The following is a 55,883-nucleotide window of genomic DNA, read 5'->3' as shown; positions in this document are numbered from 1 at the left end:
GAACGTCGGCGGCAAGAAGCTGAGCCTGCGCACGATGCACGACGACGTGGACGTCTCCGACATCGCGGCGTCGTTCGGCGGCGGCGGCCATGCGAAGGCGGCGGGCTGCCCGATGACGGAGACGGCGTTCCGACTGTACGCCGTCGAGCCGTTCGCGCTGGAGCCGCTCCGGCCCGATGCGGCCGGCAACGAATACAATACGCGCGGCTCGGCTTACGGCGTCCTCTACGAGAACCGCGCCGGCACGCAGCTGTTTATATTCTCGGCGGAAGAGCGGTGGCATATCGATGCGGACGGGGAGACGCTCGAGTCGTCGTTCGCGACGTTCGAGGAAGCCGAACGTTACGTCAAGCGGCAGTACGCCGCCGCGCTCGTTCGCGACGACGCGTTCGTCCAATATTTGATGCGCCACGCGTCGAAGCGGTAAGCGCCGAGTTCAGCCCGCGGACGGCCGGTGCTCCCGGCGGACCAACGCCGCGTATTCCCCCGACCGGCTCATCAAGTCGTCATGCGCGCCGGCCTCCGCGACGACGCCGTCCTTCATCACGTAGATAACGTCGGCATTGAGCACGGTCGAAAGCCGGTGGGCGATGACGATCGTCGTCATGCCGAGGCGCGCCGCGTCGATGCCTTGTTGCACCCGGCGTTCCGTCTCGAGATCGAGCGAGCTGGTCGCTTCGTCCAAAATGAGGATGTCGGGTCGGTCGAGCAACGCGCGCGCGAGCGCGAGCCGCTGCCGCTGTCCGCCGGACAACTGAATGCCCCGTTCGCCGATGACGGTATCGAAGCCTTCCTCCAGGCTGTCGATGAATTCGTCGATGTGCGCGATGCGGCACGCTTCCCGAAGCGCCGCTTCGTCCTTGCACGTCTCGCGGCCCATCATCAAATTCGTCCGGATCGTATCGGGAAACAAATAGGGCTCTTGGAAAACAATTCGCACGCGTTCCTCCCAGCTTTCCCGCGTCACCCCGGACAGCGCCCGGCCGTTCACCTCGAGCTCGCCCACTTCCGGTTCGTAAAACCGAACGAGCAGCTGCGCGATCGTCGACTTGCCGCCGCCGCTCATTCCGACGAAGGCGATTTTCCGGCCGACCGGAAGCTCGAGCGTGACGCCGTTCAGGACATACGGCGCATCGGGTGCGTAACGAAAGCGGACGTCCCGCAGCGCCAGCGAGCGGACCGGTCCCGCCAGCGGCGCGCCGCCTTCCGGCATCGCCGCGCCGTCGAGCATGCCCCGCACGCGCTCGACCGCGGCCATGCGGCTTGAGGCTTGCATGAAAAATCCGAACAACCCTTGAATGCCTTCGACGAGCTGCACGGCGAATTGGTACACGACGACGAACGTACCGAGCGACATCTGCTGCCGGATGACCGCGACGCCGCCGATGCCGAGCACGGCGAAGGTGACCGCCCACCGGAGCGGGGCGGTCGCGAACAGCTGCCGATTTTCGAGGCGGCCTTCCGTCAGCACGGCCTCGAAATACGCCGCGAACCGCCGCTCGAACCGCCGCTTCTCCCACGCGATGCGGTGGAACGCGACGACCTCCCGCGAGGCGGCGACCCCTTCTTCGATCTCGACGAGCAGCTCGGCTCGCTTGGCGCGTACGTCCTTCGCCGCCGCCTTCGTCGGCGGGCCGTACCGGCGCCCGAGCGCGATATAGAGACCGCCGATCGCGACGATCGCCGCAAGCAGCGCCGGGTGCGCCCAGCCGACGATGCCGCCGAGCAGGATCACCGTGAGTGCATGCTGGATGCCGTTCGGGACGAAGCCTTGGATGAGCGAGGCGACGCCGTGGATATCGTCCGTTAGGTGCTGTACGAACTTTCCGGTCCGCTCGCTTCGAATGGCGGCCGCCGGCATCCGGTGCAGCGCATGCATCAAATCGGACGTGAGATGCCGCGTGATCCGAAAGGCGCTCGAATCGAGGAATCGGGCGGCGATCGCGTGGAACGCGTTGAACGCGATAACGGCCCCGGCGAAGACGGCGAGCAGCGGCGCCGCTTTCGCATATTCCCCTGCGACAAAAACATCGTCGACGACCCACTTCTGTACGCCGGTCATCGCGAGGTTCGCGACGATCTTCAGCGCGAACAGCGCCAGTCCGGCGGCGACGCTCCACTTGACGGCCGAGAAGACGCGCAGCAGCCATTTCGTATTACTCATGCGCCGGCACCCCTTCCTCCTCGCGCGATTGCTGTCCTTCCAACAGACGGTAAAAGAACCCCCGGCGCTCGAGCAGCTCGTCGTAGGAGCCGATCTCCGCGCAGCGCCCTTCCTCGACGACGGCGATCCGGTCGAAGCCGCGTACGGTGGACAGGCGATGCGCGACCGCGATCGTCGTGCGGCCGGCGAGCAGCGAGTCGAGCGCACGCTGCACCTCTTGCTCGCTGACGCTGTCGAGCGCGCTCGTCGCCTCGTCCAACAAGACGACGGACGGGTTTTTCACGAACATACGGGCGATGGCGATACGCTGCTTCTGCCCGCCGGACAGCTTGACGCCGCGTTCGCCGACGATCGTATCGTAGCCGTCCGGCAGCGCGGCGATGAAGTCGTGCGCGAAGGCGGCCTTCGCCGCGGCGACGATGTCCTCCTCCGGCGCGTCGGGGCGGCCGAAGCGAATGTTGTCGCGTACCGAGGAACCGAACAAATACGTCTCCTGAAAGACGTATCCGATCGCTTCGCGAAGCTGTCCGAGCGAGAGGCTGCGCAGCGGCACGCCGTCGAGCCGAATGTCGCCCTCGTCCGGATCGTAGAACCGCGCGACGAGCTTCAAGATCGTCGACTTGCCGCCGCCGCTCGTCCCGACGAGCGCGAGCTTCTCCCCCGGCCGAACGTCCAACGAGAAGCCGCGCACGACGTCGGGTCGGCCGGGGTAGCCGAATCGGACGTCTTCGAAGCGGAACGCGCCGGCGATGCGCTCCAGCGCGACGGGCTCGTCGGCTTCCTCGACCGCCGGCCGCCGATGGACGAAGTCGTACAGCGTCGCCGTCTGCTGCAGCAGGATGCGCTGCTCGGTCATCAGCGTGACGATGCCGGTCAGGTTGTACATGACGCGGAAGTAAAATAAGGCGTAGACGGTAAATTCGCCGACCGACATGGCGCCGTCCCGCACGAGGACAATGCCGACCGCGAAGGTGGCGACGCCGCCGAAGCCGGTCAAGCGCGCCGCACGGTGCCGCGGAGGTATGCGTTCAAATACTGCGTAAGCTGGACACCGTGGTAGGTTTTCATTTTCGAGAGGAGTCTTTGGATATCCCATGCTTTCGCGCCGAACGCCCGCACCTCGAGTACGCCGGAGACGCTGTCGTAGATCGATTTGTTAACGGCTTGGCGCTCGCGGTTCGCTTCCTTCGCCCACAGCGACGCCTTCTTCTCGTAATACGGCCCGATCAGGTAGTAGGCGAGGAAGAACGGGACGATCAGCAGGCTAAGCTGCCAAGAGAGGCTGACCATGTAGACGGCAAGCCCGAGGAAGAGAATCGTGTTTTCGACGATCGATGGAATGTATTGGCGGTAGATCCGCTGGGCGGCGGCGACCTCGGTGTTGAACAGCCCGACCGTTTCTCCTGCGGGGTGCTGCTCGTAGTAGGCGAAGCCGAGCCTTCGGAGCTGCCGGAACATCGCCTGCTGCAGCCCTCGGGCGGACTGCTCGGCGACCGTGCGTTCCAGGAGGTTCTTCCACGCTTGCGCGAGCAGCATGACGCCGACGAGGCCGGCCATCCCGGCGAGGTAGCCCGCGAAGGCTTGCATGCGCCGATTCGGAACGATCTCATCGATAAATATTTGCAGGAATCTAGTAATCGTCAGCTCGATCGCTGTGGCGAGCAGCCCGCATAAAATGTAAAACGCGAGCTGTTTACGGTATGGGGAGACGTACGTAAGCAGCCATCGGTACACGCGCCAGTTCAATCGTTGCCGCCCCCCTTGAAGAAGTTTGTTGTCTATCATACCATATATAAATAGTAGATTGGCAAGAATTAACAGGGGGCGGCGGGAATGCGCGGGATGAGGGACCTTTTCGAGAAAAGCGGCGCTTGGGTGAGGCGATATGGCCGGCCGCTGGAGGCCGCTCGGTGGGACTATTGCTTTGAAAACGGATCCCGCGAGCAGGTCGTCCGCTGCTTGGCCGCCTTCCAAAACGAGGACGGCGGCTTCGGCCACGGCCTCGAGCCCGACTTCTGGCTCCCGGCTTCCTCCCCGATCGCGACGTGGACGGCGGGCCGGGTGCTTCTGGAGATCGGCGCGACGGCGGAGGACGCCGTCGTTCGGGGGATGATCCGCTATCTTGTCGGCGCGTTCGATCGGGGGCTCGGGATGTGGCATGCCGTGCTGCCCGAGACGAACTTGCACCCGCACGCCCCGTGGTGGCATTGGTCGGAAGGCGTTCAAGCGACGTGGATGTACAACCCTAGCGTGGAACTGGCGGCTTACTTGGTGCATTGGTCTGCCGAGGGCAGCGAGGCGTCGCGGCTCGGGTGGGCGACGCTGGAGGCCGCCTTCCGTTACTTAATGGATAAAGAAACGCTGGATATGCATGAGGCGAATACGTTCGTCGCCGCCGTCGTACTCTTGCGCGCGTACCGGGAGGCGTTCGACGCTAGGCTCCCGTACGGGTACGATCTCGTATCGGAGCAAGCGTTCTCGCTCGCGGCGCGCTGCGTGAGCCGGGACGCATCGGCATGGGGATCCGGCTACCAGGCGCTGCCGCTGGACTTCGTCGACCGCCCCGGGCATCCGATGCGGGAGCGGTTCGGCGATTTGATCGAGCGGAATTTAGATTTGTACGCGGCTCAACTGGCGGACCGCGACGTTTGGGACATCGCCTGGGGATGGGGCGAATATCCGGAGGCGTACCCTGTCGCCCGGCGGCAGTGGCAAGGCATCCTCGCCGTGCAACGGTGGAAGCTCCTGCGTGCGTTCGGCCGGTTGGGGGAAGGAGGCGAACGAATTGCATTCTAAGTCCAGAATATCCAAGGAATTATCGGAGACCGAAATCCGCGGCATCGTTAGGGCGCAACTCGGCGTCGACGGCGAATTGCGCGCGACGCTGCGGAAAGGCGGACTTTTCAATACGACGTACAAAATCGTCGCGCCCTCGGCGGGCCGCGAGTGGATCCTTCGGGCGGGGCCGGTACATCGGGAGTATCTTATGGGTTTCGAACGCAACCTGATGGAGGCGGAACGGCAGGTATACGACTTGTTCGCTCGGAGCGGCGTGCCTTGCCCGGTCGTCGTCGCCTGCGATTCGTCCAAGACGATCGTCGATCGGGATTACATGATCACGGAATATATCGAAAGCGTCCCTCTCTCGGACGAAGCCGTGCCTGAGGCGGCGAAGATCGCATTGTACGAGCAGGCCGGCGCGGCGGCGGCGAAGATGCACGGGATTCGCGGCGCGAAGTTCGGCAGGGTGTCGGACCTGTCGGGGGGCGGAGGAAACGAGAGTTGGGGCGGGTATTTGGCGGCGCACGTCGCCGAGCTCGGCGAAAGCTGCCTTCGGTATGCCGTCCTAGACAAACCTACCGTAACGCGCATCGTGCGACTGTTCGACACCAATGCCGCGCTGTACGCGGAAATCGATACGCCGAGGCTCGTTCATGCCGACTTGTGGGCGGGCAACGTGCTCGTTCGCCCGACGGGAGCGAACGGCGAAGCGGAGCTCGCCGCGATCATCGATGCGGACCGCGCCATCTTCGGCGACGTCGACTTCGAATTCGCGAGTCCGTGGATGATCAACGAGGCGTTCCTGAAGGGCTACGGCGAACGGGGAGAGATGGAGGCCGATCGTTCGATCAGGATAGATACGTATAAACTAATCTATTATCTAATCGATACGTACGTGTGGAAGATCCAATACGACAACGACGAGGAGCACGAAACCAATAAACGAAGGATGCTTGAGATGCTGGATGACTTGGAGCGACGGCTCGCCATGCGCAAGTAAAAAATAACGGAAAGAGGTACGTTATCCGCAATGACATTCAATGCAGCAAGCCCGATCTCGTTTACCGTCTTTCCGCCGGCCGAGGCGTTACGCGGTGTAGTTAAGTTTTTTCGTATCGCGGAATACCGGGGGCCCGATGCGCTGGCGATCCGGGTATGCCCGAACGGATCGCCGGGCATCGTCTTCCAGCAAGGCGTCGGCGACCGAACCGCGATTCGGGACATCGTCACCGCATCGGGACGGCTCGAGTACATTCCGCCGCTGTTTCTATACGGTCACGTGACGGAGCTTTCCGTCATGAACTTCCGCGAAGGACCGTTCACGACGATTCAGGCGATCCTGGAGCCGACTGCGCTCGGAACGTTATTCCGCATCGACGCCTCGAGCATGGCTAACAACTCGTGGGGGCCCGCCGACTTTGCGGACGACGAAACGCTTCCCGACCGGCTCCGGCTAGCGGAAACCAACGAGGAGCGCGTAGCGGCCCTCTCGGAGCTGCTCCTCGCCAAGCTCGAGCAAGCCGAACCGCCCGATCCGCTGGTACAAGAAAGCTTGCGCGTCATCCAGGAGCATATCGAACAGGTCACCGTGAAATTCGTGCTGGACAGGCTTCACTTGTCGGAGCGTCAATTCGAGAAGCGGTTTTTCCGCGCCGTCGGCGTTTCGCCTCAGTTCTATATACGGGTGAGGCGGTTTAACGAAGCGATCCGGAGGATGGATACCGGCGAGTACGATCGGCTCAGCGATGTCGCCCACTCGCTTCATTTTCACGACCAATCCCATTTCATCCGCGACATGAAGCAGTTTTCCGGAATTACGCCGAAGAGCATTTCGCAGAAGGTGAACCACTTCCACCACGATCAAATCGGAAATTCGTATTTGTTGTAAGACGACGGGATTTTACAATTTTTCCGGCGCGGCGCGTTGTACCATTACTCTTAGCAGGAGTCAAAAAAGCTAAGGGAGCGAATTGCGTATGCGGAAGGTTGTCATGATGAATCGAATTTCGGTCGACGGATATTTTGCGAGCTTGAACGAGGCGGCGGCCGGAATGGATTGGTTTCTCCCCGATCCCGAGGTAGACGTCGCGCTGCACGAAGTCGGACACGGCGATACGTTGATCCTCGGAGCAACCACGTTCGATGTGTTCGAAAAGGGATGGGTGCCCATCCTGCAAAATCCGGACGCCCCCCCGCCGGTGAAGGCTATGGCGGAGGAGTTGACCGGCATGACGAAGCTCGTCTTCTCGACGACTCGGAAAGCGTCGACATGGGCGAACACGAAGTTTTATGACGGAAGCCTTCCGGCCGTCGTACGGGAGCTGAAGGCGGGGGAAGGCGCCGATGTTCTAATCTTCGGCAGCGGAACGATCGTGCAGCAGCTGGCGAACGAAGGATTGATCGACGAATATGTATTTGTCGTGACGCCGGTCGTCGTCGGCGAAGGGAAGCCGTTATTCGCGCAGGTCGGCCGGCTCGGGCTTACCCTGCTGCGATCGAAGGCGTTCGCGTCCGGGAACGTGCTGCTCCATTACGAAGCGCGGAAGCAGTAGGAGGAATGTTCTAGTAACATTTTACCAGCTTTGGGCGAGCAACCCTTGCGCCTAGACATGCGTCTAACTCCGTAAGGAGGTTGGGCTTTCTATGCGAAGGAAAATGTCAGGCGCGGTGCTGCCGTTGCTCATCGCTCTCGCCGCCGTTCCGGCTCCGCTGCTCGCGGCCGGCAAGGCGCCTGCCGTCGTCGTCGACGGCGAGCGCCTCGCCCTTCCCGTCGAGCCGGCGCTCGTCGAAGGCACGACGTTCGTCCCGCTCCGCGGCGTCTTCGAGAAGCAAGGGGCGCAGGTCGGCTGGGATCCGGCGTCTCGAACCGTTCGCGCGACAAACGGCGAAACGCGGTTTACATACGTCGTCGGAGAGACGACGGCCGAGCGGAACGGCGAGCGGTTGGACGTCCCGATCCCGGGCTTTATCGAGAACGGCGCGACAATGGTGCCGCTGCGGCTCGTCAGCGAAGCGTTGGGGGGCACCGTGCATTGGGACGAGTCGACCCGCTTGATCACGATAACGAGCGCGGCGCTCGCGGAGGCGGTCGTCGAATGGGGCGTGAACTTCCGGGAGCGGCCGGGGATGGATGCAGGGATTTATCGGATGCTGCCGAAAGGGGAGACCGTCCGCGTGCTGCAGGAGGTCGGGGACGACTGGCTGAAGGTGCGGGCGGCGGACGGCACGGTCGGTTACGTGTCCGCGGCGCCGAAATATACCGATTACGGGTACGCGAAAGGCGCAGACGCCCTAGTCGCTTTCGGCGAAACGTATTTGGGCACGCCCTACGAATTCGGCGCCTCGCCGAACCAGACGGGCACCTTCGATTGTTCCTCGTTCGTGAAGCATATTTTCGATGAGGTGCTGGGGGTAGAGCTGCCTAGAGTGTCCTACGATCAAGCGGAAGTCGGCGAGAAGGTCGCGCTGGAAAATTTGCGCAAAGGCGATTTAATGTTTTTCTCCGCCCGCGGCTTGCCGATCGGGCATGTCGCCGTATACGCGGGGGACGGGATGATGCTGCATACCTATTCGAAAACGTACGGCGTCGAGCTGCGCAAGTTTGAAGGTTCTTGGACGGAGCGGTTCGTTACGGCCCGGAGGGTGTTTTAATTCGGAAACAGGGGCCGGATGGATTGACACATTTTCGAATGAGAGGTATGCTTCAACTATTCAATAAATAAATTGAATAGTTTGGGGTGATTTCTTCGAATGCGCACGGAGCGCGAGTATAAAGACCTGCTGTACCAAGAGTTCGCGCGAATCGGGAAATGCTTGTCGAGTCCGAGACGTCTGGAAATCATCGACGTATTGGCGCAAAGCCCGAAATCCGTCGATCAATTGTCCAAGGACACCGGGATGAGCATAGCGAACGCGTCGCAGCACCTGCAAACCTTGTACGAAGCAAGATTGGTTCGATTTACGAAGAAGGGGAACCATGTCATTTACGAGCTTTCCGATCCGGCGGTCGCCGATTTTATGGTTTCGCTGCATCGGCTGGGCGAAGGACGGCTCGTGGAAATCCAACGGATCAAAACGGAAGCGCTCCAGATGTTCGAACGTGCGGAGCCCGTCGACATGACGGCGCTCATGCATCGGATGGAACGCGGCGAGGCGCTGTTGGTCGACGTCAGGCCGAAGGAAGAGTACGACATGGACCATATCCCCGGCGCGATTTCGATTCCGATGGCGGAATTGGAGGAGCGTCTTTCCTCGCTTCCGCGTCATGTCGAAATCGTCGCGTATTGCCGAGGACCGTATTGCTTCCTGTCCGCGCAAGCCGCAGAATTGTTGCGGAGCAGAGGATTTCGCGCGTTCCGTCTCGAGGAGGGCGTTCTCGAATGGCGGCATGCCGCGGGGCAAGTTCAAGGATAAGGGGGATTGTGTCATCGCTCAGCTCATAAATTACGCGGATTCACCGGAGGCGCAGCACCGGCTGTACCGTCGTACGCTGCTAATCGTCGTCCTCTCGCAAATTTTCGGCGGTGCCGGGCTCGCCGCGGGCGTCACCGTCGGCGCGCTGCTCGCCCAGGAGATGCTTGGCGTCGACAGCTTCGCAGGAATTCCCTCCGCGCTCATTACGATCGGCTCCGCGACCGCGGCGTTCCTTGTCGGCCGGCTGTCCCAGCGCTTCGGGCGCCGCCCGGGTCTAGCGACGGGATTCATCGCTGGAGGGGTCGGCGCCGGGGGCGTCGTCTGGGCGGCCGTCATCGACAATATCTGGCTGCTCTTCGCTTCGTTCCTCGTGTACGGCTTCGGCACGGCGACGAATTTGGCGGCCCGATACGCGGGCACCGACTTGGCGAAGCCTGCGCAGCGAGCGACCGCCGTCAGCATCGCCATGGTGTCCACGACGTTCGGCGCCGTCGCAGGTCCGAACCTGGTCGAACCGTTGGGACGGTTCGCTCTCTCGATCGGCATACCCGCGCTGGCCGGGCCGTTCCTGTTGGCCGGGACGGCGTTCCTGCTGGCCGGCTTAGTTTTCTTGTTGTTCCTAAGACCGGATCCGTTCGTCGTCGCGAAGGCGATCGCGGAACGACTTGCGTCTCGCCCGGAGTCGAACGATGCGTCCGGCCGCGCGACGGAGCCTGCGCGCATGAACGCGAGGGGGCTCGCGGTCGGCGCAAGCGTGATGATTTGCACGCAAATCGTGATGGTGGCGGTCATGACGATGACGCCCGTTCATATGAAGCATCATGGCCACGGCTTAACCGAGGTGGGGATCGTCATCGGCAGCCACATCGCCGCGATGTTCCTTCCCTCCCTCGTGACCGGCATGCTGGTCGACAGGCTGGGACGCATGACGATGTCGATCGCGGCCGGGAGCGTTCTGCTGCTCTCCTGCATCGTTGCCGCCGCGGCGCCGCCGGCTTCCGTCGCGATGCTGCTCGTCGCGCTCGTATTGCTCGGGCTCGGCTGGAATATCGGGCTCATCAGCGGCACCGCGATGATCGTCGATGCGACGCCGATCGCCACGCGCGCGAAAACCCAAGGGACGATCGACGTCCTGATCGCGATCGCCGGCGCGTCGGGCGGCGCTTTGTCCGGCGTCGTCGTCTCCTACGCCAGCTACGCCGTGCTCTCGATCGGAGGGGGCTTCTTATCGCTGCTGCTCATCCCCGTCGTCATCTGGTCGGTAAGCGGACGGAGCGGCCGGAAGGCCGCCGCCGTTTCCGAAAATGTTTCCGCGTGAGATCCAATCCCGATGTCCGTCCGGTGGAGCGCTCGGCATATGCTTAAGGAGAAGGGTTTTGCGTGCACCCCATCCTTAAGGAGGCTGAAGCGATGAAAGAACTCAGGCGCTTCGTGCGCTGGTTTTCGCAATTGCCATGGTGGGTTTTGCTCCTCGTCGGCGTCGTGATCGGAGTTTTGCTGGACTGACTCTAGCTGGCTTCTTACATCGGAAATCGAGCACAAAATACCTGCACTTTTTGCAGATCGTCTCCCGCGGCATTCGCTGCCCTACCGTGACGCGCAGAGAACACTTACGGAGGGGATGCATTTGGACGTTATTATCATATTGTTGCTGTTGATCGTGATCGCCCTTCTGGTTCGTATTAACGAGAAGCTGCCCGGACGCGACCTCGCGAAGGAAGCCATGGAACGCTATTATAAAGAGAGGGAGAATTCGGAGGAAAGGAAGACGAGGCAGGAGGTCTAAAGCTTGCTTCGGAAGAGGTCGCCCCGTCGGCGCAGTTGCGCCTCGGGGGCGGCCTTTTCATTTTGAGAAACCTTCCATACAGAGGTGGCGTCTAAGTAATAGACATTGAATGGAGGGTACATATGTTCAAGAAAATGTTGAAGAGTCTTGGCGCCGCCGGGTTGGCCGCGACGGTGGCGGCTTCGGCGGTCGGCGCCGCCGCGGATTACGTCAGGCCGAACGCGAGCTACGAATCGGCTCAGGTTCCGAGTTACCTCAACCCCGTGCCGGAGGCGAAGCCGCTGTGGAGCGTAACGCTCGGACGACCGGGGGAAGCGTACGAATACCACGGCAACCGCCTTGCGGTCGGAGGCGGGAAAGCGTACTACTTGAAGGACGGGAAGCTCGTCGCCGCGAACGCCCGGACGGGCGCGGTCGCCTGGACGTACGGGCAAAGGCTGACGCAGCCGATCGATTACCGCGACAGGTCCCTCTTCGTCTTTGACGACGACGGCAAGCTGCATCGCGTGGACGGCGATACGGGGAAGGCGAAGTGGACGTTCGACCTGACCCCTTACGAAGGGGAATACGGCCTCGCGCTGAATGCGGCTTCCATGGCACACGACGACGCTGCGATATACATAAGTATCCTCGGCACCTTGTTGGCACTCGACCGGGAGAACGGGAAGCTGATTTGGAACAGCGACCGATTGCAATATGGCGGATTCCCGCTGCTCCACGGCGAGCTGCTGCTCGTCAGCACGACCGAGTCCGGCGCGATTACGACCAGCGTCACGTACGCATTCGAGAAGCGGACGGGGAAGACGGTGTGGCGGTCCGGCAGCAACGCGAGTCCGCTGCTTGTGAAGGACGGCCTGCTGTACGCGCAAGATACGTGGCCGGCGTACGATGGGGTGACGCATCAATTTCGGCTCGCCGTCGTCGATGTCGCGACCGGGGAAGCGGCGGGAGGGCACTCCTATATCCGGGTACCGGAAGGCGTCGATCCGAGAACGGCGCAAGCGTATGTTTCGGCGACGGACGGCGAGTGGTTGTACGTGCAAGGCGCCGACGGCGCCGTCTATCGGTTCGACTACACCCGCCCCGGGGACGAGCAGCAGCCGAGGATATATTACGGCGACGGGACGTGGGTCGCGGGGCCTTACCATAACAAGCTGTTTTTCGAAGGCGACCGCGGGCAAGGGATGTATGCGGTGAAGCTGCTCGACGGCAACCGTTTCGTATACGAAGGCATAAACAACCTCGTCAGCAGGCTCGACTTTCATGGGAACGGCATGTTCGCGGGGCAGACGGACGGCGTCATCTACGCGCTCGACGTGACGACCGGGAAGGCGTATTTCCGATACGATACCGGAGCCCGAAACTTCGATCCGTTCTTGGTCGAGGACGGCGTCTTATTTGCGCAGGCGGAGGAGACGCTCTACGCCTTCCGGCTGCCGCAGCCTCTACTTAATCCGTTGCCGGCCGAGCCGCTTCCAGGGCTAAATTACCAAGCGACCGACGCGACGCTTTCGATCGACGGGGAGCAGCAAACGTTCAAGCCGAGCCCCGTCATCATCGAAAGCCGCATGTACGTGCCGCTCCGCGCATTGTTCGAAGCGGTCGGCGCAAAGGTGAATTACGACGAGGCGACCGGCAACGTTCACGTCTCGTATCGGGATCGCGCCTTCGTCGCCCCAAGGGGCGAGAAGATCGGGAACGTCGTATATGTACCGATCCGCGACGTCGGCGCCTTGCTCGGCGTCGGCATCGCGTGGGACGATGCGACGCGAACGGTCGTGATCGAAACGGCCGAGAGTGCGAACTTTGACGCGCAGACGGCGGAAAGGGGAGCTTAGGATGAAAGCTATGAAGCTAGAACGGATCCCGGAGGTCCGGGTCGACATGCTGATTCGCAGGCCCGCGGCGGACGTGTTCGAGGCGTTCGCGAATCCGGACGTCACGACGAAGTTTTGGTTTACGAAGAGCAGCGGCCGGTTGGAAAAGGGAGCCCGCATCCGCTGGGCATGGGAGATGTACGGCGTATCGGACGAGCTGCTCGTGACGGAGCTCGTGCCGGGCGAGCGAATTCGCGTCGAATTTTCGGACGGCACCGCCGCGGAATGGACGTTCGCCCCTAGGGAGGGGGGACATACCTACGTAACGATCGTGAACACGGGCTTCGCGGGGAACGGGGACGAGATCGTGGCGCAGGCGCTGGACGCCATGGGCGGCTACACGATGGTGCTCTGCGGGGCGAAGGCGTATCTGGAGCACGGCATCGCGTTGAACCTTGTAGCGGATCGAGCGCCGGACGCGCACACAGCCGGATAAAAAACGAATCGGGCGACGCCGCGCAGCCGTATCGGCTCCGCAGCGTCGCCCGTATTCGTCGCTACTCTAAACCAAGATCTTCCCCGTTGCCTTGGAACGTGTTGCCGAACCCGGACGTAAAGTCGGTTCCGACCGCGTCGGCGTAATACGTGATGCCGTATTGTTTATTGTGCCGGAGGACGGAGTCCGAGACGACCGGGCCCGGATCCTCGGCGAAGGAGACGCCGTTCACGGCGTACTCGACGACCGTATGCTTCAGCCCGACGTTCTTGCCGCCCGCATCGGGGCCGAAGCGGATGCCGCTCCAGGCGCCGGGGCGGAGCAGGTCGGAGGTGAAGACGACCGGCGACTCGGCCGTGCCGACCGCCATCAGTCCCCCGCGTCCGCCGTACTCGCCGACGTACAAGCCCGTCTCCCGCGCCCACTGCGTCGTAACGCCGGGTTCGATCGTCAGCGTCGGGTTGGCGCTTCCTCCTACGTAAATATCCTCTTCGAAATAATAAGGAATGCCGATGTTTCTCCACGTCGTGTTCGCCGTAATGCCTTCGCCCGAGTTGTACGACGAGACGCGCACGGCGTCGTGCTCATTGCCCTCGTACTTCCCGTCCGGCAGCCAGTGCGTGCCGTACGCGCTGGTCATGAACGGCGCGCCGCCGCCTACTTCGGACGCTTTCGTCCCGGTAATCGTAAGCGCGCCGCTGCCGTCCGACAGCTTCGCGGAGCCGCGAAGGAGCACCCCGGCGTGCAGGCTGTGTTTCAGCTCGGTGTGTTTCAGCGTCGCTTCCACCGCGCCGCCGTCGCCCTCGAGCGTGACCGCTCCTCCGTAGTAGCTGCCCGCATATTCCACCCGAGCATGCTCGAGCGTCGCCCGCCCTTTAGCCGTCTGCGGATAGAAGACGATGCCCTCCCAAAACCCGGGCTGCGCCCCGGCCGTGTCGGCGGTGAATACGACGGGCTGCTCCGCCGTGCCTTCTACGACGAGTCCGCCGGGGGCGTTCTGCGCGACCTGAATCGAAGCGCCTTGCTTAAACCGAACGACCGCGCCCGCTTCGATGACGAGCACCGGGCTGTCTTCGCCCTCGATCAGGAAGGCGCCGTCGACGTAATGAGGGCTTCCGCATAACCCCCACGTTTCGCCGCCCGGGCGAATCGTCCCGCTGTGCTTCTGGCCGGCGCTGACGGTACACCCGCTCTCGGCGCCGACGCCGCCTAACGTGACTTCGACGAGGTTCCGTTCGCTGTCGAAGCCGACCTCCGCGCCCAGCGCTTCGGAGACGAAACGAAGCGGCACGTAGGTGCTGCCGTGAATCGACGTCGCCGGCGCGCTCAGGGCGACCGTCTCGCCGTTAATCATCGCTTCCGTTCGCCCGAGCCACAGCTTTATGACGGTGGTGCCCTTCGTCGCCGTAACGGATTTCTCTTGATCGTTCCATTCCGTCGTCGCGTTCAACCGCTCGAAAATCGCCCGCAGCGGCACGACCGTCCGACCGTCGATCGAATAGGCGTTCACGGCCAGTATGGAGCCGTTCACCTGAACGGTCACGGACCGGAGATGAGAGCTGGCGGACGCCGGCGAGACGGCAGCCAATAAGCCTAAAGCCATAGCTGCCAACAAGACAAGTGCATAATTCCGAATACGCATTCGATACCCTCCGCATGTTCTGAATGAAACCAAGGTTTGTTCTTGTAGGCTCCATCTTAAAATCTAGCGTTGAATATCGTGCGGGTTTTCCGTGGGGATGTTATCAAGATTTTGTGAAGAGGCTGTTCGGCGGGGGGCGTCGGTTTATTTTTGGACGCGGAGCCGACTTCGCACTATAATAGAAACCGACTGCAGGCATCGACCGAAGCGGTCGAGATGCTCCGGCTTCGGGGGCATTTCGGAGAAGGGCATGAAGCGGGGCATTCGGAAACTCGAGAAAGCGTGGTGTTCCTTATGAAGCTGATTCGGCGGTTCACGGATGCCGACGCGTTCGGCGGCTCGTCCGAGCTGCTGCCTGTCGTGTCCCGGTATGCTTCTAGGGGCGTGCTGCTCGACGGTCGCGCGCGCGTCGGGATGATGTACTTGTCGAAACTAGATTTGTACAAGCTGCCCGGAGGCGGCATCGAGCCCGGGGAGACGAGGGAAGCCGCGTTCGTGCGCGAAATCCGCGAGGAAACCGGCTGGGAAGCCGAGATCTTGCGGGAAATCGGCTACGTCGAGGAACATAAATACGTGAATCGATTCTTTCAATATTCTTACTGTTATGTCGCTAAAGCGGTCCGGGACCGCGAGGAGACGACGTTATCGGCGAACGAAGCCCGCCTCGGGATGCAGTTCGTCTGGATGTCTATGGAGGCGGCGGTCGAGAAGATGCGGCGCGCGCAGCGTTCCTCTCTGGATCTGTCGAAGCGGTTCATGATTTTGCGGGATTTGGCGATTTTGGAGCAGGTGCAATCGGAAGAGGGCGGGCGATCTTAATGGATCGACCGTTTTTTTTCGGCACTCGAAAAGTTGCAACCGGCTCGGCAAAATTGTAGTAATATGGAAGAAATCGGGCCGATCCCGGAGGGGGGCTTTCGCGAATGGGACAACGACATGAGGGTCATTTGGAAAGTAAAGTCCAGGAGTACTTAACGAACGAACTATCCGGAAGCGAGCTGACTTCTTTCCTGCTCCAAGTGTTTAAGTCGCGGACGAATCGAATCACCCCTTCGGAACTTGTGAAACACTACGCCGCCAATCGTTTCGTGCAGCCGGCCGAGTTGGATGCGCTCTCGCTGAAGCGATTGGAGCTCGAACTGCTGCAATTCGCGGTCGATCGTCGCGTGCGGCCGATGCAGCTGTCGCCGGTTACGGCGCTCGGCTGCGCATCCGTCGTCGGGACGGTTGATCAGCACAAGGTCGTATCGGCGTTGCGGGGCGTCGAAGTCGTATCCGACGCGACCAATGCGATGGCGCTCCATATCGCGAAACTTAAAAAAACGGCTTCCGTCGCCAAGGGCGAGACGGTACGTCTTTGTACGACGCATAGGCATCTACGGGCGCAATACTTCGGCGAAAAGCCGGGGCTGTTACCGCACTTCCACCTCTTCTGCATGGTGACCGCCGGCGAGGATGAAGGCTCGTATCGGTTCGAGAAGGCAGCATTCCGAGAGCATATCGGGTTCTACCGGGATTTTTTCGAAAACGCGCTAGGCGCTCCGACCGAGGTCGTCGTCAGCCTTCGTTCGGGGTATAAGGATGCGGAGGGGTTTCTCGAGCGTATGCTTCAAGAGGGCGATGCCGCCGGGTTCAACATCAACGTGAAGGAGCCGAACTTGGAGAATCGGTATTATCAAGGGCTGCAGTTTACGTTGAAGACGTTCCTTCGCGGTCAGGAGTGCGTCGTCGGCGACGGCGGATTCGTTGACTGGACGCAGAAGTTGGTTGGGAAGAAGAAAGAGCGGCTGCTGATCAGCGCGATCGGGTTGGATCGGCTGTTAACGTAAGCGCAGGGGGAAAGCGACGACGATGAGGAACGAGCAAGAGATGATAGACGCGATCTTGGGCTTCGCCAAGGAGGACGATCGGGTGCGGGCCGTCGTGTTGAACGGGTCGCGGGCGAATCCGTGCGCGCCGAAGGACATGTTCCAGGATTACGACGTGTTGTTTTTGGTCACCTCGGTCATGGATTTCGTGCGCGAGCGCGATTGGATTCGCCGTCGATTCGGGGAATGGATCATTATGCAGACGCCTGATGAACACGATCGGCCCGACGCGGAGACGTTCGACCGATTCGCCTACTTAATGCTGTTCGCCGACGGGAACCGGATCGATCTCACGTTTTATCCGGTCGCGCGGCTCGACGAGCTGCGGCACGAGAGCTTAAGCGTAAAGCTGCTGGATAAGGACGGAATCGTCGGGACGCTGCCGCCGCCGAGCATCGCGGATCATCGCACCCGGCCGCCGACGGAAACCCGATACGCGCAGGTGTGCAACGAGTTTTGGTGGGTGAGCACGTATGTCGCGAAAGGGCTGTGGCGGCGGGAGCTCCCCTACGCGAAGACGATGCTTGAGCAGCCCGTGCGCGACGCGCTCCTTCAGATGCTGAGATGGCACGTCGGCGTGCGAACCGGCTTCGCGGCGGACCCCGGCAAAGCCGGAAAATATTTGGAAAATGTTCTCGAACCCCGTCTCTGGCAAGCGTTCGTATGCACGTACCCGGATGCCGACTATGACCGGATATGGGACGCCTTGTTCGCCATGTGCGCCCTATTCCGGGAGACGGCGCTCGAAATAGCGGGACATTGCGGGTTTGGCTATCCCGAAGGGGACGACCGCCGCGTAACGGAGTATTTGCGGCGGGTTCGGGCGCTGCCCCGGGACGCCGTTTCGTTCGGGGGGAAAGCATGAATCGATATGTGCGCGTCCCCTTCCGCGTCGCGGACATCGCGGCGATCGGCGTGTACGACGGGGCCGTCGCGGGCCGGAAGCCGGTCGTTCTCCTGCTGCACGGCGCCGGCTCGACGAAAGAGTCCGGCTTGGAGGGAGCCGGGCTGCTGGCGTCGCTTGGGTACTATGCCGTCGTGTTCGACGCGTACGGGTTCGGCGAGTCGCCGCATGTCGGACGTTTCCTGAACGACCCCCTGGACATTTTTCAAATTTATCGGGAGACGTCGGGGTATATCAATAAGCTGATTCGCTATCTTGCGCAGGTGCCGGACGCCGATGCGACGCGCGTAGGGTTGGTCGGGTTTTCGATGGGCGCGCATACGATTTATCATTACTTGGCTTACGAGGCGGCGTCCGTTGTGCGCGCGGCCGTCCCGGTTTGCGGATCGCCCCGATGGGACAACATCGCGCGGAGGTTTATCCTCACGCTCGAGCCGTTCGTCCGTCTGCGCGGGGAAGAGACGATACGAAGCTATGAGGAGCGGGTCGCGACGTTCCACCCGTGGAATCGTCTGACGTCCGTGGGTACCGCGGTGCCTCTGCTGATCCTAGCCGGGGAGGAAGACGACCGCATTCCGGCGGACGATCTTCGGGAATTTTATCGTCGCATACGGGAGCAACCATGCCCCGGCCCGGAACGGCTTCGTATGGTCGTCTTCCCCGGCGTCGGTCATACATGGACCGGAGAGATGCTCGCTGCGGGGATCGATTGGCTTCGGCTGCATCTGCAAGCCGTATACGAGGGAGGAACCTGCCGATGATGATAAGGACGGACGATTTGACAGGAGCGGCAATTATTGGGCTGATCGCGGAGCATCTACGGGGCATGCACGAGCATTCCCCGCCGGAAAGCGTCCACGCGCTCGACCTTAGCGGGCTGAAGCGGCCGGAGATTACGTTCTGGAGCGCGTGGGAAGGCGAGCAGCTGCTCGGCTGCGGAGCGCTGAAGGAGCTCGACGGCGAACACGGCGAGGTAAAGTCGATGCGCACGGCGGCGTCGCAACTGCGCCGGGGCGTTGCGCGCCGGATGCTGGAGCACATCGTGGAGGAAGCGCGGCGGCGCGGGTATCGGCGGCTGAGCCTCGAGACGGGCTCCATGGAAGCGTTCGAGCCGGCGCGTAGACTGTACGCAAGCTTCGGGTTCCGCGAGTGCGGACCGTTCGCGGACTACGCCGAGGATCCGAACAGCGTGTTTATGACGTTGGACATCTCGTGAAGCGAGGGGCAATGGGAGTGATACGAAAATTTCACGAACTGAACGAAGAGCAGCGGCAGTCGTTATACCATTTTCTAAAAATTCATCGCCCCGATGAGGAGCAGAGCTTTGAAGCTTATGCCTCCTATTACGGCGGAGAGCTGTTCGAACATGGAGCGCACGTACTGATTGACATCGAGGGGGACGGGATCCGAGGCTGTATCGGCGTCATTACGCGGGAAATTCCGGTGAAGGACGAAGCGTATCTCGTCCGTTTCCATGTCGAGGGAGAGAACCGGTCGACCGCTGCCAAGCTATTGAGTCAAGCTGTCGGCTTGTGCGGGAAAGCGCGCAGAATATTAGCGGGCATCGCGCCGACAGATGCGTTCATCGGCGAGGTCGTACGGGGGGAAGGCTTCGAGGAGCGGCATCGCGCCCTCGTATTATCGCTGGACGTCGCCGTGGAGGACAAGCCGCTATCCGGCCGCGGAGGTGGATTGCAGTATCGGAACGTCGACGAGTCGAACCGCCGCGCGTTTCAAAGCCTTCATAACGACGTCTTCCGCTTCGTGTCCAACGGAGGAGCGGTTTCCGACGAAGAGATGGATGAGATGGCGGGGAAGCATGCCGCGGATCCGGAGCTGCTCGGACTGGCTTACAGCGGGGAGTCGTTGGTCGGCTTTTATGAGCTGGAGCTGACCGACGGCGGGGGATGGATTCATTGCATCGGCATCGACCCCTCCTGCCGGGGGAAGGGGTACGGCCGGGAGCTGCTGCTCCATCTTGTTGCCGTGCTTGCCCGCCGGGGGGCCGAACGCATCAAGCTGATCGTAATGAGCAATAACGAGCCTGCGATGATGTTATACCGCGGTATCGGCTTTCGAGAAGAGCGCGTATTGTCCATTTGGTACGGCCGCGAAGTATGATGCGGCCGCAATAGCTACAGGGGACCCTGCGAATCGCGGGTCCCCTGTATTTCTTTAGCTTCTGCGTGCGAGCTCCCGTCGGACGATCGGCGCGACCTTCGTGCCGAGCAGCTCGATGGCGTACAGCAGTTCCTTGTGCGGAACGGCGCTGACGTCGACGTGCAGGAAGAAGCGGTTGACGCCGAGGTTCTTGTGCAGGAGCAAAATTTTCTCCGCGACGTACTCGGGATCGCCGACGTAGAGCGCTCCGCGCAGGCTGCGGGCGGAATCGTACGCGGCGCGGGTATAGTGGCCCCATCCGCGCTCGCGGCCGATGTGGTTCATGATCGCTTGCGTCGGCGGGTAGAACGTGTCGGCGGCAACGTCCATCGTGTCTGCGATAAAGCCGTGCGAGTGCGTCGAGATCGGCAGCTTCGCCGGGTCGTGCCCGGCGCGCGCGGCGGCTTCCTTATACAGCCGGACGAGCGGGGCGAACTGCTCCGGCATGCCGCCGATGATGGCGAGCGCGAGCGGCAGACCGAGCATGCCGGCGCGCACGACGGATTCCGGGGTGCCGCCGCTCGCGATCCACACCGGGAGCGGCTCCTGCTCGGCGCGCGGGTAGACGCCGCGGTTGTCGATCGAAGGGCGGTGGTTGCCGGACCAGGTGACCTTTTCCGATTCGCGAATCTTGAGCAGCAGCTCCAGCTTCTCCTCGTACAGCTCGTCGTAGTCGTCGAGGCTATAGCCGAACAGCGGGAACGACTCGATGAACGAGCCGCGGCCGGCCATAATTTCCGCGCGGCCGTTCGAGATGGCGTCGAGCGTCGCGAACTGCTGATAGACGCGTACCGGATCGTCCGAGGATAGGACGGTGACGGCGCTCGAGAGGCGGATGCGCTTCGTGCGCGCCGCGCCCGCGGCCAGGATGACGGCGGGGGCGCTCGCCGAGTAGTCAGGGCGGTGATGCTCGCCGATCGCGTAGACGTCGAGGCCCGCCTGCTCGGCGACGACGATTTCCTCGACGCCTTGGCGGATGCGCTCGGCATGGCTGACGGGCTTGCCGTTCACCGGGTTCGGCGTCGCCTCGAGAAATGTGCTTATGCCTAGTTCTATCGTTGCATTGCTCGTTTCGGTCATATCATTGTGCCTCCTTCAGTACGTTCAGTATCCCCATTGTAACATAACATATCTCAAATTTGAAATTATAAAGTTTCCCGTGCACTGGAAAACTCTTGAGGCCGCTATGCGTCAAATACTGTAAATATACCACGCGGGGGGAAACGCTCATGAATTTCGAAACGGTCATGCAAGAGCTGGAAGCGCTAGGGAAGGATCGTCTGAAGAAAATGTACCTCTCGAACGGCGCTCGGGAGCCGCTGTTCGGTGTCGCCACCGGCGCGATGAAGCCCCTCGCCAAGAAAATCAAGACGGATCAAGCGCTGGCCGAGCGGCTTTACGCAACGGGGAATTACGACGCCATGTATTTCGCCGGCGTCATCGCGGACCCGAAAGCAATGACGGAGGCGGATTTCGAGCGTTGGATCGACGGGGCATATTTTTACATGCTCTCCGATTATGTCGTCGCGGTCACGCTGGCGGAAACCGACATCGCGCAAGAGGTAGCGGACCGGTGGATCGCAAGCGGCGTCGAGCTGAGGATGTCGGCCGGGTGGAGCTGTTATTGCTGGCTGCTCGGCAGCCGGCCCGATCGCGAGTTTTCCGAAGCGAAGCTCGCGGACATGCTGACGACGGTGAGACATACGATTCATAGCGCCCCGGATCGGACGAAAGCCTCGATGAACAATTTTATCTATACGGTCGCGGTTTCGTTTGCGCCGCTCCACGCCCTCGCGGTGGAAACCGCAAGCGCCGTCGGGCCGGTGGAGATGTACAAGGGGAAGAAAGAAGTTAAAATTCTACGCGCTGCCGAAACTATCGAAAAGGCGGTCGCCCGAGGCGGGATCGGGTTCAAGCGAAAATATGTAAGATGTTAACCTCGCAGGAAACTATTGGCCTTCGCGCAACGTCCAATAAGGAGATAGTTCCCGGTTCGGGAAGGATGTGGCACGATGGAGCGGTATTGGACACGACGAGCGATCGCGGCCGCCTTCGCCGTCGTCCTGTCGGCGTTGAACGTCACGGCTTACGCGGCCGGCGCGGAGGAAGAGGAGGTCGCGCGGTTCGCGATAGAGAAGCATGAGGCGCGCATTCGCGTCGCTACCGGCAAGGTTACGCTCGACGGCGAACCGTTCGGCACGTATTCCGTGCCGGTTCGCGGTGGTCGCGCCTTCGCGCCGATTCGTCTGCTCGAGCGGCTTGGCGTCGGCGCGGTCGGCTGGGACGGCGAGCGGCGCGAGGTGACGGTGACGCCGCGGCCCGAGCTGAGGGCGCCGCTGCATGCGGCTGTATTTCGGGTGGGCAGCTCGGCATTGTATGCGGAGGACGGCTCGCGGTACGCGGGGTTGGAGGCGGCGGCTCCGTTTCTGGAAGGCGGCCGCGTTTACGTACCGTTGCAGCCGTTCGCTTATTTGGGCGTACAGGCAGAGTGGAGGGAAGGCGAACTCTTGTTGACTTGGTCGGTGAAGCGGGTCAACGTCCTGCAACCGGTTCTGTCGGCGTCGCAACGGGAACTGCAGTTTACAGCGCTCTACGATATTGAATGGGCTGCGCCGACCGCGACGTTGGGCTCTGTGTCTGGAGGTTGGTCGGGGATCGGCGCTTCCGCGAGGTCTGCCGGGGAATCGGAAATCGACGGGAGACGGTATGCGCGGATCCGTTATACGGTCCCCTTGAAGCCGGGGCCGAATTTGGTAAGGTTAGACATCGACAAGGTCGGGGAAGCCGTGATGGAGGCGCATTGGACGCCGAACCGACCGGAGGAGGCGCCGCCGGAGACGACGGCTCCGCTCGTCCTCGCCAGGCCCGAGCACGGGTACGCGATCGCGGCGGAAGGCGAGTCGGTTCGGATCGAGGGGACGATTACGGAGGAAAATGAATTATTCGATACGATGACGTTACGGCTTGTGCGGTACGACCCTGAGTCTCGCTCGTTCCACTCTTACGGAGAACCCGTCCGTGCGCCGATCCGCGACAACGCGTTCTCGGGAGAGATCGTCGCCCCGGCGGCGGGCTGGTACCGCGTGCTCGTCGACAGCCCGGAATACCACGCTACCCCCGGGCCGCTCGGACCGGTTTCCTTGACGTGGGGTTCGTTCGTGCTGGAGGTGCGGGCGGATAAATAGAAGGTAAGCCAATCGCCGCTGCCGGACGTCTTGCCCGAGGAGGCATGGCCTGCGGTCCGGGTCATCGACGAGAACCGCGCTTTGGCAAGCGTAAACGGCGGGAAGAACTTTGTTCTGGACATCGAGGGGAACCGGATCGAGGAGCTTCCGGAACGGCCTCGGATTGTCTCGAGCACGGCAGCGAACGGCCGCGTCGTCGTCAGATACGAATGAATGGAGCGTGGAGCGCTATGTATCGATCGGTTTTGAAAATGATCCTCGCAACGTCCCTATGTCTCGCCGGTCTTGCCGTGTTCGCTGCGCCGCAAGCGGGCGCCTGCTCCTGCGCGGAGCCCCCGCCGCTCGCGGAGGACGTGGCGCGGTGGACGGCAATATTTTCCGGAACGGTGCTGGAGATCGTCAAGCCGGAACGAGGCGCGATCGCCTCCTCCGGGGATCCTGTGTACGTGCGGTTCGGCGTAGACACCGCTTGGAAAGGCGTCGACGCGACGCAGGTTATCGTCACGACGGCAACGGGGGGCGAAACTTGCGGGTACGAAGGGTTCGAGCTCGGGCGCGCTTATGTCGTGTTCGCTTACGGGTCGCCCGAGCGATTGGAGACGGGGCTGTGCACCCGAACGGCGCCGCTGGAACAGGCGGGGGAGACGCTGGCGGGGCTTGGGGAAGGCGTCGCGCCCGTCAAGCAGGCGGACCTGACCCTTCGCGCTCCGGAGGCGCGGAAGGCGCATCTCGACGAAGCGGCCTCCGGCGAATGGAGGACGATTGGGTACACCGTCGCCGCGCTTGCGTTCGCGATTGCTCTCATCGGCGTGTGGAAGCGCAGGGCAGGCGGGGACGGCAAGGGAGACCGGCGTTGATCGCACAGCGATGGAATTCGTTTTATGGTCGGACACGATATGTCGGGGATCCTCCGTTATACTGAGCTGGCAAGATCATGAAAGGGAGGATTATCTATGAAGCTTACGATCGCGACGCACGACGATCAACGCATGGCCGTCATCCAAGAGGCGGCGAAGCGCTTTCGCCAACATCATCCGGGGGTTCGTATCGGATTGGAGCTGGAGCCGGATCGCGAGGCGCTGGTGCGCCGGGTCCAGCGCGGCGAAGGCCCCGACATCGTCGAATGGGAAGGCGCGAACATGGGGCAATGCTTGCAAGCCGGTTGGCTTTCCGACTTATCCGCGTTCATCGAGCGCGACGGTGTCGACTTGGAAGACTATTACCCGTGCATTCGGGAGGCAATCGGCGACGCCGGACGCATCGGCGCGCTTCCGGTCATGTCGGAGACGCTCGGCGTGTTTTACAACAAGGCGCATTTCGACGAAGCGGGGCTGTCTTACCCGAGCGAGGAGTGGACGTGGGACGACTTCCGCACGCTGGCAGCGAAGCTGACGAAGGTCGACGACCAAGGCCGGACGACGCGTTACGGCGTGTTCGCCAGCTTCGGCTATATGATTTACATTGAGCCGATCGTATGGAACAACGGCGGGGCGTTTCTGGGAGAGGATAACCGGACGCTAGCCGGGCATCTCGATGCGCCGGAGACGATCGAAGCGTTCGAGCAGTATTTAGAGCTGATCGACTCCGGTTACTCCCCAAGGCTCGGCGTCGGCGCGGAATCGTGGATCGATTGTTTCGTCCACGGCAAGATGTCGATGTATTTCGACGCGAATTGGGCGATCAAGCCGATGCGTGCGGAGCAGCGGGAGAAGTTCGGCGCGGTCGGACTGCCGAGAGGCAAGGAGGAGCGGAAATCGAACTTGTTCCAGGTGTACGGCTACGGCATCTCCAACGAATGCGCGGATAAGGAGCTCGCGTGGTCGTTCCTGCGCACGTTGACGAAGCCCGGCGGCGGAATCGACAAGCTGTGGTCGGTGCTGAACCTCGCGGTGTCGAGGACGACGGCGGAGGGGAGCGGCCAAGCGGCGGATCCGATGTACGCGACGTTCCTCGAGGAGTTGAAATACGGGCGTAACAGCGCTTACCAATGGGCGTACATGATCCCGACGTTCCATCATAACGAGACGTTCCGGGAGCTGCGGCACGCCTCCGATGCGGCGCGCGTGCTGCGGGAGGTCGCGGAACGGACACCTGCGTTGCCTCCGTTCGAGCCGGCGCGAGCGCCGTCCGGTTAGGGGACATTTTCCATGAGCAATATGCACCGGATCTTATGGTTCGACGAACGGGTGCGCGCCGGCGCGTTCCCGAACGCGAGGGAATTGGCGGAGCGATTCGAAATATCGATCCGCCAGGCGGGACGGGACGTCGAGTATATGCAGAGCTCGTTGCTCGCGCCGTTAACGTATAACGCCAAGCGGCGCGGGTACGAATACGAGGACGCGGCGTACCGATTGCCTTCCGTGTTCTTGACGGAGACCGATATTCGAATCTTGAATTATTTGATATACAAATACGAGGAAGCCGCCCGTTCCATGGGGTACTTGGAGGGGCTCGATCGCGTGGTGCAGACGCTGAAACGGTTCGTTCCTTACCAACCGGAAGAGAGCGACTTTCCGATATTTTTCGTCGATGCGGGGCTCGCGAATCGGAAACACGAGCTGGATCGGGCGATCGCGGACGGGGAGAAGCTGCGCGTCACATACGCGGACGGGGAGGATACGTACACCGTGACGATTCATCCGTATCAGGCGTACGCCCGTCCGAACGGCGTGCAAGTGATCGCCTTCTGCGAGCAGTCCGGCGAGGTCGAGTACTACCGGTTGGAGCGATTTTCGAAGGTGGTGCGCACCGGAGAGGCGTACCGACGAGACGATCCTTGAACGCGAGGAGCGGCGGCGGTATGGTTCTTCCGGGATGGGGCAAATTACCAAGGGGGGCCGGGTCTGAATGCGCCGCGGTCTCTGGAGGTGTTACATGGAGAAGACGAAGGCAAGCAAGCGCGCCGCCGGCGACGCGAACGCCCGGCAACCGGCGACGCTGACCGGAGCGGCTTGGACGGAGAAGCTGAGCAAGGCGGACGGCATGACGAACGCGGAGGGTTTTACCAACCGTACGGAAAAGTAACGCGAAGAACGTCGCGGTTCGACCGCGGCGTTCTTCGTGCGGAAATCGGATAAATCTAGCATGAACGGGAGTTGGTATGTAGGCAGCGACGAAATGGACACGCCCATTCGGAAACAACGGGAAAGATACGTACGATAGAACCGGAACTCGTCGCGAGACGAGTTTTTTCTTTTTCTTTAGACAATTGCTATCAGTCGAGACGTGAAATAAAATTTCACAAAAAAATGTATTTACTAAAAATAAACTTTACAATAAGATTAAAAGCGAAAGGAGGGAGATTACATATTGTACCAGAACGACGGATGGGCAGTCCCAGTCCCGTCCGAACATATTGACTTAGGGAGTGAATCCAGTTTATGAACGCCGCATTGCACCGTTCGTCTTACCTTAGAAAGTGCTTGTCATTCCTTCTTTCCATCGTCCTTGTGATGTCTCCCATCGGCGCTGCAGCCTACGCCGAAGATCAATCCCCTTCCGACCCTGCCGCCCAGGCTGCCGAAGCGCAGGACGAGGGCACCGTTACGGCGGACGTGTACGGGGTAAAGGTCGAGCTTACGGGGCCGTCCTCTCTGCCGACAGGCGAGGTCGCCGCAACGACGGTGCTCGTCACCGTGGACGGCGAACCGGTGGACGATCCGACGGGGATCGTGTACGAGAGCTCGAACGAGGACGTCGCCATGATCACGGAGAACGGTCTCGTGGAGGGCCGTAAGCCCGGGGAAGCGACGATCAGCGCAAGGTTCGGAACGGCGGTCGGATCGTTCGCGCTGCAAGTCGTCGCGTCGGACGGGGTGCCGCTGCCGGATCGATTATTGGCTAAGAATACGACCGCAAAGACGCTGGAGCTGGAAGACAGAGGAATTGTGTCGCTGACGCCTTTTTACACGGTCGAGCAGACGATCGGCGGCGTGACCCTCACGAAGTCGTTAAGCGACGTGATGGTCGGAGCCCGGAATACGAAGTTTCTGTTTAACCTTTCGGGAAGCGTTTACAAAATTGTTTTGGACGGGGAGACGCCCGTCGACGCCATGAGAGTCGGCATCCGCAAAAATATTTCGAATATCGCGGACTATACGCAGTTCGACCATCAACGAATCGATCTGACGTCCGCCGGCGGCTTGCGGGTGACCGACAAGAAGGCGGGCGCGACGCTGGATATTCCGGCCGGCGCGACGGTAACGTTCCAACCGATCGATCAACAGATCGCCGTGCTCCAGAACGGTTCGGAGGCGCTGCGAACTTCAAACCGATTATATGTCGAGCCTGCGGCGCAAGGCGGGATGATCCAAGCGAAGAGCTTCACTCGCGCTTATGGTTACCCGTCGTATCGGGGCCTGTTCGAAATATCGTTGACCTCGTCGAACGCGGCGCTGAAATTAATTAACGAAGTGAACATGGAGCAGTATTTGTATCAGGTCGTCCCCAGCGAGATGCCGGCCTCGTTCGGCCTCGAAGCGTTGCGCGCGCAAGCGGTTGCCGCACGCACCTATGCGCTCAGCGACTACAAGAGCAATCGGTTCGCCGATCGAGGCTTCCACATCGACGACAGTACGCTAAGCCAAGTGTACAATAACAGCGCGGAGCATCCGCTTACGACGCAAGCCGTGAACGATACGTCCGGCACGGTCATGATGAGCGGCGACGCGCTGGTCGACGCCCGGTTTTACTCGACGTCCGGCGGGTACGGGGCTTCGAAGCACGAGGTTTGGTCGGACTTCGGGACGAACGCGTTCCCGGGCGTGCCGGTCCCGTATTTGACGGCCCGCAGCTATACATACGACCCGAACGAGCCGGGCGAGCTGCTCGAGATCGATACGCAGAACGAACAGGAACTGCTCGCGTTTTATAAAAACTTGACGTTAACCGGCTACGATTCCGAATCGTATTATTTCCGTTGGAAGGTAAGCCTGAGCAAGACGGAGCTGGAAAACACGATTAATGCGAACCTGGCGGGGCGGCAGCAGGCCGATCCGAACTTCGTGCTCACGCTGCAGCCGGACGGCACGTTCGCCAGCCAGCCGATCCCGGCGGGGGGCATCGGTTCCTTGAAAGATATGTACGTCGCCAAGCGAGGCGCCGGCGGCAACATGATGGAGCTCGTTGTCGTAGGAACGACAGGCACTTATAAAATTATAAAAGAGTACAACATCCGCTTTACGATCCGGCCGTCCAAGACGTATACCCGCGGCGCGGACGTCGTGCTGCACCGGGCCAAGGGCGGTTCGACGCAGTACGCTTCAGGCTTCCAGCTGAAAAATCCGTCGATCCTGAATTCGGCGTTCGCCGCGTTCGAAATGGAGCGCGACGCGTCCGGCGAGCCGGCGAGCGTAACGTTTTACGGCGGGGGCAACGGTCATGGCGTCGGCATGAGCCAGTACGGCGCTTCCATGCTCGGCGGTCTGGGCTGGAGCTATGACCAGATCCTGAATAGCTATTACGCTAACATGCAGCTGGTGAAGATCAACGGCACGGTGCTTACTTTAGAAAATGTCCTTGCGGACAGCCTCCCGACCTTGACGGTCGGCGAAAGCAAAAAGCTCGCTTTGACGGGCGTGTATAGCGACGGATCGCAAGCGGCGATCGTAGCGGGAGCCGCGTTCGCCACATCTCGTCCTTCGGTCGCGACCGTATCCGCGGACGGCACCGTCACGGCGAGAGGAGGCGGCGTCGCAACCGTCACGGCGTCGTACGGGGGCAAGACGACGTCGGTCGTCGTCGCCGTCGCCGGCGCGCCGGCGGTCGAGCGGCTGGAGCTTGAGGCGCCGGAGCGGCTGTGGATCGGCAACCAAGGGCAGGCGATCCTAACAGCGTTCTACTCGGACGACAGCTCGGCCGTCGTCGAACCGGGGGCGGCGGCGTTCCAATCCAGCCATCCGGAGATTGCGATCGTCGGCCTCGACGGCGTCGTCACCGGCGTCGCCGCGGGCGCAGCGACGATTACCGCGGCGTACGGCGGCGCGTCTGTCGCGGTTGATGTCGAGGTCGTGCCGGTGCCGGCGCTGGCGTATATTACGGTAGAAGGGAAAACGGAATTGACCGTGGGCGAGACGGATGAATTAATCGTCACGGGCTATTACGAGGACGGCAGCAGCCGGATCCTTACGGAAGGGATTACGTTCGAGAGCAAGCAGGAGCAGACGGCTTCGGTAACGGAGGACGGCGTCGTGACGGCCCATAAGCCGGGCTCGACGCTGGTAACGGTATCCGTCGACGGCGAGACGGCATCCTACCGGCTGCATGTTTGGTTGAAATAAGGTAGCGCGACCGGCACTCTAAGAGGGTGCCGGTCTTTCGTATTTGCAAGGGGATCGGCTTATTTCCAGGGCTGCTTGAGCGCGAGGTAGCCCGCCAGCTTCTTGCTCTCCTCCCGGCGGCGCCGGCGCATCTCCGCGCGCAGCGGGGCGGATTCGTGCAGCTTGATCTCTTCCTCCGTCTCCGGTACGACGTCAGCGACGGGAACGGGCTTCTTGTCGGCGTCGAGGGCGACGAAGGTGAGGAATGCCGTCGCGGCGATCCGGCGGTCTCCGCCGATCAAGTCTTCTTTGATCACTTTCACGAACACCTCCATCGACGAATGGCCGGTCCACGTGACGAACGCTTCGAGACTGACCGCATCCGACGGTCGGATCGGGTGGAGGTAATCGACGGAATCGGTCGAGGCGGTGACGACGGAGCGACGGCAATGCTTCGTCGCGGCGATCGAGGCGATGTCGTCGATGTAAGCCATAAGCTTCCCGCCGAACAACGTATTATGATTGTTAACGTCCGCCGTGAACACCCTACGTTTCCCCCGCCCTAGAACGGTGATTCGGGGTCTATTCGCTCGGCGTTGGAGATCACCAGCTGGCGGGCTGCGTGCCGATCGGCGACCTGCAGCTTGTTCAAAATGTTCGTAACGTGATTCGCGACGGTCTTCGCGCTTAGGTTCAGCTTCGCGGCGATACGAGCGTTGCTGTCGTTCTCGACAATCCGCATCAGAATTTCTCGTTCTCGCCCGGTCAATAACGCCAAATGCGGATCCGCAGCGGTAGGGCGGGCAACCTGCGCATTCGCCAATTGGCCTACGACCTCCGTGCTAAACACCGCGCTGCCGCTGCCGACGGCGCGGATCGATTGAAGCAGCTCCGCGCCGTCCGCCTCCTTCAGCAGGTAGCCTTGCGCGCCCGCCTTAATGGCTTCCAGCACCGACTTCTCGTCCTTCTGCATCGTGAGCATCAAGACGCGGATCCGGGGATGCCGCTCCCGCAGGAGGCGCGTCGCCTCCACGCCGTTCATGTCCGGCATGCGAATATCCATGAGGAGCACGTCCGGCTGCAGCTCCTCCGCCAAGCGGAGCGCCTCCGCTCCGGAGCCAGCCTCGCCGACGACGATCAAGTCGTCCGTCGCTTGGAGCAAGGTGCGTACGCCGCTTCGAAATAAGGGATGGTCGTCCGCGATCACAATATTCATTCCGAGTCCTCCGTTCTAATGCCGGCGGGGAGCCAAGCGGATACGCGCGTGCCGCCCGAGGGCAATCGCTCGATCGCGCAATGTCCGCCGAGCTCCGCCGCGCGTTCCCGGATCGAGCCGAGTCCGATGCCGCCCGTCGCGCCGCGTCGGTCGTCGATGCCGACGCCGTCATCGGTCACTTCGACGACCAGCCGGCCGCCCGACTCGAGCGCAATTCGCACGACGCAGCTTGTTGCATTCGCGTGTCGAACGACGTTCGCGATCGACTCCGTCGCAATCCAGTAAGCCGCTACCTCTACGGCCGCGGGCAACGCTGGCAGCGGCTCGACCGCTTGCAGCTTCATCCGCAGCCCGGCAGGATGCGTGCCGTCCTCGACGGCGACTATTGGGGAGGTCAGCTCCCGCATCCGCTCTCGGACGGCGCCGATCAATCCCCATTCTTCCAGTCCCGCGGGTCGCATGTCATGTACAAGACTACGGATGTCCTCCACCGTCCGACGGACCGTTGCCCGGAGGTCGCCGAGCAGCGCCGCCGCGGCCTCGGGATTCCGAGCCGCATGCATTTCCGCGGCCGTTGCATTCAGTCCGATCGCCGCGAGGCGCGGGGCGAGCTCGTCGTGCAGGTTGCGGCTCAGCCGTCTCCGCTCCTCCTCGCGGGCCAAGACGAGCCGCTCGCGCGACTGCTGCAAATCTTCCGCGAGCAGCTTCATGCCCTGCGTCATCCGAAAATTGTCGGCCATCGGTCCCGCAGCCCCAAGAAGAACATCCAGAAGCCTCCGATCCTCGACCGTAAACGGCTCCTCCGGCCGATGCGAAGCGAGCAGCGATCCCGTCTTCCTGCCGACGTGCGAAATCGGGAAGGCTTCGACCCGTTCGTGAGGCGCGCCATCGGAGGCGACGACTCGCTCCTGCCCGTTCACCTCGATGGCGATGGCAGCGTACGGAATCCGGAGCGCGCTGCGCACGGTGCGCACGATCGGATCGAGCATCGCTTCGGGCGGCGCCGGCCGGCTGAGGCCGTGGCGCAGCTCCGACAACGCGCCGTACGGGTCGTCGTGCTTCCCTTTGAGCAGTCGACGGACCGTTCGCTGCAGCCACTCTCGCAGCGGCGCGAAGGCGACCGCGACGACCACGGCGGAGAGCAGGGACGGGAGGAATCCATCCTCCGAACGAAACCACTGGCCGAAGGCGAAAATCGAAGCGCTATATAGCAGTAGAATACAGGTCGATAACAGTACGTAGACGATCGTGCGGAAAACGACAGGGTCGATGTCCCAAAGTCGCAGCCGCAGCACGGCGAACGCCAGCGTGACCGGAATGACGAGCAAGAAGAGATGCAGGAAAGCGTTCAGGTACACGAAGGCATCGGGCGACCGGAGCGGCAGGAAGCCAAACAAGCAGCTAATGACGAGGAAAACGGTAAACCCGACGGTTACGCCGTACAGCATCCATTTCGATTGCTGCCGTTCCGCCGAATCCTTAGGGTTTCGGTAACGCACGGCTTGGACGTACACGACGGCGGCGATCGGCGCGGCGAACAGGGCGATCTGCAGCGGGATAGGCCATAACGAATGGTCTAACGCCGTATCGGGTGCAACGGTCCTGGCCAGCTTCGCCGCGGCGAAGAGCAGCAGCGGGATCGCCGTCCAAGGCGCCGTCAGACGTCCTCGCGGGAAGAGGAGGAAAAACGTGAACAAGGCGACCCAACCGACGGCGTCGACGATGGACACCGTCGTTCGTAAACCGGGATGATCGGCAGTCATCACATACAGAAGCGACGGGAAGGTCGCGCCGAGCGAGATCAGCATCAAGACGCAGAGGAGAGCCATCGGCTCACGGCGGCTCATCCGCAGGATGATGAACGCGACGATGGCGAAGCCGAGCGTCAACGTCGTGTCGATGGCCGCGAAAGCAAGCGCGTACGTATCGAATGTCCACCCGCTCTCACGGAGCACGGTTTCGGGAATGGGCGGCGTCGGACCGTTGCCATCGCAGCCGTAGGGAAGGCAGGACGTCGTAAGCTTATTTATGTAGCCGGGGACGAGCGAGACGTACATAAGCATCGTAAGGCAGGAGAAAAGGAGCACGACAGCTTGCAATGCCGCCGTCAACGGCCGTGCGAAGCGGTGAAAGCCCCTTGCGCTGCTTCTTGGCATAAAGCGGGTCTCCTTTTTCTCCGGGAACGTGACATTTACATCGGATTTATTGTAACAACAACGCCGAAGGCTGAATAGAGGCGGACGCCATTTTCCCGGGTCGTATTCCCGATATGTCCTATGTCGAGTTCCCGACCCGATCGGGAGGGGTTGCTCTAGGAAGGGGGAACCGGGATGCGTTACACTTCATCCGTATCACATGATTCGGAAATGGGGGAAGGCTCGGATGGATGGAGAACGATTGATTCGATGGTTAGGGTTCGGTTGCCTGCTGGCGGGGGTCGTACGGATGGGTATGACGCCGACGAGTTTGATTTGGGGGTTTAACAGCTTCCCCGAGCTGCTTTGCGGGCTGATCGCTTGCTTGCTTATGGCCGTGTGCAGCTTGGCGTTTTACCTCGTGCAGGCGAGAGAAACCGGCGCGTTCGGGTTCGCGACGGCGGTTGCGATCATGATCGGCAACGCGTTGACGGCTTGCGCAGTGTGGAGCATTATGGCGCGCGGAGAGCCGGAGGCCACGACGGCGATCGAGGGCGTGACGCAAGCCGTCATGTCCGTCGGCGTGCTGGGCGGGGCGCTCGTCCTGTCGATCCTCTCGTGGAGGGCGAAAGTGCTGCCTCGGTGGGCGGTCGTCTGCATGGTCTCCATGCTGCCGGCGATGGCGATCCCCTTGGATTACACCTTCGCCTTCTTCTGGGGCCTCGGGTATGTCGTACCGGGATATTGCATCTGGAAGGGACGTATGCTACGACGTACCGCCGGGACCGCGAGCGGCATATCGGCTTAATGCGCAGCGCAAGGTAACGAAAGGCCGTCTCTCGACCGGCGTCGCCGGAGGGAGGCGGCCTTCTTCGTTAGGGGCGCGGGGCGATTGGAACGATTTTATGGAAGTACCGATATTACCGGTTCCGCTCGAACGCGACGATCCAGTCTCCCTGCACCGCGGCGTAGCCTTCGTCCCCTTCGACGACCAAGCCGTATACATTTTTCGTATCGAGATATTCCCTCCGCTGGCCGTCTTCGAACTCCAACGTGATGAAATAATGCGTACGCGAGGAACGCGTCGCATGCATGTGCTCCCCCGCCGGGTGGTGGTGCGTGTGCGTGTGCGTACGGACGTCCATCCGCTTGGCGACGACCCGCGCATAGACGGATTCGCGCGGGGCGGAGGCGTTTTTAAAATACCGGACCGCGCTCCAAATGATGCCGACGATAACGATCGCGAATATGATTCCGACAAGGATCGGCACGAGCATAAACATGAAGCCGAAGCCCCCTTCGAAGGGACTATCGAACGATGGTGCCATAGCGGTTCCCCCTTAATTCGCGGTTTTAATGCAATAAAGAGTAATACGTCCGTCCGCGCGTGAAAGTTCCCGGGATGGAAGAAATTGTGTTGACATGAAGGCGCCTTTGCGATATATTTACTTCAAATTTGAGATAAATGAAAGCGGAGGCGAGTGGATATGCAAGCACTAGTGTATACGCCGGCGATGCAAGGCCAAGGCGAATTCGACGGGGGGAATATCAAGGAGCAAAAGCCGATCGGCTTTCCGGGCGAGGGCTCGGTCGTAAAGCGGGTCGGGCCGTTGTTTTATTGGGCGTGGGCGACCTCGAGCGCGGACGGATTGATCGGATGGCATCCGCATAAGGGCTTCGAGATTATGACGTACGTGATCGCCGGCGCCGGGCACCACGAAGATTCGCTCGGCACGCGAAGCACGGTCGGCGCGGGCGGGGCGCAGGTGATGCAAACCGGGTCGGGCGTCAGCCATCAGGAGCGGGTCGACGCCGGCTCGGAGTTGTTTCAAATATGGTTCGAGCCCGATCTAGCGAAGGCTTTCTCTCGGGAGCCGACGTATCGTCAGCATGCGCACGAAGATTTCCCTTCGGAGGCTCTCCCGGACGGGACGACGGTGAAGCGCGTCATTGGCGACGGCGCGCCGGTCGAGGTCGTGACGGACGTGCGGATGTGGGACGTTATAATCGGGGTGGGCGCCGAATACCGGCAGCGCATCGGCGCGGGCCGTACCTTGACGGCGCTGGCGGTGCGGGGGCAAGGCGCGTGGGGCTCGTCGGATGCCGACCGCCCGCCGGAGCCGTTCCGGCATAAAGATTTTATCGTCTCGGCGGCGGGCGCGGATACGGAAGCGGTCATTACAAATACGGGGGAAGTGGCCTTGCGGTTGGTGCTCATCGAAGTGCCGAGCGTCGTGAACTACGCGCTGTATCCGAAACGGTAAAGCGGCGCCTTGCTTGTTTTCCCCGCGCAAGGATAAGCTAGTCATGAGGTGGAGCTTGTGTCTAGACGGAGGAACGAATTTCGGAACGCATTGCCGGCGGAGATCGACAAGGAACGGCTGCTGGAGTGGAAAAGGCATGCGGCCTGCGCGCTGACCGGCGCGACGACGGATGTCACGATCGATCATTTCATACCGCTGGAGTGGGGCCACGGCGGGGAATACGCCGGCAACGTGTATTTCATCGAGAAGCGGCTCAACGAATCGAAGTCGAACATGAATCCGTTCCGGTGGAGGAAGAAGCTCTCGCTTACGCACCGGCTGGATGCGTCTCGATGGGATGCACTCGTTCGTCGGCTGGCGGAGGAGAACGGCCTTACCCCGAAGGAGTTTCGCAAGTACGTGAATTGGTGCGAGAAGAACAAGCGAACCGTGCCGGAAATCATGAACGATCCCCGTCCTTCGATCGACATCTGGAAAGAAGGAAAAGCGAAATGCCCGTCGAATATTTAAGTGGTTAATTATGAGAAGAAGGCATATCAGGGGGCACTCGCTTGGACCTCGTCTTGTTTTGCACGGCATTCATCCTTCAGTTCGTCGGGCACCGAGCCGGTGACTTCTGGCTTCAAACCGCATGGCAGGCGTTCAACAAGGCCGCGAATTCCCGCGCGCGCGCCCGTCATTGCTTGGTCTACTCGCTCGCGATTTCGCTCCTGCTGCTGATCGCGTTCGATTGGTATGTCGCCTTGCTCGTATTCGTCATCACTTTCTTTGAACATTATATCGTCGACTCCGGCAAGTTCGTCCGTTGGTGGCTCACATTCCAGGAACGGAAGCTGGCGGGCAATCCGAAGTACGAAGTCGAACATACGCCCTTCTTCGTCGTCGTGGAGTACGACCAGACGGTTCATTACGTTCGTATGTTCCTAATCTCGATCTTGCTCGCGACCGTCCCGTGGTAACACGCGCACGGAGCAGACGGCCCTTCGTCCCGGTCTTTCCGGACGAAGGGCCGTTCCTTTGCGCCGAGGCGTTCGCCGGGGTTAGCGTCGGCGCTGCTGCGCCCAGAAATCCGGCGGGGCGTAGGCGACCAAGGCGTAGTCGATCTCCTCGCCGCCTGCGGTGGCCAGCTGCGCGAGCAGCAGCTTGCCCTTGTCCGACGGCTGCAGGTCGCCCGTCTTTACCGTAACGACCTGTACGCCGGTGCGCTTGGGCGACCCGACGAGGACGATTTGATTGCCGAGCGTGTACGCGCCGCGAACCTCGGTCTGGAACGCGATCAGGTACAGGTCGAGGTTCGTCTCATGTTGGAACGTCGGGAACGCGACGCCGAGATCGCCCTGCAGCTGATACAGCGCCGATAAGCCGAAGTCGTACGCGGCGAACAACCGATGGAGCGCGTAATGGACGCGGGACGGCATATAGCTCCAACGCCCGAATCGGCTGTGCCATTCCCACAGGTACACCGGGCGGACGAAATCCGGATCGTGCTTCACGATCCGGAAGGGGATTTCCTTCCCGCGTCTCAACACTTCGGAAATCGGAACGGCGTCGCGCGGGGCGAGCTTCTCGGCTTCCGCTTCGACCGGGAGCCGGACGATGGTCGTCGGCACGCGCGGCTCCAGCCGATCGATGCGCTGCTCCAACAGCTCGACGCGCCGCTCGAGCCATTCGATCCGCTTCGCGTCGGCCTCGCTCGGAGCGGATCCGGTGGGCTTCGCGGCCCGCGCGGAGGACGCGGCCGACGGGAGCAGCAACAGGACGGCTAGGAGCGCGGGCAGGGCGGGGGATCCTTTTCGAATAAAGCATCTGTCCATGGTTGTCACCTCGTTGGGATATAGTTTGTGCAGTCTATGGGAATCATAACCAATTGGATGTTAGCGGAGGCAGGAAGGGGGGGGACGATGGAGCGGACCGGGGAGCGCCTTGTCCCGAAGGGGATGAAGCCGACGAACGGGATGCTGCTCGAGCATCTCGCGAGATATTATTTCGCGGCTCCGTACGCGAGAGGCCGCGTGCTCGACATCGCTTGCGGGGTCGGGTACGGAAGCCATATGACGGCGAAGGAGCGCAAGCGCGAGGTTCGCGAAATCGTCGCGGTCGACAACGACCCGGACGCGATTCGGTACGCCTTGCAGGAATATCACCATCAGAAAATCTCCTACCTCCAGGCGGATGCGCTCGACCCGGCGCTGCCGGAACGGCTCGGCCTGTTCGATACGATCCTAAGCTTCGAGACGGTCGAGCATGTGGAGGACGATCGGTTGTTCGTGGCACAGTTATACCGAATGCTGCGCCCCGGCGGGACGCTGGTCATGTCCAGTCCCTACGGGCGGGGGCGCGGTCAGCCGACGAGCGAGCCGTTCCATATGCATCAACTGACGCCGGAGGAATTTCGGGGGCTGTTCGAGGAACATGCGTTCACGCATAAGGAGTTTTACGAGCAGCGTGGCCTCACGTTCGAACGCGAGCCCCGCGAAGGCGTGCGGTATTTTCTAGGAATAGCGGTGTGTACGAAGTAGAACGGCAACAAACCGGGTGTTTCGCTCGTTTCTTATAATGAAGAGATACGCGGAGGAAGTAGGGGTTGTTTATGAGACGAGGGACGACGGTGTTTGGCTTGCTTGCGCTGGCGCTGGCGATCATGCTTTCCGGCTGCGGCGGGCCGGGCGCGGCAGGCGGCGGCGAGCCGCCGGGCATGGAAGGGTATGTCGTGAAGAAGGACAACGGCCGCATCCTGGTCGTCGACCCGGTGCCTCAGGACTTTAGCGAGAACGGCGGCATGCCGGAGTTTTACAACGCGATCTGGTTTTCCGGCGCGCCGGCCCATGCGGAAGTCGGGCGGAAGGTGCAGGTGTGGTTCGACGCCGTGGCCGAATCGTATCCGGGGCAATCGACGGCGAAGCGGGTGAACGTGCTGACAAGTCCAAAGCCCGCGGGGGCGGACTTGACGGAGGCGGAGGCGATTCGCGCGTCGCTGGAGTCGAGAGACTTCCCGTGGCCGGCCGCGGTCAAGCGGGCGGAGTACGATGCTAACGCGGACGCGTGGACCGTAACGATTCATCATGAGGGCGACGTGCAGGATATCGCGGTGGAGGACCGGCGGTGACGTCCCGGGCGCGTCGTTGGGCGGCCATCGCGATCGCGCTGGCGTTGCTCGGCGCATTCGCCTTCCCGGGCTCGTGTTTCGCCTGCTCGTGCTTTCAGGCTCCCGACGCGGCGGCGGCGATAGCGCGCGCGGACGCCGTCTTCGAGGGGAGAGTGATCGAAAGCAGAGTGCAGCGGTACGACGACGGCATGCTTCGCACGATCGCTCTTCGGGACGCGAACCGTTTCGAGGTCATAAGAGGCTGGAAGGGCGCGGACGCGACGGAGATGATCGTGTACGACAACGGGCACGAGGCGTCTTGCGGGATGCATTTTCGGACGGGCGAGACGTATTTGGTGTATGCGCACGCAGACGGCAAGGGGAATCTGCACACAAGCTATTGCAGCCGGACGGCGGAAGTATCGGACGCGGCGGCGGACATGGCTGCGCTTGGCCCGGGCGTACCGCCGGAGCACCGAGTAGATTTGTATTGGGAGCTGCGGCGGTTTCCCTTAGGCGGGTATGCCTTCGAGCTGCTCCTCGGCACGTTCGCGGTAGCGATGCTTCTTTTGCTCGGATGGGGGTGGCTCGCGTGGAGCAGAGGAAAATAAGACGATCCGTCGTTTCTGCGGTCGCGTTGGCGGTGTCGTTCGGTCTGCTGGCGACGGGGTGCGACGACGGAAAGCCGGGCATGGAGGGCATCGTCGTCCGGGAGGAAGGGGGCCGCATCCTTGTGGTCGATCCGAAACCGAGGAACGTCGGGTTGTCCGGCGGAGAGGCATATTATGACGCAGCCTGGTTCAGCGGCGCCCCGCGCCGGACGAAGGTCGGGCATCGCGTGCAGGTGTGGTTCGAGGTTATGGCGGCGTCCTACCCCGGGCAAGCGACGGCGAAGAAGGTGCGTATTTTGCGCGACGAGACGCCCCGGGGAGCCGACCGGTCCGAGGCCGAGGCGATTCGGGAGGCGCTGCGGTCGGTCGACGGCGGCGGCTTGCCGATCGTCACGTCGGCCGAGTACGATCCGGAAGCGGACGCGTGGCACGTCGCGGTGAAGCGGGAGCGGGACGAGATGACCATTACCGTAATCGATGAATAAAAGAAAGACCCAGGCGCTTTGCTCGCTTGGGTCTTCTTGCGTTTCGGTTTATTTGCCTATGCGCAGCCGAATAACGTTCCACGACGCCTTGCCGAGGCTGGCGCTGACGCGGGCGCCGTCGACGCTCGCGTCGCCGCGGGCGTGCGGCTTTACGGCGTCGGGCGCCGCGGCCGTGTTAACGGCTTGCAGGTCGTCATGCTCGAGCACGAGATGCTCGATCAAGCGGCACTCGCCGAAGCTGCGGAGATCCGCTTCGAAGGCGAGCGCTTGATCGAGATGGCGGTTCACCGCAAAGATCGTCGCCTCGCCGGCGGCTTCGTTGTAGACGGCCACGCTCTCGAGGTATGGCACGTCCGTAATGTCCTTCGTGTCGTATTTCTCGGACGTGACGAGCGGCACGAGCGCCGCGCCGCGACCGTACAACGATGCGTGGAGATATGGATAATAAATCGTTTGCGCCCACGCCGGACCGCCGTTTTGCGTCATGATCGGCGCGATAACGTTCACGAGCTGCGCGAGGCAGGCGATCTTGACGCGGTCCGCGTGCTTTAGCAAGCTGATCAGCATGCAGCCGACGACGAGGGCGTCTTCCATCGTGTAGACGTCCTCGAGCTGCGGCGGCGCGATTTGCCACGGATCGAGCTTCTTATCCTGCGCGTGGCTGTGAAACCAGACGTTCCATTCGTCGAAGGAGAGAAGCATTTTCTTCTTGCTGCGTTTCTTCGCTTTGACGTAATCGCAAATCGCCGCGACGCTGTCGATGAATTCGTCCATCTGCAGCGATCTCGCGAGGAACGTGGGCGTGTCGCCCTCCGCATTCCCGTAATAGGTGTGCAGCGACAGGAAGTCGACATGCTCGTAGGTATGGTCGAGCACGGTCGCCTCCCAATCGGCAAACGTCTTCATGCCGAGCGCGGAGCTGCCGCAGGCGACGAGCTCGATCGAGGGGTCGACCCACTTCATCACTTTCGCCGATTCGAGCGCGATCCGTCCGTATTCGTCCGCCGTCTTGTGGCCGATCTGCCACGGGCCGTCCATCTCGTTGCCGAGGCACCAGGTTTTGATTTTGTGAGGCTCCTTGTAACCGTGCTTCACCCGCAAATCGCTCCAGTAGCTGCCGGATGGATGGTTGGCGTATTCGACGACGTTGCGGGCGTCCTCGACGCCTTGCGTGCCGAGGTTGATCGCCCACATGACCTCGGCGTCGGCCGCCTTCGCCCAGTCCGCGAATTCGTTCAGCCCGACGAGGTTCGGCTCGACGGTGCGCCACGCCAGCTCGAGCCGCTTCGGTCGGTCCTCCACGGGGCCGATGCCGTCCTTCCAGTCGTATCCGGAGACGAAGTTTCCGCCTGGGTATCGAACGATCGGCACGCGGAGCTCGCGCACGAGCCGCAGCACGTCGCGCCGGAAGCCGCGCTCGTCGGCCTCGGGGTGGCCCGGCTCGTAAATGCCCCCGTAGACGGCGCGGCCGAGATGCTCGATGAACGATCCATACAGCCGGTCATCCACTTGGCCGATGACGAAATCTTTGTCGACGATCATTTTGGCGGGGATGGACATGATTGAATTCCTCCTACAGGATTCATATAAATGCGAATTCATACATTATTTGATTTACTTATAAATTATATTAACAATGCGAATGGGGGTTGTGCAAGGAGGAAATTGGGTGCGAATGCAGGCGGTTTCGTCGAACCCGGGCGAGGCAATCGACGGAAACACGCGACGGTACGGAAAACGTTGTATGCCGGGAGCTAGAAATCTACTATAATTGGAGACGGTTTCGATCGAATGAAATATAGAGCGGCAGGCAACGAGAGCGAGGGATATGACTTTGGCAGCGAACTATTGTATGTCGTGCGGGGCGAAGTTGGTGGTGCGGGACGTAGACGGCACGCCTCGCCGCGCTTGTTCCGAGTGCAGCTTCGTGCATTGGGGCGATTACAGCGTCGGCGTCGGGGCGCTCGTAGAGAAGGACGGCAAGCTGCTGCTCGTCCGGCGCGCGCAGGAGCCGGGGCGCGGCTTCTGGACGAATCCGGGCGGGTATATTGAGCAGCTCGAATCGATCGACGACACGATTCGCCGCGAGGTGCTCGAGGAGAGCGGCGTGCAGGCTTGCGTGAAAAGCATTGTCGCACTGCGCGATCAGCCGCGCAGCGTCCATAACGTATACATCGCGTTCGCGATGGAATACGATAGCGGCGAGCCGACGCCGGACGGCGTCGAAGTCGACGGCGCGGGCTTCTTTAGCTTGGAAGAGATGGCGGATATGAACGTCGCCCCGTTCACGCGCTGGCTCGTCGACGTGGCGCTGAACGGCAAGTCGGCCGGCCTGGCGATCGACCTCGACCCGCAGCCGCCGATGAACGGGCGCGGCTTCCGCGCGTAAGTCGGGCGGCCGGAGGCGTGGAATAGTCGGAGAAACTCCGACTATATGGCCGCGGGGCGGCCGCAGGCGGGGAATAGTCGGAGAAACTCCGACTAAATGGCCGCGGGGCGGCCGCAGGCGTGGAATAGTCGGAGATACTCCGACTATATGGCCGCGTGGCGGCCGCAGCGCCCCCCCAGAATGCGCACAAAGGGCGGAGCCGCCGGTCCCCCCGGCAACGCCGCCCTTCGCGCTTACTTCTTTAAGAAAATTCTAGCCGTTCCGCCGACTCCCTTATCGGCAATCCAGGAAACCTGACGCTGCGTATGTCTGTAATCGTCTGTTGTAAATTTCGCATGCATTCCATGTCGCGCAAGCGTGATGCGATCTGGTAAAGCATGCTAAGCGCTCCGACGGCGTGATCCCGGGTGACGGCGCCGACAGCGTGGTTATGTAGGATTTTCTCCTGCTCCTCCTGAATAAACCATAACGCTTGCTGCTTTACCTTGGGTCCGACGGTGCTAAATAACATCGTATCCACGCGGCATGCTCCCTCCAAAATCTATTTCTAAAAACCAGTACCTTTCCTATTTTAAGGATTTGGACGCGCAAAGTATGTCGCAATCCGCTGTCGTTTTTCTTTTTTTGGAAGGCTGTATGTTAACCCCCGGCAACCTACGATCGTCGAGCCTAAGCTGAAAATATATGCTTAGCAAAGCAGGTTTACCTTTCTACATAAGTTGTAAAGATAATGCATTCCTCGTAATTGATCATGGTTTTTCATATGTAAGTTCTCCAGGGAATTACGAGCAATCTTTCGTGCTTGTTCGACATTGTTTTGATCCAACTCTTTCAAAATATGGAGAACTGTTTCAAGTGGATAATTAGCCGTTCGCAGGGTTCGAATTAGAAGGATTTGTCGTACATGCGAATTGGTAAATGTACGGTAACCATTTTCATCACGAGTCAGTTTGATCAGCCCCGTTTTTTCCCAGTATCTAATAGCCGAACTAGGGATTTCCGTTTCGGCTGAAACCTCCCCGATAGTCATTTCCTTCCTTTCCTTACCTTTGTCCAGGTTGTCGAGCTCTTTAGATTCCAGTAGTTGAATTGTCTTCTCGGCAATGAATTTTTCACGATGCAGTGACACCTGAGCCTCATTCACCAACCAGAGTGCAGAATTCACATCTTTCTGCTGTATTTTTCGCAAAACCTCCGAGGTTAATTTCATGCCGAATCCTGGTCCCATAGCTCGAATGCATTCAAAATATGCTACATGTTCGTCCGTGTAAACCCGGTAGCCGTTAGATGAACGTTCGATCGCGGGTACGATCCCCCAAGCCTCATAATGTCTTAAAGCGCTTGTGCTGATGCAAAGTTTTCTCGCAATATCGATTGGTCGGGTTGTCATGATTTCGCCTCGCAATAAGCTTCGTAATAATGATTAAAGATTAATGAGAAGGTTTGCAGAGAGTAACCCCTAAAATTAATGAGCGCATCATTATAAACCTTATCACTTGCACGAGTGTTGTAAGATAAACTTACAGTTCTGGAAATAAGAGATCAAGAAATCGAGTTCGAGGGCTACAAGCTATTATAGAGGAGGAGTTTCAATGAAAAAAAGGCCATTTGTAATATTAAACATGTTTTCATCCATTGACGGGCGCATCACGACAGGCCCCGACCGCAACGTAAGCGAATGGACCGAACTCAACATTGACGGAGACGCAAACCAGATCACCCACCAGTTATTTGATGATCTCGACTGCGATGGAATCATCTCTGGAAGCGAGACATTGGAGGTATTTAGGCGCCACAGTGTTAAACTTTCGAAAGAAATGTATTGGCCTCAAAAATCAAAGGCTTATATTGTGTTTGACGGCAGGGGCAGAATCGAGTGGGCTCAATCCGAAGGAGTACTTGTCGTTACAAAAGAAAATGTTGCGGATACTTACCTGGATCAGTTGAATGACAAAAGAATTCCGTATGTACTTGCTGGACGGGGCGACAAGATCGATTTAAAAAAGTCGCTAGAGGTTCTTTATGACAAAGGATTCCGAAGATTAGGTTTAAGCGGCGGCGGTAAAATAAACGGCGCATTTCTTCGACAACAACTTATCGATGAAATCAGTATTATATATGCGCCAGTGGCCGTTGGGGGACATCGAACGCCGACCTTGTTTGATTGCGATGATTTGACGAACGTGGAGTTTCTTACTCGCTTGGAGTTAATCCAAACGAAGCCATTGTCGACCGGTGCCATATTTGCGCATTACAAGGTGAAATCCTTATAGCGGATTGGCAATCGCTAAAAATCGGTTGTAGTTCCGAAGAATTAGGGTACTTCCTTGCCAGGGCCGAATTGGATGGAAATCTATTTTCATGCGACGAAGTAATTAAATCGTATATATCTTATTTAAATGTCGGGACAAACCTTCTGCCTCCCATCGAGCGCTATCATCGATTCGATCAAGAAGTTAGAACTGCTCGACTAAAGGGTACGCTTGTACGATAATCAAGAATAATTGTCGTATCATTCTCTCCCAATAGAAATGAGGAACCCGAATGCTCGATCCGCGCATGGCGCAGTTGGCCCATACCGTAATTTCGTATTCGCTGCAGGTGCAGCCCGGGGAGAAAGTGCTGATCTCCGCGCTCGACGTGAAGGACATGTTCGCCGTGCAGGCGTTCGTTGAGCAAATTCACGCCGCCGGCGGCCTCGCGTTCGTCGAAATATCCGATTACGCGGTGCAGCGCAAGCTCCAACTCGGCGGCTCGGCCGCCCAATTCGAGGCCGACGCCTCGTATAAGCTCGCTCGCATGAAAGAGATGGACGCCGTCGTTCAATTTCTCGGCGAGGAGAATACGGCCGAAACGGCCGATATACCGGCCGATCGCCGCAACGCGTACCAGAAGGCGTTCCAGCCGGTCCGCGAAGAGATGCGCCGCAAGCGCTGGATCGTGCTGAATTACCCGACGAAGGCGTACGCGCAGCAGGCGGGCATGAGCTTGGAGGCGTATACGGACTTCTTATTCAAGACGTGTACCATGGATTATCGGAAAATGAGCGCGGCGATGGCGCCGCTCGCATCGCTCCTCCAGGAAACGGACCGCGTGCGCGTCGTCGCGCCGGGCACCGACGTTTCGTTTTCCGTGAAGGGACTGCCTGCCATCGCGTGCGACGGCAAGGTGAACCTGCCGGACGGGGAAGTGTTTTCGGCCCCGGTGCGGGACTCCGTCAACGGCACGATCGCGTTCAATACGAAAGCGATGTACCGGGGCCATGCCTTCAATCGCATATCGCTTACGTTTCAGGACGGGAAGATCGTCTCGTTCGAAAGCGACAACGACGCCCGTCTGCAAGACATCCTCGAGATCGACGAGGGCGCGCGATACGTCGGGGAATTCGCGATCGGCGTCAATCCATACGTGGACCGCGTCATGAACGACATCGGCTTCGACGAGAAAATCAGCGGAAGCGTTCATTTCGCGCTGGGGGATGCGTACGAGGAGTGCGACAACGGGAACCGGTCGATGATCCATTGGGACATTGTGCTGCTGCTCGGCAAGGAGCACGGCGGCGGGGAAATCTACTTCGACGACGTCTTAATCAGCAAAGACGGCCGGTTCGTCGTCGAGCCGCTGCTGCCGCTCAACCCGGAGCGCTTGATGGAGTAGGGCGCTTCACGGCCCCCCGGTGAGGCGGCCGCCGTCCCGAAACGCGCGCGGCGTGAGCCCGTGCTCCCGCTTGAATACGCTGCAAAATTGCGCGTCGTTCGAAAAGCCGCATTCGAGCGCGACCGCCGAGACGGGAAGCCGCGTATGCAGAAGCAGCCTGCGCGCGTGCTCCATCCGCTTGTTCATGAGGTACTGCACCGGCGAATAGCCGGTTTTTTCTTTGAACAGATGGCGATACCGGTCGTAGCTGTACCCGGCGAGCGCGGAAAGCGACGCGAAGTCGATCCGCTGCGAGAAGTGCTCGTTCATAAAGTTCAGCGTATACAGAAAATGATCCCCCTCCTCCGAGTTCCCCTCCGTCGGCAGCCGTCGTTCCAACTCGAGCGCAAGCTGCGCCGAGTAAAGGTCGAGCATGCGAGCGAACCGGGGGCGCTTCGCCTGCAGCTCCGCGAGCATGCGCTCCAGCAGCGGCAGCAGCGGCGCTTCCGGGTCGTCGTCGTAGACGCCTTCGGCGAGGGCGGGCGCGTCGTCGGGGCGCGCGAAGCCGACGCACAGGACGTCGGTCGGCGCGTCATGGCGCTCGTCGTGAAGCGTGAACGGGCGGACGATCGCGAACCGCCCGGCGTCGAACCGCCATTCCTTGCCCCCGATCCTCGTGCCGCCGCGGCCGGCCGCGTAATAGACGAGCTCGTAGCAGCGGTGCTTGTGGAACGGGATCGTCTCCTCCTGCTTGCGGTCGATCCGAAACAGGAAATCCAGCGTCGCTTCCATGCGCACGGCCTCCTTCGCATTTCTTGTCCAATTAGCCAGATTATATAATAAATCGACCGAATGATGATACCGGAACCGCTGGATTGCGGATAAGATGGGGGAAGCAAGGAAACCAATTCATGATACGATACGGAGGGGCATGACATGGCGGCGACTTATCCCGGCATTAAACCGGAGGACTTGCTTCGGAAGCTTCAGCATCCCGGACGTACGGTGCGGATGGTGCTCGACACCGATACGTTCAACGAAATCGACGATCAATTCGCGGTTACGTATGCGCTTACATCGCCGGAGAGCGTGAAGGTGGAGGCGCTGTACGCCGCTCCGTTCTTCAACGATTTATCGACCGGTCCCGCCGACGGGATGGAGAAGAGCTACCAGGAAATTCTGCGCATTCTCCCGCTGCTCGGCCGCGAGGACGTGCCCGTGTACCGCGGCTCGACGTCGTATTTGCCGGCCGGCGGCGGCTTCGTCGAGAGCGAGGCGGCGCGGAACTTGGTCGAGCGGGCGATGGCGAGCGACCCGGCGGATCCGCTGTACGTCGTGGCGATCGGCGCGATTACGAACGTGGCATCCGCGATATTGATGGAGCCGGCGATCGTCGAGCGCATCGTCGTCGTCTGGCTCGGAGGGCACGCGTTCAACTGGCCGAATACGCGGGAGTTCAACCTGTATCAGGACGTCCCCGCCGCCCGCGTCATCTTCGACTGCGGCGCGCCGGTCGTGCTCGTGCCTTGCTGCGGCGTCGCTTCGCATCTCCACACGTCGCTCTCCGAGATCCGCGATTACGTGTTGCCATCGGGTCCGATCGGCGAGTACCTCCACGAGACGTATAAGAATTGCGCGAAGGACCATTACGCCTACACGCGCGTCATATGGGACATCTCGACGATCGCTTGGCTCGTCGATCCGAATTGGGCGCCGAGCTATTTGGCGCCGAGTCCGCGCATCTCGGACGACGGGCATTGGTGCCAAGATCCAACGCGCCATTCGATCCGGTACGTCTACAGCCTCCATCGGGACGCGATCTTCCGGGATTTGTTCCGCAAGCTCGAGGGCGGCTCGAAGCAATGAGCGCGCCTCGCATCGTCGTCGTCGGGAGTCTCAACATGGACCTCGTCGTCTCCGCTTCCCGGATGCCGCTTGTGGGCGAGACGATCGAGGGGGAAGCGATCCATTATATCCCCGGCGGGAAGGGCGCGAACCAGGCGGTCGGCTGCGGCCGTCTCGGGGCGGACGCCGCGATGATCGGCGCCGTCGGGGACGACGTCTTCGCGGGGCAGCTGATCGCCGGATTGGAGGACGCCGGCGTGGCGGCCGTCGCGGTCGCGCGGCTGGACAGAACGGCTACGGGCACGGCCACGATTCTGCATACGCCGGAGGATAATTGCATCGTCATCGTGCCGGGCGCGAACGGGCGCGTGACGCCCGAGACGGTGGAATCGCATCGAGCGTTGATCGAGCGCGCCGACCTGCTGCTGGCGCAGCTCGAAATTCCGCTGGCCGCCGTGGAGCGCGCGCTGTCCGTCGCCCGGTCGGCGGGCGTGACGACCGTGCTGAACCCGGCGCCGGCGCGGGCGCTGCCCGACTCGCTGATCCGGCTGGCCGATTGGATGACGCCGAACGAAACCGAGTTCGCGGCGCTGTCCGGCGAGACGATCGCGGTGGATGACGACGCGGCGCTGGAGCGGGCGATGGCCCGCTGGGAGGCGGCGCACGGCAACCGCCTCGTCGTCACGCTCGGCTCGCGCGGCGCCGCCTTCCTCGAGGACGGTCGTCTGCGCGTCGTCCCGGCGCCGAAGGTGAAGCCGGTCGACACGACCGGCGCGGGCGATTGCCTGAACGCGGCGTTCGGGTACGGCCTCGCGTCGGGCTGGCCGCCGGCGAAGGCGCTCGCGTTCGGCGTGCGGGCGGCGTCGCTGTCCGTGACGCGCTTCGGGGCGCAAGCGGGCATGCCGACGCTCGCCGAGGTGAACGAGGGGTAGCGCTCTTGCGGCGGAGCGCAGCGAAATCGAAGGCGGTACGGAGGGTAGACGTCTACTCTTCGTACCGCCTTCTTTTTTGCGAGGGAGGGCCGCGGATTCCGCCGAGCTTCCTTTTCCAACCGGATTCCCTTACCTCAGTCGCTCTTCTCTCGGTTTGTCCCAGGTCAATACGTATCGGAAATAGAAGCGCCGGCGGAGGACTGCCCCCGGCAGAACGTCGCGGGCCGCCCGGCGAACGTCGGCAATGGATTCCTTGGGCTCCGCCATCCGGACGCCCGGATCCCGCATCCCGCCGTGCAGCCTGTCCATGACGCGGATCGGGAGAAGGAGCAGCCCGGAAACGGTCATATCCAGCAGCGACTTATCGGCCGCTAACCCGACGATCAGGAGCCGCCCGCCGGGCGCGAGCGCTTCCGCCATGCGCCGCAGCGCGCTGCTTAACTCCATATGGTGCAGCGTCGCAACACAAACGATCGTGTCATAACGTTCCTCCCGCGGAGGGACCGGCATGGCGAGGAAATCGCCGGCGACGAGCGAAACCTGCGGCGCGTCCGCAAGCCGCGTTCGCGCGCGCGAAATCATGCCCTCGTCGGGGTCGATGCCCACGGCCTGCCGTACATGCGGCGCGAGGCGTTGGAGCAGCAGCCCGTCGCCGCACCCGATGTCCAGGACGCGTCCGCCGCGCTTCTTCGCATCCTTGACGATCTCCTCGTGAAAGGCGGTGTTGTGGTTCCAGTAGCTCTCGATTATGATTTCCTCCCCAGCATACTATTTCTCTAGTATTGTAAAATACTGGCGTCTTATTTGGTAGGTCGCGCCGGTGGATTTGTTTTGGCGATTGTTCTCGCGGCTGTCCGAGCTGCTCGGCTTCGGCCGCAAGGGCGCGCTGCGCGCGGAGCTGATCGAAGGCACGGAGCTCGATTTGGAATGGACCGAAGCGCGGGTCATCCGGGGCAATCGGGTGCGTGTCGGGCCGGGGTGCATCGCGGAGCTGGTCGAATACACGGAACATGTCCAGATCGACCCCGAGGCGGTCGTGAAGGAAGTGAAACGCGCAGGGGACTAGGCGTGTAGCCGCCTAGTCCCTATGCTGCGTGTATCGGTTCGCTTTGCTGACCCGGCGAATGACCGCGATCTCCTCCTCGGTAAGCGGCGGCGCGTCCGCCGCGGCCGCGTTGGCGGCTAATTGCTCGGCCGAGCTGGCGCCGGGGAGGGCCGTCGCGACGGCAGGATGCGCGAGGGGGTAACGAATCGCGAGCTGCGTCAGGCTGCGCGCCTCGTTCGTCAGCGGCTTCAGCCGTTCGCGCAGGGCGAGCAATTCCTCTGCGGTGTAGTCGAGCGCGCCTTCCGTCGGCTGCTTCGTCGCCGCCAGCGCGCCGCCGGCGAGCGGCCCGCGGGCGATCAGGCCGATCCCCTTCGCCTGCAGCAAGGGCAGAATATCTTCCTCCGCCCGGCGGTCGACGACGCTGTATTGGTTCATGACGCTCACGATGCCGGAGCGGGCGGCGTACGTGCGGACGACGTTCGGGCGAATGGAAGAGATGCCGTAATAACGGATGACGCCTTCCCGCCGCAGCTGCTCGAACGCCTCGATCGTCTCGTCGATCGGATCGTCGATCGTACCGCCGTGGAGCTGGTACAGATCGATGTAGTCCGTACCGAGCCTTCGCAAGCTATCTTTCACCGCGGTCAGAATGTACCGTTTCGACGGATCCCACGTCCAGCCGTCCCGGCCCGGCACGCGGCGATTGCCCACCTTCGTGGCGAGCACGACGTCTCCGCGGCGGCCGGCGATCGCCTTGCCGACCAGCTCCTCGTTGCGCCCCTCGTCGTATAAATCCGCGGTATCCAAGAAATTGATGCCCCGCTCCAGCGCTTGATGTATGATGGAGACGGCTTTCGCTTCGTCCGTGCCGAGCGACATGCAGCCGAGGCCGATTTCGCTGACGTACAGCTCCGACGTTCCGAGCTTGTTTTTCTTCAAGGGAACCACTCCTTCGTAGGGGATGGCGGTCGTCGGAGCGTTGGGCTTGTTTATCGCTGGGTTTCGACGACCGGGAACCACCCCGGCGTATTCATAATCGCATTCCAGAGCGGCTCCGGAACGACGAGCCGCTCGCAGGGCAGGGCGTAGGGCTCGAATCGTACTTTATATTGTACATCCATTGCAGGATTCCCTCCAAATAATTGGCGTTTCGTCGACTTCTAGTTCTGTACAAGTCGTCGTCGAATACTCGGAGTGCATCCCATTTTACCCCGGAGGAGGTGGCGCATCCGTGCGAGACAACACCATCGGAGCGATCGACGGTCAGACGCGGTGCAAACATTATCGCGGACCGCTCGACGTCATCGCGATCAAATTCAAATGCTGCGGCGCTTACTACGGGTGTTACTATTGCCACGAGGAAGCGGCCGGTCATCCGCCGGCGTTATGGCGTTTCGAGGAACGCGGCGAACGGGCGGTGCTGTGCGGCGGCTGCGGCGAGGAGCTGACGATCGAGGCGTATCTCGGATGCGGGTACCTGTGCCCCGCGTGCGGGATCGGGTTTAATCCGAGGTGCGAGTCGCATTATCCGCTCTATTTCGAAGGGCCGACGTCGTGAGCGCGCCTACGCTGACGCTCGAACGAATTCGGCGCTGGTGCGGGCGCTTCGCGTTCGAGGACGGACAAGCGCTGTTGGCGGCGGGCCGGGTGACGGTGCTGGACGCGTACGAAGACGAGGAGGGCGGAAGCTTTGCCGGCGTCGGCGGCGGGAAAGGCGATGACGGCATGGACGGAGGGATCGACGAGCTCGACGGGCTCGGCGGGGTCGTCGGAAGGCATCGACGCCGCGACGCGTCCGTCGAGGATGAAGAAGGCGTTCGTCGGGTGCGCGTCTGGGAGCTTGGGCCAGGCGAAGCGAAGGCGGCGTGCGGCTGCCCGGCGTTCCATCCGGAGGATCAATATTGCAAGCATATCGCCGCCGTGCTTTTGGCGTTGCGGGATGCCGGAGGCGGGGCGCCGGCGAACGACGGGGGTCTCGCGAGCCGCGTGCTCGAGCTGTTCGATCCCGCGCCGGTCCGGTCCGCGGCGCGGCGGAGCGCCTTCGACGCGCGCGCCCCGCTCGCCGTAGAATTCTTATGCGAAGCGTTGCCCGACCGGCGGGAGGGAAGCCGCATTCGCGTCGGGCTGCGCCTCGGCCTCTCGCCGGCGACGCTTGTTCCCGTTCGCCGGATCGACTTGCTGCTCGATGCCGTCGAGCGGGGGAGCGGATACGCCGCTGCGAAGGGCTTCGCATACGACCCCGAAAGCCACCGGTTCCAAGCCGACGACGCGGCGGTCGTCGAAGCGCTGCTTCGCGCGGCGCGGGCGGACCCGGGCGGCGCCGCTTCGAAACGCGCCCCCTCCCCCGGCGCGCTCGACGTCCATCCGTTCGCGTGGCGCGAGCTGCTGCCGCTGCTGCGGCGCGCGCCGCTCGTCAAGCTGACTGCCGGCGGCGTGACGGCCGACGGCATTCATGGCGCCGAGGGACCGCTGCCGCTCTCGTTCGCGTTCGACGCGGCGGGGGCTGCGGGGGACGTGCGGCTCGACGTGAGCGGTCTGGAAGGCATCGTCGCGCTGCCGGAATACGACGCGGTCTTTTTCGAGGGAAGATTGCTGGAAGGCCCGCCGGACGAACGAAGACGGCTCTTCGAATTCATTCGCTTGCTGGAGACGTCGCGCACGAAGCACATTCGCATCCCGCGGGAGCGGTTCGCGCCGTTCATGGAGAAGGCGCTGCCCGGCCTGCGAAGGCTCGGCGCCGTGCGCCTCGCCGACGACGTCGCGGACCGTCTCGTCCGGGAGCCGCTCGTCGCCAAGCTGTACTTGGATCGGGTGCGAGATCGGCTCGTCGCCGGGGTCGAGTTTCATTACGGCGACATCGTCGTCAATCCGATCGAGGCGGGCGGACGGCAGGGGGGCGAGGAGCGCGTCGCGCTGCGGGACGACGTGCGGGAGCGCCGGATTCTCGAGCTGCTGGAGCGTTGTCCGTTCGTCCAAACCGAGGCCGGGCTGTTTCTGGCCGGAGAAGACGACGAGTACGAATTTCTGTATCGCGTCGTTCCGGAGCTGGAGCGGTGGGCCAAGGTGTACGCCACGACCGCCGTGAGGAACCGGCTGCTGCCGCTGCGCTCGCGGCCGAAGCTGAAGGTCGAGGCGGACGAGCGCACCGATTGGCTGGAGCTGCGGCTCGACCTCGAGGGCGTGCCGGAGTCGGAAATTCGCTCGCTCGTGCGCTCGCTTCGGGAGAAGCGAAAATACCATCGGCTGTCCGACGGGACGCTGGTGCCGCTCGAGGGCGACGGCTTTCGGGAAATTAGCCGATTTCTAAGCGAAGCCGGCGCGGGGGACGAGCTGCGGGTGCCGCTCCTCGGCGGCCTGCACGCGTTGGAGCGGTACGCGGACGGCGACGCGCTCGGATTCGGCGCCCGACTCCGCAGGCTGCTCGCTGCCCTCCGGAACCCGGACCATGCGGAGCACTCGCTCGGGGACGGCTTCGCCGGGACGCTGCGGGATTACCAAGCCTACGGTTTTCATTGGATGATGACGCTCGCGAAGCATCGCTTCGGCGGCATCCTGGCGGACGAGATGGGTCTCGGCAAGACGATCCAGGCGATCGCGTACCTCGTCGCATCGCTGCCGGCGATGCGGGCGGAGGGGACGCCGGCGCTGATCGTCTGTCCGGCTTCGCTGCTGTACAACTGGCGCAACGAGCTTTGCGCGTTCGCGCCGGGGCTTCGGGTCGCCGTCGCGGACGACGCGGCGGCAGCCCGGCGGACGGCGCTGGCGAACGCGCCGGCGGTCGACGCGATCGTTACTTCTTATCCGCTCCTGCGGCGGGATCTCGAGATTTATCGAAAGCTGCGCTTCCATACGCTGATCCTCGACGAGGCGCAATTCATTAAAAATAACGCCACGCAAACGGCCCAAGCGGCGAAAGCCGTCGACGCCCGGCATCGATTCGCCTTGACGGGCACCCCGGTCGAGAACGCGGCGGAAGAGCTCTGGTCCATCTGCCATGTCGTCTGCCCCGGGCTGTTCCCCGGCAAGAAGGCATTCGCCGAGCTCGGCAAGGAAGCGATCGTGCGGCGGCTGCGGCCGTTCCTGCTCCGGCGGCGAAAGTCCGACGTGCTGCAGGAGCTTCCGGAAAAAATCGAAACCGTGCTTTCGACCGCCCTGCTGCCCGAGCAGAAGAAGCTGTATGCCGCGTATTTGGCAAGGCTGCGGGACGAAACCGAAAAACAGCTGGCGGAGGACGGTTTCCAGAAGGCGCAGCTCAAAATATTGGCCGGCATCACGCGCCTGCGGCAGCTGTGCTGCCATCCCGCGTTGTTCGTGGAGGGCTATACGGGCGCATCCGCCAAATTCGAGGAGCTGCTGGCGCTCGTAGAGGACGGTCGGAAGGCGGGCCGCCGCATGCTCGTGTTTTCCCAATTCACCGAGATGCTCGGACTGATCAGGCGCGAACTAGGCCGGCGCGGGGTGCCGCAGTTTTATTTGGACGGGAGCACCAAGCCCTCCGAACGCGTATCGCTCGTCGAGCGGTTTAACGCGGGGGAGCGGGACGTGTTCCTCGTCTCGCTGAAGGCCGGCGGCACGGGGCTGAATCTGACGGGTGCGGATACGGTGATTTTGTACGATCTGTGGTGGAACCCGGCGGTCGAGCGGCAGGCGGAGGATCGGGCGCATCGCATCGGACAGAAGCGCGTCGTTCAGGTTGTACGGTTACTTAGCCAAGGCACGGTGGAGGAGAAAATGTTCGAGCTCCAGCAGCGCAAACGCCGCCTCGCGGAAGAGCTCGTCGCCGCGGGAGAGCCGGGCTGGACCGAAGGGGACGTTCGGGAGCTGCTCAGCCTCTCGTCGAGGTAACGAACGAGTATATCGATTCTTTCTCTTTTCGAACGTGCGGCGGCGGGGTACAATGTAGAAGTCGGGCCCGACGAATGCTGAAGGAAAGGGGTTGATCGGTGTGGTAAATCAAACAGAGGTGATCTTCGTCTAACGACGAAGAGAGCCTGTAAAGCGATGGGGAGGCCTAGCGGTCTCCCCTCCTAATATGATTTCGACGCCAAGCCTTGGGAGGCCAACGCCTTCCGCGGTTTTTTCGCTTTGGATTTCGAGGAGGCGAGCCCCGTACGTTACGTCAACGCGAAGGACGTGCTTCCCCCGCGCCTGTTGAAGGAGCTGCAGCAGTTCGTCCAAGGCGAACTGGTGTACATCCCGAAGGGCGACGAGCGGCGGGCCGGCTGGGGCGAACGAAGCGGCGCGAGGCGGGAAATCGCCGAGCGCAACTTGGAGATCAGCCGCCGCTACGCCAGCGGTTGGACCGTACAGGAGCTCGAGCGGAGCTATCACCTGTCGGGGGAGAGCATTCGGAAAATTGTATTGAAAACGAAATAAGGAGCCGCCCTCGGGGCGGCTCTTCTTCGTTTCCGTAGCGCCGTCCCCCCGGTCGGGCATCCTCGCGGCCTACTGCCAACGTATCGTGCGCCGCCGCCGCTGCCCGTCCGTCGAACGCCTCCGTCCGGGCCGTCGCCGCCCGCACGCCGAACGCTCCACCGCAGGCTGCCCCGCCGTAAGCGCAAAATTTAAGCATTCCTCGAAATAAGCGCAAAATTTGAGCACTTTTACGGCAATGGGCGGTCGGTCGGATCAGGGGCGGCGGGCAGGTGGGCCGATCGGCTTTGCAGGCTACGACGCTGTATAACGCAAAGGAAGCCGGCCCGACTCGGGCCAGCTTCCTCTGCGCGTGCGGCATCCAAGATTATTCTTTCCCGGCCGGCGCATCCGGCACGGCGCAGCCGTCCGCTGCGCAGGCGTCGCCCGCGCCGCCGCCGGCGTCGCCGACCATCGACAGGCTCGGCCGGCTCTCGTCCCACGCCTCGCGAAGCGCGCCGACGAACGTCGCCGTCGGCTGCGCGCCCGAGATGCCGTATTTACGGTCGATGACGAAGAACGGCACGCCGCGGATGCCGAGGGCCGCGCCGTCCTGCTCGTCGGCGCGCACGGCGTCCGCATAGTCGTCGCTCTCGAGCATCGAGGCGGCCTCGGCCTGATCGAGCCCGACCTCGGCGGCGAGCGCCGCGAGCGTCGCCCGGTCCCCGATAAATTTGCCCTCGGTGAAGTAAGCGTACATCAGCCGCTCGGTCAGCTCGGCGGCTTTCCCGCGGGCGGCCGCGTAATGCGCGAGCCGATGCGCGTCGAACGTGTTCGTGACGACCCAAGCGTCGTAATTGTACGTCAAGCCGACCTCCTTCGCCTGCGCGGCGACGCTGACGTTCATCTGACGGGCCTGCTCCCGGCTCGTGCCGTACTTTTTCGAAAGCATCTCCATGACGTCATACGGTGCATCCTTCGGCGCGCGCGGGTCGAGCTCGAAGCTGCGGAAGACGACCTCGACTTCGCCGGCGAACGGGAGCGACGCGAGCGCCTCCTCGAAGCGGCGCTTGCCGATATAACAAAACGGACAGACGTAATCCGACCATATCTCCACCTTCATGCGCGAAGCACCTCCATGCCATCCATTATACTTAGTTATTAAAAGTAAGTAAAACGCCTTACATCGATTTCTTTCGGTAATCTCCCGGACTCGTCCCGACCGCCTTCTTGAATTGGCGGTAGAACGCCCCCGGACTGACGTAGCCGACCTGCTCCGCGATGCGCTCGACGCTGTCGTCCGTGCCGGACAGCAGTCGCATCGCCGCTTCCATGCGGCATCGAATCAAATACTGGATCGGCGCCGTATCCGTCGTTTCCCGAAAGAGCCTCGTTAAGTGGAAGGGGCTCAGATG

At 61.6% G+C, this 55,883-nt stretch carries 60 protein-coding genes (1 of these 60 running past the window's edge); 41 read left to right on the top strand and 19 right to left on the bottom strand.

Translation table 11 applies throughout. From position 1 onward, the window contains the following. A protein-coding gene (locus VEZ38_RS12135) for an oligoribonuclease (RefSeq protein WP_324893692.1) crosses the window boundary here: on the top strand, window positions 1–427 show its end. Its footprint begins 761 nt before the window's first position; the window shows 427 of its 1,188 coding nt (coding positions 762–1,188); the start codon falls outside the window, past its left edge; the stop codon is at window positions 425–427. Between the two features lie 9 nt (window positions 428–436). Here VEZ38_RS12135 and VEZ38_RS12130 read toward each other — a convergent pair whose 3' ends face one another. From VEZ38_RS12130 to VEZ38_RS12120, 3 genes are read right to left on the bottom strand one after another with little or no spacing between them, the layout of a single operon-like run. Next, complete coding sequence (locus VEZ38_RS12130; RefSeq protein ID WP_324893690.1) at window positions 437–2,164, bottom strand: ABC transporter ATP-binding protein; 1,728 nt, start codon at window positions 2,162–2,164, stop codon at window positions 437–439. Then, window positions 2,157–3,161, bottom strand: coding sequence for an ABC transporter ATP-binding protein (locus VEZ38_RS12125; protein WP_324893688.1), 1,005 nt, complete (start codon window positions 3,159–3,161; stop codon window positions 2,157–2,159). The genes VEZ38_RS12130 and VEZ38_RS12125 overlap by 8 nt, the downstream gene beginning before the upstream one ends. After that, a complete protein-coding gene (locus VEZ38_RS12120; protein ID WP_324893686.1) occupies window positions 3,158–3,910 on the bottom strand; it encodes an ABC transporter ATP-binding protein in 753 nt (250 codons plus the stop codon). Before VEZ38_RS12120 ends, VEZ38_RS12125 begins: the two co-directional genes overlap by 4 nt. An 87-nt stretch (window positions 3,911–3,997) precedes the next feature. Here VEZ38_RS12120 and VEZ38_RS12115 point away from each other — a divergent pair, with 87 nt between their 5' ends. From VEZ38_RS12115 to VEZ38_RS12070, 10 genes are all read left to right on the top strand, one after another. Beyond that, entirely contained in the window at window positions 3,998–4,960 is a 963-nt protein-coding gene (locus VEZ38_RS12115; protein WP_324893684.1) for a hypothetical protein, read from the top strand. Further along, window positions 4,950–5,945, top strand: a complete 996-nt coding sequence (locus VEZ38_RS12110; protein ID WP_324893682.1) for a phosphotransferase family protein — start codon at window positions 4,950–4,952, stop codon at window positions 5,943–5,945. Before VEZ38_RS12115 ends, VEZ38_RS12110 begins: the two co-directional genes overlap by 11 nt. 30 nt (window positions 5,946–5,975) lie before the next feature. Then, window positions 5,976–6,833: an AraC family transcriptional regulator gene (locus tag VEZ38_RS12105; protein WP_324893680.1), complete on the top strand. Its 858-nt coding sequence runs from the start codon at window positions 5,976–5,978 to the stop codon at window positions 6,831–6,833. A 103-nt stretch (window positions 6,834–6,936) separates the two neighbouring features. Beyond that, the gene (locus VEZ38_RS12100) at window positions 6,937–7,497 is read left to right on the top strand and encodes a dihydrofolate reductase family protein (protein ID WP_324893678.1); all 561 of its coding nucleotides are present in this window, start codon (window positions 6,937–6,939) and stop codon (window positions 7,495–7,497) included. A 91-nt stretch (window positions 7,498–7,588) separates the two neighbouring features. Then, a complete protein-coding gene (locus tag VEZ38_RS12095) occupies window positions 7,589–8,596 on the top strand; it encodes a stalk domain-containing protein (protein WP_324893676.1) in 1,008 nt (335 codons plus the stop codon). A gap of 99 nt (window positions 8,597–8,695) precedes the next feature. Beyond that, a complete protein-coding gene (locus VEZ38_RS12090; RefSeq protein WP_324893674.1) occupies window positions 8,696–9,358 on the top strand; it encodes a metalloregulator ArsR/SmtB family transcription factor in 663 nt (220 codons plus the stop codon). After that, a complete protein-coding gene (locus VEZ38_RS12085; RefSeq protein ID WP_324893672.1) occupies window positions 9,333–10,676 on the top strand; it encodes an MFS transporter in 1,344 nt (447 codons plus the stop codon). The genes VEZ38_RS12090 and VEZ38_RS12085 overlap by 26 nt, the downstream gene beginning before the upstream one ends. Before the next feature lie 309 nt (window positions 10,677–10,985). Continuing rightward, the gene (locus tag VEZ38_RS12080; protein ID WP_324893670.1) at window positions 10,986–11,144 is read left to right on the top strand and encodes a hypothetical protein; all 159 of its coding nucleotides are present in this window, start codon (window positions 10,986–10,988) and stop codon (window positions 11,142–11,144) included. A gap of 122 nt (window positions 11,145–11,266) precedes the next feature. Then, a complete protein-coding gene (locus tag VEZ38_RS12075) occupies window positions 11,267–12,982 on the top strand; it encodes a PQQ-binding-like beta-propeller repeat protein (RefSeq protein WP_324893668.1) in 1,716 nt (571 codons plus the stop codon). Window positions 12,983–12,992: 10 nt separating this feature from the next. Then, entirely contained in the window at window positions 12,993–13,457 is a 465-nt protein-coding gene (locus VEZ38_RS12070) for an SRPBCC family protein (RefSeq protein ID WP_324893666.1), read from the top strand. Window positions 13,458–13,518: 61 nt separating this feature from the next. On the opposite strand, the gene VEZ38_RS12065 is transcribed toward VEZ38_RS12070, so the two are convergent. Then, the gene (locus VEZ38_RS12065; RefSeq protein WP_324893664.1) at window positions 13,519–15,099 is read right to left on the bottom strand and encodes a copper amine oxidase N-terminal domain-containing protein; all 1,581 of its coding nucleotides are present in this window, start codon (window positions 15,097–15,099) and stop codon (window positions 13,519–13,521) included. Window positions 15,100–15,393: 294 nt separating this feature from the next. Between VEZ38_RS12065 and VEZ38_RS12060 the strand changes: the two genes are divergently transcribed. The 6 genes from VEZ38_RS12060 to VEZ38_RS12035 all read left to right on the top strand — a co-directional run bounded on the left by VEZ38_RS12060 (window position 15,394) and on the right by VEZ38_RS12035 (window position 19,992). After that, window positions 15,394–15,918: an NUDIX domain-containing protein gene (locus VEZ38_RS12060; protein ID WP_324893662.1), complete on the top strand. Its 525-nt coding sequence runs from the start codon at window positions 15,394–15,396 to the stop codon at window positions 15,916–15,918. 104 nt (window positions 15,919–16,022) lie between these two features. Further along, window positions 16,023–16,928, top strand: coding sequence for a hypothetical protein (locus tag VEZ38_RS12055; RefSeq protein ID WP_324893660.1), 906 nt, complete (start codon window positions 16,023–16,025; stop codon window positions 16,926–16,928). 22 nt (window positions 16,929–16,950) lie between these two features. Beyond that, complete coding sequence (locus tag VEZ38_RS12050) at window positions 16,951–17,832, top strand: aminoglycoside 6-adenylyltransferase (protein ID WP_324893658.1); 882 nt, start codon at window positions 16,951–16,953, stop codon at window positions 17,830–17,832. Beyond that, complete coding sequence (locus VEZ38_RS12045; RefSeq protein WP_324893656.1) at window positions 17,829–18,632, top strand: alpha/beta hydrolase family protein; 804 nt, start codon at window positions 17,829–17,831, stop codon at window positions 18,630–18,632. The genes VEZ38_RS12050 and VEZ38_RS12045 overlap by 4 nt, the downstream gene beginning before the upstream one ends. Next, the gene (locus VEZ38_RS12040; RefSeq protein WP_324893654.1) at window positions 18,629–19,087 is read left to right on the top strand and encodes a GNAT family N-acetyltransferase; all 459 of its coding nucleotides are present in this window, start codon (window positions 18,629–18,631) and stop codon (window positions 19,085–19,087) included. The genes VEZ38_RS12045 and VEZ38_RS12040 overlap by 4 nt, the downstream gene beginning before the upstream one ends. A 17-nt stretch (window positions 19,088–19,104) precedes the next feature. After that, window positions 19,105–19,992 carry a GNAT family N-acetyltransferase gene (locus VEZ38_RS12035; RefSeq protein WP_324893652.1) on the top strand — a complete coding sequence of 296 codons (888 nt, stop codon included), beginning with the start codon at window positions 19,105–19,107 and terminating at the stop codon, window positions 19,990–19,992. A gap of 54 nt (window positions 19,993–20,046) precedes the next feature. On the opposite strand, the gene VEZ38_RS12030 is transcribed toward VEZ38_RS12035, so the two are convergent. After that, window positions 20,047–21,111: an LLM class flavin-dependent oxidoreductase gene (locus VEZ38_RS12030; protein WP_324893650.1), complete on the bottom strand. Its 1,065-nt coding sequence runs from the start codon at window positions 21,109–21,111 to the stop codon at window positions 20,047–20,049. Between the two features lie 149 nt (window positions 21,112–21,260). Between VEZ38_RS12030 and VEZ38_RS12025 the strand changes: the two genes are divergently transcribed. The 7 genes from VEZ38_RS12025 (at window position 21,261) to VEZ38_RS11995 (ending at window position 29,494) form a co-directional block, all read left to right on the top strand. Beyond that, a complete protein-coding gene (locus tag VEZ38_RS12025) occupies window positions 21,261–21,968 on the top strand; it encodes a DNA alkylation repair protein (RefSeq protein WP_324893648.1) in 708 nt (235 codons plus the stop codon). A gap of 75 nt (window positions 21,969–22,043) precedes the next feature. Further along, window positions 22,044–23,216, top strand: a complete 1,173-nt coding sequence (locus VEZ38_RS12020; protein WP_324893646.1) for a stalk domain-containing protein — start codon at window positions 22,044–22,046, stop codon at window positions 23,214–23,216. Between the two features lie 230 nt (window positions 23,217–23,446). Then, a complete protein-coding gene (locus VEZ38_RS12015; RefSeq protein ID WP_324893644.1) occupies window positions 23,447–24,073 on the top strand; it encodes a hypothetical protein in 627 nt (208 codons plus the stop codon). Between the two features lie 96 nt (window positions 24,074–24,169). Continuing rightward, window positions 24,170–25,351: a sugar ABC transporter substrate-binding protein gene (locus VEZ38_RS12010; RefSeq protein ID WP_324893642.1), complete on the top strand. Its 1,182-nt coding sequence runs from the start codon at window positions 24,170–24,172 to the stop codon at window positions 25,349–25,351. A gap of 12 nt (window positions 25,352–25,363) precedes the next feature. Then, window positions 25,364–25,996, top strand: a complete 633-nt coding sequence (locus tag VEZ38_RS12005) for a helix-turn-helix transcriptional regulator (RefSeq protein ID WP_324893640.1) — start codon at window positions 25,364–25,366, stop codon at window positions 25,994–25,996. A 94-nt stretch (window positions 25,997–26,090) separates the two neighbouring features. Further along, the gene (locus VEZ38_RS12000; RefSeq protein ID WP_324893638.1) at window positions 26,091–26,240 is read left to right on the top strand and encodes a hypothetical protein; all 150 of its coding nucleotides are present in this window, start codon (window positions 26,091–26,093) and stop codon (window positions 26,238–26,240) included. A 356-nt stretch (window positions 26,241–26,596) separates the two neighbouring features. After that, window positions 26,597–29,494 (top strand): SpoIID/LytB domain-containing protein, encoded by a 2,898-nt coding sequence (locus VEZ38_RS11995; RefSeq protein ID WP_324893636.1) that lies wholly within the window; start codon window positions 26,597–26,599, stop codon window positions 29,492–29,494. Window positions 29,495–29,553: 59 nt separating this feature from the next. Here the strand turns inward: VEZ38_RS11995 and VEZ38_RS11990 are convergent, their stop codons facing one another. The 3 genes from VEZ38_RS11990 to VEZ38_RS11980 are packed head-to-tail and all read right to left on the bottom strand — an operon-like array spanning window position 29,554 to window position 32,845. Then, window positions 29,554–30,048, bottom strand: coding sequence for an acyl-CoA thioesterase (locus VEZ38_RS11990; RefSeq protein WP_324893729.1), 495 nt, complete (start codon window positions 30,046–30,048; stop codon window positions 29,554–29,556). Then, window positions 30,036–30,689 carry a response regulator transcription factor gene (locus tag VEZ38_RS11985; RefSeq protein WP_324893635.1) on the bottom strand — a complete coding sequence of 218 codons (654 nt, stop codon included), beginning with the start codon at window positions 30,687–30,689 and terminating at the stop codon, window positions 30,036–30,038. Before VEZ38_RS11985 ends, VEZ38_RS11990 begins: the two co-directional genes overlap by 13 nt. Next, complete coding sequence (locus VEZ38_RS11980) at window positions 30,686–32,845, bottom strand: sensor histidine kinase (RefSeq protein WP_324893633.1); 2,160 nt, start codon at window positions 32,843–32,845, stop codon at window positions 30,686–30,688. The genes VEZ38_RS11985 and VEZ38_RS11980 overlap by 4 nt, the downstream gene beginning before the upstream one ends. A gap of 241 nt (window positions 32,846–33,086) precedes the next feature. Here VEZ38_RS11980 and VEZ38_RS11975 point away from each other — a divergent pair, with 241 nt between their 5' ends. Next, the gene (locus tag VEZ38_RS11975; protein WP_324893631.1) at window positions 33,087–33,632 is read left to right on the top strand and encodes a hypothetical protein; all 546 of its coding nucleotides are present in this window, start codon (window positions 33,087–33,089) and stop codon (window positions 33,630–33,632) included. A 112-nt stretch (window positions 33,633–33,744) separates the two neighbouring features. Here VEZ38_RS11975 and VEZ38_RS11970 read toward each other — a convergent pair whose 3' ends face one another. Next, the gene (locus VEZ38_RS11970; RefSeq protein ID WP_324893629.1) at window positions 33,745–34,152 is read right to left on the bottom strand and encodes a DUF2500 domain-containing protein; all 408 of its coding nucleotides are present in this window, start codon (window positions 34,150–34,152) and stop codon (window positions 33,745–33,747) included. Between the two features lie 159 nt (window positions 34,153–34,311). Between VEZ38_RS11970 and VEZ38_RS11965 the strand changes: the two genes are divergently transcribed. From VEZ38_RS11965 to VEZ38_RS11955, 3 genes are read left to right on the top strand one after another with little or no spacing between them, the layout of a single operon-like run. Further along, the gene (locus tag VEZ38_RS11965; RefSeq protein ID WP_324893628.1) at window positions 34,312–35,088 is read left to right on the top strand and encodes a pirin family protein; all 777 of its coding nucleotides are present in this window, start codon (window positions 34,312–34,314) and stop codon (window positions 35,086–35,088) included. Between the two features lie 57 nt (window positions 35,089–35,145). After that, window positions 35,146–35,598 carry a hypothetical protein gene (locus VEZ38_RS11960; RefSeq protein ID WP_324893626.1) on the top strand — a complete coding sequence of 151 codons (453 nt, stop codon included), beginning with the start codon at window positions 35,146–35,148 and terminating at the stop codon, window positions 35,596–35,598. 41 nt (window positions 35,599–35,639) lie between these two features. Next, entirely contained in the window at window positions 35,640–36,047 is a 408-nt protein-coding gene (locus VEZ38_RS11955) for a DUF3307 domain-containing protein (RefSeq protein ID WP_324893624.1), read from the top strand. An 81-nt stretch (window positions 36,048–36,128) separates the two neighbouring features. Here VEZ38_RS11955 and VEZ38_RS11950 read toward each other — a convergent pair whose 3' ends face one another. Further along, entirely contained in the window at window positions 36,129–36,902 is a 774-nt protein-coding gene (locus VEZ38_RS11950; RefSeq protein WP_324893622.1) for a hypothetical protein, read from the bottom strand. 87 nt (window positions 36,903–36,989) lie between these two features. Between VEZ38_RS11950 and VEZ38_RS11945 the strand changes: the two genes are divergently transcribed. The 4 genes from VEZ38_RS11945 to VEZ38_RS11930 all read left to right on the top strand — a co-directional run bounded on the left by VEZ38_RS11945 (window position 36,990) and on the right by VEZ38_RS11930 (window position 39,269). Beyond that, window positions 36,990–37,607, top strand: a complete 618-nt coding sequence (locus tag VEZ38_RS11945; protein ID WP_324893620.1) for a class I SAM-dependent methyltransferase — start codon at window positions 36,990–36,992, stop codon at window positions 37,605–37,607. 71 nt (window positions 37,608–37,678) lie between these two features. Further along, window positions 37,679–38,194 carry a YobA family protein gene (locus VEZ38_RS11940; protein ID WP_324893618.1) on the top strand — a complete coding sequence of 172 codons (516 nt, stop codon included), beginning with the start codon at window positions 37,679–37,681 and terminating at the stop codon, window positions 38,192–38,194. Then, on the top strand, window positions 38,191–38,784 hold the full coding sequence (locus tag VEZ38_RS11935) for a hypothetical protein (protein ID WP_324893617.1): 594 nt from the start codon (window positions 38,191–38,193) through the stop codon (window positions 38,782–38,784). Before VEZ38_RS11940 ends, VEZ38_RS11935 begins: the two co-directional genes overlap by 4 nt. Continuing rightward, on the top strand, window positions 38,766–39,269 hold the full coding sequence (locus tag VEZ38_RS11930) for a DUF3221 domain-containing protein (RefSeq protein ID WP_324893615.1): 504 nt from the start codon (window positions 38,766–38,768) through the stop codon (window positions 39,267–39,269). The genes VEZ38_RS11935 and VEZ38_RS11930 overlap by 19 nt, the downstream gene beginning before the upstream one ends. Before the next feature lie 48 nt (window positions 39,270–39,317). Here VEZ38_RS11930 and VEZ38_RS11925 read toward each other — a convergent pair whose 3' ends face one another. Then, window positions 39,318–40,829, bottom strand: a complete 1,512-nt coding sequence (locus VEZ38_RS11925) for an alpha-N-arabinofuranosidase (RefSeq protein ID WP_324893613.1) — start codon at window positions 40,827–40,829, stop codon at window positions 39,318–39,320. A 268-nt stretch (window positions 40,830–41,097) separates the two neighbouring features. Between VEZ38_RS11925 and VEZ38_RS11920 the strand changes: the two genes are divergently transcribed. After that, window positions 41,098–41,658: an NUDIX domain-containing protein gene (locus VEZ38_RS11920; protein ID WP_324893611.1), complete on the top strand. Its 561-nt coding sequence runs from the start codon at window positions 41,098–41,100 to the stop codon at window positions 41,656–41,658. Window positions 41,659–41,899: 241 nt separating this feature from the next. Here the strand turns inward: VEZ38_RS11920 and VEZ38_RS11915 are convergent, their stop codons facing one another. Both VEZ38_RS11915 and VEZ38_RS11910 read right to left on the bottom strand, forming a co-directional pair. Further along, entirely contained in the window at window positions 41,900–42,178 is a 279-nt protein-coding gene (locus VEZ38_RS11915; protein WP_324893609.1) for a hypothetical protein, read from the bottom strand. 168 nt (window positions 42,179–42,346) lie between these two features. Next, window positions 42,347–43,048, bottom strand: coding sequence for a MerR family transcriptional regulator (locus VEZ38_RS11910; RefSeq protein ID WP_324893607.1), 702 nt, complete (start codon window positions 43,046–43,048; stop codon window positions 42,347–42,349). 202 nt (window positions 43,049–43,250) lie between these two features. Between VEZ38_RS11910 and VEZ38_RS11905 the strand changes: the two genes are divergently transcribed. Together VEZ38_RS11905 and VEZ38_RS11900 are read left to right on the top strand one after the other, a co-directional pair. Continuing rightward, the gene (locus VEZ38_RS11905; protein ID WP_324893606.1) at window positions 43,251–43,931 is read left to right on the top strand and encodes a RibD family protein; all 681 of its coding nucleotides are present in this window, start codon (window positions 43,251–43,253) and stop codon (window positions 43,929–43,931) included. A gap of 271 nt (window positions 43,932–44,202) precedes the next feature. Then, a complete protein-coding gene (locus VEZ38_RS11900) occupies window positions 44,203–45,315 on the top strand; it encodes an aminopeptidase (protein ID WP_324893604.1) in 1,113 nt (370 codons plus the stop codon). A 6-nt stretch (window positions 45,316–45,321) separates the two neighbouring features. Here the strand turns inward: VEZ38_RS11900 and VEZ38_RS11895 are convergent, their stop codons facing one another. Continuing rightward, on the bottom strand, window positions 45,322–46,086 hold the full coding sequence (locus VEZ38_RS11895) for a helix-turn-helix transcriptional regulator (protein ID WP_324893602.1): 765 nt from the start codon (window positions 46,084–46,086) through the stop codon (window positions 45,322–45,324). Window positions 46,087–46,230: 144 nt separating this feature from the next. On the opposite strand from VEZ38_RS11895, the gene VEZ38_RS11890 reads away from it, so the two are divergent. Continuing rightward, on the top strand, window positions 46,231–47,160 hold the full coding sequence (locus tag VEZ38_RS11890; RefSeq protein WP_324893600.1) for a nucleoside hydrolase: 930 nt from the start codon (window positions 46,231–46,233) through the stop codon (window positions 47,158–47,160). Next, complete coding sequence (gene rbsK / locus VEZ38_RS11885; RefSeq protein ID WP_324893598.1) at window positions 47,157–48,071, top strand: ribokinase; 915 nt, start codon at window positions 47,157–47,159, stop codon at window positions 48,069–48,071. Before VEZ38_RS11890 ends, rbsK begins: the two co-directional genes overlap by 4 nt. Window positions 48,072–48,200: 129 nt before the next feature. Here rbsK and VEZ38_RS11880 read toward each other — a convergent pair whose 3' ends face one another. Next, the gene (locus VEZ38_RS11880) at window positions 48,201–48,740 is read right to left on the bottom strand and encodes a class I SAM-dependent methyltransferase (RefSeq protein WP_324893727.1); all 540 of its coding nucleotides are present in this window, start codon (window positions 48,738–48,740) and stop codon (window positions 48,201–48,203) included. A 151-nt stretch (window positions 48,741–48,891) separates the two neighbouring features. Here VEZ38_RS11880 and VEZ38_RS11875 point away from each other — a divergent pair, with 151 nt between their 5' ends. Beyond that, a complete protein-coding gene (locus VEZ38_RS11875) occupies window positions 48,892–49,137 on the top strand; it encodes a hypothetical protein (RefSeq protein WP_324893596.1) in 246 nt (81 codons plus the stop codon). A 12-nt stretch (window positions 49,138–49,149) separates the two neighbouring features. Here VEZ38_RS11875 and VEZ38_RS11870 read toward each other — a convergent pair whose 3' ends face one another. Continuing rightward, window positions 49,150–50,055, bottom strand: a complete 906-nt coding sequence (locus tag VEZ38_RS11870; protein WP_324893594.1) for an aldo/keto reductase — start codon at window positions 50,053–50,055, stop codon at window positions 49,150–49,152. Window positions 50,056–50,105: 50 nt separating this feature from the next. Then, on the bottom strand, window positions 50,106–50,237 hold the full coding sequence (locus VEZ38_RS11865) for a hypothetical protein (RefSeq protein ID WP_324893592.1): 132 nt from the start codon (window positions 50,235–50,237) through the stop codon (window positions 50,106–50,108). Window positions 50,238–50,347: 110 nt separating this feature from the next. Between VEZ38_RS11865 and VEZ38_RS11860 the strand changes: the two genes are divergently transcribed. From VEZ38_RS11860 to VEZ38_RS11850, 3 genes are all read left to right on the top strand, one after another. Beyond that, window positions 50,348–50,674, top strand: a complete 327-nt coding sequence (locus VEZ38_RS11860) for a CHY zinc finger protein (protein WP_324893590.1) — start codon at window positions 50,348–50,350, stop codon at window positions 50,672–50,674. Next, on the top strand, window positions 50,671–53,961 hold the full coding sequence (locus tag VEZ38_RS11855; RefSeq protein ID WP_324893588.1) for a DEAD/DEAH box helicase: 3,291 nt from the start codon (window positions 50,671–50,673) through the stop codon (window positions 53,959–53,961). The genes VEZ38_RS11860 and VEZ38_RS11855 overlap by 4 nt, the downstream gene beginning before the upstream one ends. 240 nt (window positions 53,962–54,201) lie before the next feature. Next, complete coding sequence (locus tag VEZ38_RS11850) at window positions 54,202–54,492, top strand: CD3324 family protein (RefSeq protein WP_324893586.1); 291 nt, start codon at window positions 54,202–54,204, stop codon at window positions 54,490–54,492. A gap of 364 nt (window positions 54,493–54,856) precedes the next feature. Here VEZ38_RS11850 and VEZ38_RS11845 read toward each other — a convergent pair whose 3' ends face one another. Both VEZ38_RS11845 and VEZ38_RS11840 read right to left on the bottom strand, forming a co-directional pair. Beyond that, window positions 54,857–55,591, bottom strand: a complete 735-nt coding sequence (locus VEZ38_RS11845; protein WP_324893584.1) for a DsbA family oxidoreductase — start codon at window positions 55,589–55,591, stop codon at window positions 54,857–54,859. Between the two features lie 58 nt (window positions 55,592–55,649). Continuing rightward, window positions 55,650–55,883 (bottom strand): helix-turn-helix transcriptional regulator (locus VEZ38_RS11840; protein WP_324893582.1); only part of this gene is annotated, 234 nt, incomplete at its 5' end.

Origin of the sequence: Paenibacillus sp. (assembly GCF_035645235.1) — a bacterium.
Taxonomy (GTDB): Bacteria; Bacillota; Bacilli; order Paenibacillales; family YIM-B00363; genus Paenibacillus_AE.
This window is presented reverse-complemented; position numbering and strand designations above follow the sequence as displayed.

Coding starts and splice junctions, on each gene's coding strand:
- VEZ38_RS12130 (WP_324893690.1), bottom strand. CDS start 2,164: ATGAGTAATACGAAATGGCTGCTGCGCGTCTTCTCGGCCGTCAAGTGG.
- VEZ38_RS12115 (WP_324893684.1), top strand. CDS start 3,998: ATGCGCGGGATGAGGGACCTTTTCGAGAAAAGCGGCGCTTGGGTGAGG.
- VEZ38_RS12105 (WP_324893680.1), top strand. CDS start 5,976: ATGACATTCAATGCAGCAAGCCCGATCTCGTTTACCGTCTTTCCGCCG.
- VEZ38_RS12100 (WP_324893678.1), top strand. CDS start 6,937: ATGATGAATCGAATTTCGGTCGACGGATATTTTGCGAGCTTGAACGAG.
- VEZ38_RS12095 (WP_324893676.1), top strand. CDS start 7,589: ATGCGAAGGAAAATGTCAGGCGCGGTGCTGCCGTTGCTCATCGCTCTC.
- VEZ38_RS12090 (WP_324893674.1), top strand. CDS start 8,696: ATGCGCACGGAGCGCGAGTATAAAGACCTGCTGTACCAAGAGTTCGCG.
- VEZ38_RS12085 (WP_324893672.1), top strand. CDS start 9,333: ATGCCGCGGGGCAAGTTCAAGGATAAGGGGGATTGTGTCATCGCTCAG.
- VEZ38_RS12075 (WP_324893668.1), top strand. CDS start 11,267: ATGTTCAAGAAAATGTTGAAGAGTCTTGGCGCCGCCGGGTTGGCCGCG.
- VEZ38_RS12070 (WP_324893666.1), top strand. CDS start 12,993: ATGAAGCTAGAACGGATCCCGGAGGTCCGGGTCGACATGCTGATTCGC.
- VEZ38_RS12065 (WP_324893664.1), bottom strand. CDS start 15,099: ATGCGTATTCGGAATTATGCACTTGTCTTGTTGGCAGCTATGGCTTTA.
- VEZ38_RS12060 (WP_324893662.1), top strand. CDS start 15,394: ATGAAGCTGATTCGGCGGTTCACGGATGCCGACGCGTTCGGCGGCTCG.
- VEZ38_RS12055 (WP_324893660.1), top strand. CDS start 16,023: ATGGGACAACGACATGAGGGTCATTTGGAAAGTAAAGTCCAGGAGTAC.
- VEZ38_RS12050 (WP_324893658.1), top strand. CDS start 16,951: ATGAGGAACGAGCAAGAGATGATAGACGCGATCTTGGGCTTCGCCAAG.
- VEZ38_RS12045 (WP_324893656.1), top strand. CDS start 17,829: ATGAATCGATATGTGCGCGTCCCCTTCCGCGTCGCGGACATCGCGGCG.
- VEZ38_RS12040 (WP_324893654.1), top strand. CDS start 18,629: ATGATGATAAGGACGGACGATTTGACAGGAGCGGCAATTATTGGGCTG.
- VEZ38_RS12030 (WP_324893650.1), bottom strand. CDS start 21,111: ATGACCGAAACGAGCAATGCAACGATAGAACTAGGCATAAGCACATTT.
- VEZ38_RS12025 (WP_324893648.1), top strand. CDS start 21,261: ATGAATTTCGAAACGGTCATGCAAGAGCTGGAAGCGCTAGGGAAGGAT.
- VEZ38_RS12020 (WP_324893646.1), top strand. CDS start 22,044: ATGGAGCGGTATTGGACACGACGAGCGATCGCGGCCGCCTTCGCCGTC.
- VEZ38_RS12015 (WP_324893644.1), top strand. CDS start 23,447: ATGTATCGATCGGTTTTGAAAATGATCCTCGCAACGTCCCTATGTCTC.
- VEZ38_RS12010 (WP_324893642.1), top strand. CDS start 24,170: ATGAAGCTTACGATCGCGACGCACGACGATCAACGCATGGCCGTCATC.
- VEZ38_RS12005 (WP_324893640.1), top strand. CDS start 25,364: ATGAGCAATATGCACCGGATCTTATGGTTCGACGAACGGGTGCGCGCC.
- VEZ38_RS12000 (WP_324893638.1), top strand. CDS start 26,091: ATGGAGAAGACGAAGGCAAGCAAGCGCGCCGCCGGCGACGCGAACGCC.
- VEZ38_RS11995 (WP_324893636.1), top strand. CDS start 26,597: ATGAACGCCGCATTGCACCGTTCGTCTTACCTTAGAAAGTGCTTGTCA.
- VEZ38_RS11985 (WP_324893635.1), bottom strand. CDS start 30,689: ATGAATATTGTGATCGCGGACGACCATCCCTTATTTCGAAGCGGCGTA.
- VEZ38_RS11980 (WP_324893633.1), bottom strand. CDS start 32,845: ATGCCAAGAAGCAGCGCAAGGGGCTTTCACCGCTTCGCACGGCCGTTG.
- VEZ38_RS11970 (WP_324893629.1), bottom strand. CDS start 34,152: ATGGCACCATCGTTCGATAGTCCCTTCGAAGGGGGCTTCGGCTTCATG.
- VEZ38_RS11965 (WP_324893628.1), top strand. CDS start 34,312: ATGCAAGCACTAGTGTATACGCCGGCGATGCAAGGCCAAGGCGAATTC.
- VEZ38_RS11950 (WP_324893622.1), bottom strand. CDS start 36,902: ATGGACAGATGCTTTATTCGAAAAGGATCCCCCGCCCTGCCCGCGCTC.
- VEZ38_RS11945 (WP_324893620.1), top strand. CDS start 36,990: ATGGAGCGGACCGGGGAGCGCCTTGTCCCGAAGGGGATGAAGCCGACG.
- VEZ38_RS11940 (WP_324893618.1), top strand. CDS start 37,679: ATGAGACGAGGGACGACGGTGTTTGGCTTGCTTGCGCTGGCGCTGGCG.
- VEZ38_RS11925 (WP_324893613.1), bottom strand. CDS start 40,829: ATGTCCATCCCCGCCAAAATGATCGTCGACAAAGATTTCGTCATCGGC.
- VEZ38_RS11920 (WP_324893611.1), top strand. CDS start 41,098: ATGACTTTGGCAGCGAACTATTGTATGTCGTGCGGGGCGAAGTTGGTG.
- VEZ38_RS11910 (WP_324893607.1), bottom strand. CDS start 43,048: ATGACAACCCGACCAATCGATATTGCGAGAAAACTTTGCATCAGCACA.
- VEZ38_RS11905 (WP_324893606.1), top strand. CDS start 43,251: ATGAAAAAAAGGCCATTTGTAATATTAAACATGTTTTCATCCATTGAC.
- VEZ38_RS11900 (WP_324893604.1), top strand. CDS start 44,203: ATGCTCGATCCGCGCATGGCGCAGTTGGCCCATACCGTAATTTCGTAT.
- VEZ38_RS11895 (WP_324893602.1), bottom strand. CDS start 46,086: ATGGAAGCGACGCTGGATTTCCTGTTTCGGATCGACCGCAAGCAGGAG.
- VEZ38_RS11890 (WP_324893600.1), top strand. CDS start 46,231: ATGGCGGCGACTTATCCCGGCATTAAACCGGAGGACTTGCTTCGGAAG.
- rbsK (WP_324893598.1), top strand. CDS start 47,157: ATGAGCGCGCCTCGCATCGTCGTCGTCGGGAGTCTCAACATGGACCTC.
- VEZ38_RS11865 (WP_324893592.1), bottom strand. CDS start 50,237: ATGGATGTACAATATAAAGTACGATTCGAGCCCTACGCCCTGCCCTGC.
- VEZ38_RS11845 (WP_324893584.1), bottom strand. CDS start 55,591: ATGAAGGTGGAGATATGGTCGGATTACGTCTGTCCGTTTTGTTATATC.